This window comes from Neisseria sp. HMSC070H10 (assembly GCF_001837635.1).
Taxonomy (GTDB): domain Bacteria; phylum Pseudomonadota; class Gammaproteobacteria; order Burkholderiales; family Neisseriaceae; genus Neisseria; species Neisseria subflava_A.
On record NZ_KV833361.1, the window covers coordinates 1 to 57422 of the forward strand.

The window sequence follows — 57422 nt, forward strand, 5'->3', positions numbered from 1 at the left end:
CCCTAAATGTCTTAGTAGGAATTTAGGGGATTTTAGGGGATTTTGCAAAGGTCTTGGCCTATCTTAGAAAGCAATCCATATGCCCACATCTCTGTTGAATCAGCAGATTATTATGTCCTTCATTCCGATTGCTGCATTAAACCGTTTCTAAAATACCCAATAAACAAAAATGCCGTCTGAAATACAACTTTCAGACGGCATTTTCAATTAAACACTACTTACCGGATTACAATTTCAAACCGGCCAGTTTAGCAGCATACGCATCCAAATCGGCGATTGGACGTGTAGCCACGCCGCTTTCCATAGCTGCTTTAGCGGTAGCAGAAGCAACGCGCGGCAACAGGCGGGAGTCGAATGGAGTAGGAATCAGGTATTCCGCACCGAATTCAAATTTCTTACCGTAAGCAGCAATCACTTCTTCAGGCACTTCTTCCATTGCCAAGTCAGCCAAAGCGTATACGCAAGCGCGTTTCATTTCTTCATTGATGGTGGTCGCGCCGACATCCAATGCGCCACGGAAGATGAACGGGAAGCACAATACGTTGTTTACTTGGTTCGGGAAGTCTGAGCGGCCGGTACCGATTACCACATCCGGACGGGTTTCTTTTGCCAATGGAGGCAGAATCTCCGGATTTGGGTTTGCCATAGCGAACACGATTGGTTTTTCTTTCATGGTGTTCAGCATTTCTGGAGTCAGCAGGTTTGCACCGGACAGACCCAAGAAGATGTCTTTACCTTTAACGGCATCAGCCAATACGCGTTGACCGTTGTCTTCGATGGCGTAGAACTGTTTGGACTCGTCCATACGGTCTTTATCTTCGCGGGTTTTATAAATCACGCCTTTGGAGTCGCAGACGGTTACGTTTTCACGTTTCAGACCCAAATCCAGCAATTGGTTCAAGCAAGCAATCGCTGCGGCACCTGCACCGGAGCACACCAAAGTTGCTTCTTCAATTTTGCGGCCGGTATAACGCAAAGCATTCAATACAGCGGCAGCGGTAATGATGGCGGTACCGTGTTGGTCGTCGTGGAATACAGGGATTTTGCAACGTTTGCGCAATTCACGTTCGATGTAGAAGCACTCAGGCGCTTTGATGTCTTCGAGGTTGATACCGCCGAAAGTCGGTTCCAAAGAAGCGATGATGTCTACCAATTTTTGTGGGTCTTTTTCATCGATTTCGATATCGAATACGTCAACGCCGGCGAATTTTTTGAACAATACGCCTTTGCCTTCCATTACAGGTTTACCGGCCAATGCGCCGATATTGCCTAAACCCAACACTGCGGTACCGTTGGAAATTACGGCAACCAAATTGCCTTTGGCAGTGTATTTGTAGGCATTTTGCGGATCGGCATGGATTTCCATACAAGGAGCAGCTACGCCCGGAGAGTACGCCAACGCCAAGTCTTTAGAAGTAGCCAGAGATTTGGTTGGGGTAACGGAGATTTTGCCCGGCACGGGGAATTCGTGGAACTGCAGGGCGGCTTCTTTTAATGAATTTTCCATTTATCAATCCTGTTTGCGAGAGAGATTTTACAGCGAACAAGTCTGAAACATGTTGCTTCAGACGTTTAAAATTCCTAAAGTCGGGTTGTTAACAGACCGGCTTTGTAATAGGCCGTAATTTTATCATGTTCTTTTGGTGGCGCATACCGATATTTATTACATTTGTTTTGATATTTCATTTTATTTGGTTTTATGTCTAAAAACTTCTGTAATAATATTTCTTCACCACATCACTCTTCTTTCAGACGGCATTTTATTTAGACTTAAACATTCAATCCAAAATAACTGTCTAGCGCGGTTTCAATCTGATTTTTTACCGCGTCCAGACTTTGGCTGCTGTCGATGACGGCATAGCGTTCCGGCTGTTCGTTAGCACGTTGCAGATATACTTCGCGCACCCGATTGAAAAACTCGGCTTCTTCTTGTTCAAAGCGGTCTTTCTCACGCGTTTGGTTGATGCGTGCCATTGACACTTCTAAAGGCACATCCAACAGCAAGGTTAAATCTGGGCGGAAATCGCCCTGTACCCAATGCTCAAGCGTGGCAATATCTTGCAAGGGAACGCCTCGTCCGCCTCCTTGATAGGCAAACGTTGCATCGGTAAAGCGGTCTGAAACGACATGCGTGCCGTTTTTCAGGGCAGGTAAAATGACTGTTTCCAAGTGTTGCTGTCTGGCTGCAAACATCAGCAGGGTTTCGGTACGCAGGCTGACTTGGGTGGCAGGATTGAGCAGGATTTCACGCAATGCTTCTCCGGCCGGAGTGCCTCCCGGTTCGCGCGTAAACAATACGGGCAGTTTGTGTTTCTCAAACCATGCTTTCATTACGGCGAGGTTGGTGGATTTACCTGCGCCGTCTATGCCGTCAAGGGTAATAAATCTGGGTTTCATATGGATATCGTCAATTTAAAGGCCGTCTGAAACAGGGATTATAAATGTTTCAGACGGCCTATTCGGTTTATTTCTTCAAAATATATTTGCGTACGGCAGCGTTGTGTTCAGAAAGATTGTGGCTGAACTCGCTCAAGCCCGTACCATCCATTTTTGAGACGAAATACAGATATTTTTCATCAGACGGATGACCCGCCGCTTCAAGCGCGGCCTTGCCGGGAAGCGCAATCGGCGTCGGCGTCAAACCGCTGCGCGTATAGGTATTGTAAGGCGTATCGCGTTGCAGGTCGGCTTTGCGGATTCTGCCCTTATACGCATCACCCATACCATAGATGACAGTCGGATCGGTTTGCAGGCGCATGCCGATATTCAGGCGATTGACGAATACTGCGGCCACATGGGCGCGGTCGTCTTCGTGCGCGGTTTCTTTTTCAATCAAACTCGCCATAATCAGCATTTCGTACGGATTTTTATAAGGCAGGCCGCTTTGACGGTCGTCCCATGCTTCTTGCAGGTTTTCCCGCATTTTACGGTAGGCGATTTTGTAAATTTGAAGATCGCTGCCGCCGGCATCAATTTCGTAACTATCCGGGAAAAACTGTCCTTCAGGATTGTTGCTCAAGGCATCGGGTGCCACTTCGGCCATCAGTTTTTCATCGCTCCAACCGCGCGTGTCATGTGCAATGTCGGCAGTGTTGTCGATAATACGACGCATTTGGGCAAAACGCGCACCTTCCAAAATTTGCACGCTGACCGAGTCAGGACGGCCTTTTTTAATGCGTTTTAAAATATCCCAAGCCGATACTTTGGCAGACAGGCGGTAAGAACCGGCATTAAGTTGGTTGTGTACGCCCATCACATATGCGGCGGCTACCAGCACATAACGGTTATATACGATGCCGTCTTGAGCCAGTTTGCGGCTGACGGAAGAGATACCCTGGTTTTTGGTAATGGTAATACGGTATGGTTTGCCGTTGTTTTTCGGGACAAACAACAATGCGGCAACCACGGCGGCAAATGCCGTCAAAAATACGGCCAGCCATTTCAACAATTTTTTCAGCATGGTAGGATTCTTGGTTTGTGAACGTGTCGGGCGACAGTATAACCGAAAACAAGCGCACTAAGCCTGCCACCTTCCCCAACGTATGTTTTCCTACACCGAAAGGCCGTCTAAAACCATGAATTCCCCTTCAAAAAACATTTGGCAAAACGGCCGTTGGCTGAATGCACGCCAAACCCATTCGCCCAATTTCAGCCCGCGCGAACCGGATGAAGACATCTCTTTGGTTGTCCTCCACAATATTTCCCTCCCTCCTTTTGAGTACAACACGGGTGCGGTGGAAAAATTGTTTACCAACCAAATCAACCCTGACGAGCATCCTTTTTTCCGCATCATCCATACCTTGCGCGTCTCCAGCCATTTTTTCATCAGCCGTAAAGGTGAAACCATCCAATTCGTTTCCTGCGACGACATGGCCTATCATGCCGGCGTATCGTCGTTTCAAGGCAGAGAAAAATGCAATGCCTTTTCCATCGGTATTGAATTGGAAGGCTGCGATTTCGAGCCTTTTACCGAAGCACAATACACCAGCCTGCAAGCCTTGCTGACCGCCATTTCCGAGCATTACCCGATTCAGGCCGTTACCGGTCATCAGGACATCGCGCCAGACAGGAAAACCGATCCCGGGCATTTCTTCGATTGGCCACGCCTTCAAAAAGCAGGTTTCCCCATCCGGCACGGATAACTTTCAGACGGCCTGAACAATGATTGGCAGACATAATGCTGTCACAACCGTTTATTTTCGTTATAATTCAGCTATTCATTCGGACGCATAAAGTCCGGCTCCAGCGAACTTCCCGCGCAGCAAGATTCCGCACCCTGAAAAAGACGGAATGCTGCCTTTTTAAAAAGTGATTACTCCATGATTTTCATCGTCTTAGCCCTCGCCGCTCTTTTGGCGGTCATCGGTTACAACATGTACCAGGAAAACCAATACCGCAAACAAGTGCGCGAACAATTCGGCCATTCCGATAAGGATGCACTTTTGACCAGCAAAACCAAGCACGTCCGCGACAGCAAAGAAACCGGCGGCCAAGGTTTGTTTATCAAGAAAAGCAAAAAAACCGAAGAGGCATTGCGCAACCTGCAAGAGCAAGATGAAATCTACGCGGCAAAAGCCAAACTGGCCCACCCTGCACAGCTTAAAACCGATATTGAGCTGACCATGGAAGACGACTTTTCCGCAGAAGAAAAAGTCCAACACACCGTTATCGGTTTGAACAACGAAATTACTATAAATCCTGCCGAAGCCGCTTCTGCTCCAGTAGAAACCGCAGCCGAGCCTGTGGCACAAGTACCATTGATCAGCTTGGATGAATTGTCTCAAGTCGAGTTGCCTTGGTTTGACCCGCGCTTCGACTACATGGCCTACATCTCCCTGAAACAAGCCCAAGAATTGCACGCCCTGCCGCGCCTTTCCTCTACCCACCGCTTCCAAATCATCGGTTGCACCATGGACGACCATTTCCGCGTTGCCGAGCCGATTCCAGGCGTTTACTACCAAGGCTTCGTTATGGGTCTGCAAGCTGTCAGCCGCAACGGTTTGGCAGCGCGTGAAGAGTTGCAACACTTCGACCAACAGGTTGATGCTTTTGCCCAACTGATGGACGGCAAAGTTTTGCATACCGACTTGGACGCGTTCACCGAAGTCGCACAAGCCCTCGACCAATTCTGTGCGCGTGTTGACCAAACCATCGCCATTCACTTGGTTTCCCATTCCAACATCAGCGGCGTAGAGTTGCGTGCCGCTGTGGAAGATACAGGCTTCAAACTCGGTGAAGACGGCGCGTTCCACTTCGGCGACAACAACAATCCTCAATTGTTCTCCATCCATACTTTGGACAACAAACCGTTTACCAATCCTCTGTTGGACAACCAAGCCTACCGCGGTTTCAGCATGCTGTTGGATATTCCGCATGTTCCTGCCGGTGAAAAAACTTTCGACAAATTTATGGACTTGGCAGTCAAACTCTCCGGCCAACTCAGCTTGGATTTGGTTAACGACCAAATGGAAGAAGTTTCCACCCAATGGCTCAAAGACGTACGCAACTACGTTTTGGCCCGTCAGGAAGAAATGCTTAAAGTCGGCATCAAACCCGGCAGCAAACAAGCCCTGCGCCTGTTCTCTTAAACTTCCCCAATCAAAAAGCGGATATGCAATGACGGCATATCCGCTTTTTTTCAGGTAAAATCCCTTCATCTTCAATATTCATCGATTTTCAGACGGCCTCTCTATCATCAGGCCGTCTGAAAACTCTATTTCTATTGCTCATGAATCCGACTGAACAACGTATCAAATACCTGACCGACCTCCTCAACCGCTATGCCTACGAATACTACACCCTAGACGCGCCCAGCATACCCGACGCCGAATACGACAAATTGTTCCGCGAGCTTGAAGCATTGGAGCGGAACTACCCCGAGTTCAAACTGCCTGACAGCCCGACCCAGCGTGTCGGTGGCGAGCCTTTGGCAGGCTTTGCCGAAGTGCGCCACGAAGTACCGATGCTGTCGCTGACCAACGCCTTCTCGCCACAAGATGAAAATGGCGTGTTCGACCATGCCGAAATGTATGCTTTTGATGAGCGCGTTCGTAGCGGATTAAACGGAGAAAAACCGGAATACGTTATCGAGCCTAAATTTGACGGTCTGGCCATCAGCCTGCTGTACCGCGACGGCGTATTGACTCAAGCGGCAACCCGTGGCGACGGCACCACAGGTGAAGACGTTACCCAAAACGTCAAAACCGTATCCAACATCCCCCTTCGCCTGCATGGAGAAAATATCCCCGAGCTTATCGAAATACGCGGCGAAGTCCTGATGCTCAAAGCCGATTTTGCCGCTTTAAACGCACGACAGGCTGAAAACGGACAAAAACCTTTCGCCAATCCGCGCAATGCCGCCGCCGGTAGTTTGCGCCAACTCGATTCGCGCATTACGGCACAACGCAAACTGCATTTCTTTCCCTATTCCATTGCCCGACAACAAGGCGGTTTTATCGCAGAAGAACACCTGCAAGAGCTGAGCTACTGTAAAGAGCTTGGTTTCAGCCTGCCCGATGGTAATTTCGGCTGTTTCCAAAATATCGACGAAGTATTAGCATTTTACGAGCAAATGCAGCAAAAACGCCCTACTCTGCCCTACGAAATCGACGGCATGGTGGTCAAAGTCAACAGTCTGGCACAACAAGAAAAACTGGGGTTCATCTCACGCGCGCCGCGCTGGGCCATTGCCCACAAATTTCCTGCCGAAGAAGCATTGACCATTGTCGAAGCCATTGATGTACAAATCGGGCGCACCGGTGCAGTAACCCCGGTTGCCCGCCTGCAACCTGTATTCGTCGGCGGCGTTACCGTTACCAACGCCACCCTGCACAATCAGGACGAAGTATCGCGCAAAGACGTGCGCGTTGGCGATACCGTCGTCGTGCGCCGCGCCGGAGACGTTATTCCCGAGGTGGTGCGCGTGATTTTTGAACGCCGCCCAATGCAGGAGACCAATATTGCTGTTTCAGACAGCCTGCAAGACGATTTGTTTGCCGAAACACCTTCTAAAACGCAATCCGAACCACTTTACAAACCCTACCGCCTACCCACCCATTGCCCTATCTGTCACAGCGAAATCGAACGTGAAGAAGGCGAAGCAGTTGCCCGATGCAGCGGCGGTATGCTTTGCCAAGCACAACGCGCTCAAGGTTTAATCCACTTTGCCTCACGCAAAGCCATGGACATTGACGGACTTGGACAAAAACAAATCGAGCAACTGGTAGCGCAAGATTTGGTTCGTCATTTCGCCGACCTCTATCGCCTCGATATTCCAACCCTGCAAAAAATGAAGGAAACAGCGGATAAAGCATCGACTAATGAGGAAGAATCATTAAACAGTGATATTGAAGACTTTGAAAGCGAGACCGGCAATGCCCTGCTTAGCAAAACCAGTAAAAAACAGCCGACCAAATGGGCGGAAAACATCCTCGCAGGCATAGAAGCCAGCAAAACGCCTGAACTTGCCCGCTTCCTTTTTGCCCTCGGCATCCGTCACGTCGGCGAACGCACCGCCAAAACGCTGGCGCAGGCATTCGGTACGCTCGAACAAGTCCGCCATGCACCTGAACCCATCCTCGCCTGCCTGCCCGATATCGGTACGGTGGTTGCTCGCTCCATCGCCCACTTTTTTGCCCAAGAAGCGCAACAGGCGATGATAGACGAGCTGCTGGCTGCAGGTGTTGCCCCGCAAAGCCAGGCTGTCACTATCCCGCCGTTGCGCTATGCCGAGCCGCAACGCTGGATTGCCCGCCTGCCTGATTTTAAAATCAGCGAAACCAAAGCGCAGACCTTATGGGAGCTTGCCGGACAAAACATAGAAGGTTTGCAAACCGACAAAGCGTTGCCTGCCGATTGGCAAACATGGCGCAGTAAACCGCAAAACGCAGCCCTGCTTGAAAATATGAAAACTTTCTTTGCTCAAACGCTATCTAATCTTCAAGATGAAACGATTTCAGACGGCATCAATGAGACCATAGCAGGAAAAACCTTTGTATTAACAGGGACTTTACCCACGCTCAAACGCGACCAAGCCCAAGCCATGATTGAGGCTGCAGGCGGTAAAGTTTCCGGTAGCGTATCCAAAAAAACCGACTACGTTGTCGCTGGAGAAGCCGCAGGCAGTAAATTGGAAAAAGCCCAAACTTTGGGCGTGGCCGTATTGAGCGAAGAAGAATTACTGACGTTGCTGGGATAAGACAGTATCTATGACTAATCCTCCTTTTCAGACCATCTGATACTTTATCATGTGGTATTATAATTACATACGACTACATCTTTACACTTTTTGGGGTATAAACCCACAGTTAAAATAGGATAATAATATGAAACCCATTAAAAAATGCGTCTTCCCCGTTGCCGGTATGGGCACCCGTTTCTTGCCTGCAACCAAAGCCAGCCCCAAAGAAATGCTGCCTATCGTGGACAAACCTCTGATTCAATATGCAGTTGAAGAAGCGGTTGAAGCCGGCTGTACTGAAATGGTGTTCATCACCGGCCGTAACAAACGCAGTATCGAAGACCACTTCGACAAAGCATACGAGTTGGAAACCGAATTGGAATTGCGTCAAAAAGACAAGCTGTTGGAGCACGTTCGCGATATCCTGCCTCCCAACATTACCTGCATGTACATCCGTCAAACTGAAGCATTGGGTTTGGGTCATGCCGTATTGTGCGCGCAGGCTGCCGTTGGTAACGAGCCTTTTGCCGTTATTTTGGCAGACGATTTGATTGACACGCCTAAAGGCGCGTTGAAACAGATGGTTGATGTGTACAACCAAAGCGGTAACAGCATTTTAGGCGTTGAAACCGTTGATCCTTCTCAAACAGGCTCTTACGGTATCGTTGAAGTTGAAAAGCTGAAAAGCTATCAGCGTATCACCAACATAGTTGAAAAACCCAAACCGGAAGAAGCGCCTTCCAACCTTGCTGTTGTCGGCCGCTATATCCTGACTCCGCGTATTTTTGACTTCTTGTCCAACCTGCCTCGCGGTGCCGGCGGCGAAATTCAACTGACAGACGGTATCGCCCGCCTGCTTGACCATGAGTTTGTCTTAGCTCATGCGTTTGAAGGTAAACGCTACGACTGTGGCAGCAAATTGGGTTACCTTGAAGCAACCGTGGCTTATGGTTTGAAACACCCTGAAACTGGCGAACAATTCAAAGAATTGCTCAAACAATACGCTTAAGCCCAGCCATTATAAAAAGGCCGTCTGAAATTTCAGACGGCCTTTTTCTCACACTTATTTCTTCCAATACGCCGGAGTAAACAAAATTAAAACAGTAAAAATCTCCAAACGTCCCAACAACATCACCGCCGTACACAGCCACTTCTGTACATCGCTCAGCGCGGCGTAATTATGCGACGGACCGACTGCCCCCAAACCCGGCCCTGCATTGGTAATACAGGCAATGACTGCCGTAAAGGCGGATAAAAAGTCCAAGCCTGCCGCCATCAGTAAAAAGCTGAATACAATGACCGTCATAAAATAAATAAAGATGAACGACATGACAGTCAGCGCCATGCGATCCGGAATAGAACGGTTGTTGACCTTTACCGTACGAACCGCGCGTGGGTGCAACAAAATCAGCATTTCGCGCAAGCTGAATTTGAACAATACCAACGCACGCACGTTTTTAATACCGCCCCCCATAGAGCCTGAACTTGCCAATACGTTCGACAGGAAAAACATCCACAACGACACAATCAGCGGCCATTGGGCAAAGTCAGCATTGGAGAAACCGCTGGCCAATCCGATGGACACAAAGTTGAAGCTGACAAAGCGTAAAGCTTCGCCAAGGCTTTGATAAACATCCTGCTGCCATAAATACAATGCCGAAATCAAAATACTGCCCGACAAAACCAGCAACATGGAACGGCATTCCTCATCTTTCCAATACACCTGCAAAGAGCGGTTGCCCAACGCAGTAAAGTGGCTGGCGAAATTGATACCGCCCCAGACAGTAAAAAACATCAACGTCCATTCGACTGCTACAGAATTGAAATATGCAACGCTGTCATCATGTGTCGAAAAACCGCCCAAGGCCACAGCCGACATCGCATGGCACAAGGCATCAAACCAGCCCATACCAGCAATATGCAAGGATACAAAAGCCGCAGCAGTTGTCAGCGCATAAGCAAACCAAAGCCGTTTGGCCACTTGCGAAATACGGGGAGCCATCTTGCTTTCCTTATCCATACCCGGAATTTCCGCTTTGAAGAGCTGTGTCCCCCCCACGCCCAACATCGGCAAAATCGCCACAGCCAGCACGATAATACCCATACCGCCAAGCCAGTTGAGCATGTGCCGCCAAAAATTGACCGACGGATCCAGCGTATCCAAGCCGGAAATCACTGTTGCCCCCGTTGTCGTCAGCCCCGACATCGCTTCAAAAAACGCATCGGTGAAACTCATGGACGGCATATAGAAATAAATCGGCATCGCCGCCACGACGGCAAAAGCCAGCCATAGCATCAATACCAGGGTAAATCCGTCACGCGGCCGCAATTCACGGTTGAAACGCAAAGTCAGCACCCAAGTAACGCACGACACCAGCAATACCGTTAAAGCCGTGTAGGCAAACACGAAAAACGCGCTGTCGTGATAAAAATACGACATCAGTGTCGGCACAGCCAACAGCAGTGAAAACAACAGCCCCAGCTTGGACAATACATGGATAATCGGCACAACCTTACTTACCGCACCACCCAATCTGAAACCCTTATGCAAATACATCATATCCCTATCATCAGAAAACAAAATATTCAGACGGCCTCATGAAAAAAAAGCCGTCTGAAACAGCATATTTTATCAAAATGCCGCAACCCCGTGATAAAGAAAAACCAAAAAACACTTGCCTGCTCTTTTTCTAAGAGTATAATGTTATACTATAACACTCACTGGAGAAAGAAATGAAACCCGATATCCACCCAGACAACTATCGTACCGTCCTGTTTTACGACAGCGGTGCAGACCAAGGATGGCTCATCCGTTCATGTGCCAATACCCACGGAAAAACCATGGTTTGGAAAGACGGAGTAGAGTATCCCCTCTTCTCTCTTGATACCTCTTCCGCGTCCCACCCCGTATACACAGGCAAACAACGCAACGTCAATATTGAAGGCCGCGCCAGCAAATTCAACCAACGTTACCAATCCATGATGTCTTCTTTCAGAAAGGATAAATGATGCAAGTCCTCTCATCCCTGAAAACTGCAAAAAAACGACACCGCGACTGCCAAATTGTCCGCCGAAAAGGCAAAGTGTACGTCATTTGCAAGAGTAATCCCCGTTTTAAAGCACGCCAGCGTTAAGCTGTTCTATCCTTCTTTCAATGTAACTCTCTGAATTTTCCGCACTTTCGTTTACCTCTAGCGCAAGTGCGGCTTTTTTTCAAACGGCATTAATCATTCATATCAAAACTACAAAGAATCCTGCCATACTCCCGAAAACAGGAAGAAAAAGTAAATAATGGTTATCCCTATTGTGAAGCCATAAAGATATTTATAACATGCCGCTACATTCTTCCTTCAACACTGACCATAGGAGTCAAAAATGAAAGTAAAAGCCCTGCTTGCAATTGCCGCCGCCATGAGCCTCGCTGCCTGCGCCGCACCTGAAGCCCATCGCCATGACCATGGTCAACGTCATGAGCACAATCATGCACACGAATATGGCCACCAACATCATGACATGCACAACCATGGCCGTGTTCAATCATTCAGCTGCGAAAACGGCCTGTCTGTACAAGTCCGCAACCTGAGCACCAACCAAGTTGAACTGCGTCTGGACGACAAAGTTGCCACCCTGTCTTCTGCCGTTGCAGGTTCAGGCGAACGCTATGTTGCCAACCAAGGCCTGTTCGGCAAAGGCGCTGAATGGCATCAAAAAGGCAGCGAAGCATTCTTCGGCTTCACTGACCCATACGGCAACAAAGTAGAAACTTCTTGCTCTGCCCGTTAATTTCTACTAAGCAATAGAATAGCTAAAGGCCGTCTGAAAACTTGTTTCAGACGGCCTTTTATATTGGATAAAACGAAAGAGAAATATAGTTTCCGTTCAATGAGAAAATGTAAATATGAGGCTATTTGAAGGTTCAAAATACGTCCATACTCTACGGATAAGTAAGGCCCTTTGAAAAGTGCTTTCTACGAGAATTTATTTCTCAATATACGTTAAATCCACTATACCTATACTGACTATCTCTATTTATCAAAACTACAAATCCCAATTACCCTTCAAAATCTATCCGTTATACGAAACAGATTCAATAAACAAAGGCCGTCTGAAAACCTATTTTCAAAGTTTTCAGACGGCCTTTATCTTAGACCAAACCATTAAGCGTAATGTCTGTCTTCGCCTTTACCGTCAACGTTGTCGGCACAACGTTTACAGATGGTTTCATGGCCTGCAACTGCGCCTACATCGTGGGTGTAGTGCCAGCAGCGTTCGCATTTTTCACCATCGCTGGCTTTAGCGGTCACAGCAAGTTCATCACCGACTTTCACTTCAGCTTTAGACACCAGCAAAGCAAAACGCAATTCTCCGCCCAAAGTGTTCAGATAGTCGGCAATTTCTTCCGGAGCCGTAATTTCGGTTTCGGCTTGCAATGAAGAACCGACAGTTTTATCCGTACGCAGAGGCTCGATGGCGGCAGTTACTGCTTCGCGTGCTTCTCGGATTGCCGTCCATTTTTTCACCAATTCGGCTTCGGCTTTTTCATTGATGGATGGGAACTCATGCCAGGTGTGGAAGAGGACGCTGTCTTCTTCGCCGCCACCAATGATGTCCCATGCTTCCTCGCCAGTGAAGCACAAAATCGGAGCAATCAGCAGAACCAAACTGCGTGTGATGTGATACAGGGCAGTTTGCGCGCTGCGGCGTGCATGGCTGTTTGCTTTTGTGGTGTAGAGGCGGTCTTTCAGGATATCGAGGTAGAACGCGCCCAAATCTTCCGAGCAGAAAGAAACAATGTCTTTTACGGCAAAGTGGAAGGCATAACGCGGATAGTAATCTCCTGCCAGACGCTCTTGCAGCTGACGTGCCAATACCACGGCGTAGCGGTCGATTTCCACCATGTCTGCCTGCTGCACGGCATCTTCAATAGGATTGAAGTCGCTGAGGTTGGCAAACAGGAAGCTCAGGGTGTTGCGGATACGGCGGTAGCTTTCAGTTACGCGTTTGAGGATTTCTTTGGAAATCGCCAATTCGCCGCTGTAATCGGTAGATGCCGCCCACAGGCGCAGGATATCTGCGCCGAATTCGTTGTAAACTTCTTGCGGTGCAACAACGTTGCCGATGGATTTCGACATTTTGCGGCCGTTTTGGTCAACCACAAAACCGTGGGTCAACAGCTGTTTGTATGGTGCACGACCCATTGATGAGGCGCAACCGGTCAACATGGAGGATTGGAACCAGCCGCGGTGTTGGTCGCTGCCTTCGAGGTACAAGTCAGCCGGCCATTCCAATTCTTCGCGTTGTTTCAAGACGGAATAATGGGTCGAGCCGGAGTCGAACCATACGTCCATCGTGTCGGAAAGTTTGTCGTAATTTTCACAATCTTCCGCGCTTAAGAGTTCGCTCTTATCAAGAGAGAACCACGCTTCGATACCTTTTCCTTCGATTTTTTGGGCAACTTTTTCCAACAATTCGGCAGAGTTTGGATGCAATTCACCGGTCTCTTTGTGAACAAAGAAAGTCATCGGCGTGCCCCAATAGCGTTGGCGTGAAACCACCCAGTCAGGACGACCTTCAATCATGGCTTCTAAACGCGCACGACCCCATGATGGGAAGAATTCGGTGTCATCAACGGCTTTGATGGCTTTGTCGCGCAGGGTTTTACCATCTGCACCTGCTTTGTCCATACCGACAAACCATTGGCCTGTCGCACGGTAAATCAACGGCGTTTTGTGACGCCAGCAGTGTGCGTAGCTGTGTTCGATTTTGCTGCTTGCCAAGAGGTTGCCGGTTTCTTCCAGCCATTGCAGGATAACGGGATTGGCTTCCCAAACGCTCATGCCGGCAACACGTGGGGTTTCACTGATGTATTTGCCTTCGGCGTTTACAGGGTTGTAAAGCTCAATGCCGTATTTATTGCAGACGGCGTAGTCTTCCAAACCATGAGCAGGCGCAGTATGCACCAAGCCGGTACCGGCATCGGTGGTAACGTGGTCGCCATTGAGCATGAGAATATCACGTTCGAGGAACGGATGATTCATGTGCAGGTTTTCCAGCTTGTCGCCTGTGGTTTCTGCCAATACTTTCAGGTCGTCTGAAGTGAAGCCGTAACGTTTAAGCGCGTCTTCTGCCAAATCTTTGGCCAACACCAATTTGCCTTTAGGCGTATCAATCAGTTGATACACCACGTCTGCACCAGCTGAAACAGCTTGGCTCGCAGGCAAAGTCCAAGGCGTGGTTGTCCAGATAACGGCAAACGCTTTGCCTTCAATACTTGCCAAACCGAATGCGGCGGCAAGCGCAGCAGTGTCTTTAAACGGATAGCCCACATCAATCGCAGGCGATACTTTGTCTTTATATTCCACTTCGGCTTCTGCCAGCGAAGAACCGCAATCCAAGCAGAATTGAACCGGTTTCGCGCCGCGGTAGAGATAGCCGGATTTGTAGATTTCGCCGAGCATACGCACGGTATCGGCTTCGGTTTTGAAATCCATGGTCAGGTAAGGATTGTCCCAGTCGCCCAACACGCCCAAGCGGATAAAGTCTTTTTTCTGACGGGCAATCTGTTCGGCGGCGTATTCGCGGCACAATTCCCGGAAACGGGCTTTAGGCATGTCTTTGCCGTGCAGCTTTTCTACCATTACCTCGATAGGCAAACCGTGGCAGTCCCAACCCGGTACATAAGGCGCATCAAAACCGGCTTGGGTTTTGCTGCGGATAATGATGTCTTTGAGAATTTTATTGACGGCATGACCGATGTGGATGTCGCCGTTGGCATACGGAGGACCGTCGTGCAGAATGAATTTCGGACGGCCTTTGGCGATTTCGCGCAGTTTTTGATAGCGTTTTTGCTCGTACCAGCTTTTCAGCCATGCAGGCTCGCGCTTGGCAAGATTGCCGCGCATTGGAAACGGGCTCTCGAGCAGGTTTACGGTTTTACTGTAATCGGTCATTTTTTGATCTCTATTGTTGCGGTATTTCGGTTTCAGACGGCCTGATTGCTCATTTTAAAAAGAATAGGCCGTCTGAAAAAATTCAAAGGACTTATTGTAGCCCAATTGTCTTGATTTTATAAGCTTCTAGAAACGTTTCTATGCTTCCCAAACCTTTGCATCTTCCATATCTTGCAAAATTTGGGTTTTCAATGCTTCGATACTTTCAAATTTTTTCTCGTCACGCAGTTTGTGCAGGAAGCGGACGAAGATGCGTTGTCCGTACAAATCGCCGCTAAAATCGAACAGGTGGACTTCCAACTTTTGCGAACGATTGTTGCTGACAGTGGGGTTAAAACCAAAGCTGGCCACGCCTCGGCGCGTACCGAATGCGCCGTCTGCTTCGACGACAAATACGCCGCTTAGCGCATAATGATATGGGGGAAGCTGGACGTTGGCGGTAGGCGCGTTGATGGTGCGGCCGAGCTTTTGCCCGTGCTTGACCTTGCCGCTTAACACGTAATCGTGCCCCAACAGTTTTTTGGCGTATTCCAACTTGCCGTCTGAAAGGGCTTGGCGGACGGCGGTACTGCTGGTGCGGATGTCTTCAACGATAACGGACGGTGTGCACTCGGTTTGCATATCGGGCTGTTGTGCCAAAAGTTCGAAACAGCCTTCCCGACCCGCACCGAAACGGAAATCATCGCCAATCAGCAGATAACGCGTATTGAGCGTTTGGCGCAAAAGCCGGTCGATAAACGCTTGTGCGCTCATCTCGGAGAAAGTTTGGTTAAAGCGCAAAACCCAAACGGCATCCACACAGCCGGTTTCACGCAAAAGGCGCAGTTTGGTACGCAGCGGACTGATGCGGTAAGGCAGCTTTTTCCCGGCTTTACGCGCAAAAAACTCTTTGGGCTGAGGCTCAAAAATAACAACGACAACAGGCAGACCGCACCGGTCTGCCTCTCGTTTGAGTTTTTGCAGGATATGTTTGTGCCCGAGGTGTACACCGTCGAAGTTGCCGATGGTTACGGCGGCTCCTTGCGGAAATTGGGGCGGGTGTCGCTGTCCAAGCCAGATGTTCATGGGTGGTGGTATTGTGTTTGAATAGGCGGCTATTGTAAACGTTATTGCCGTTTCAATAAACCTTAGGCCGTCTGAAACCAATAAATATATGCTTTCAGACGGCCCTGAGGTTTGTTAATGCTTTACCACCACCAAGGATAACGGCCAAACGGATAACCCCAATCGTCGTAATAGCGATAGTAGCGGGCTTCGCGCAGCTGCTCTTGGGAAATATAGTTTTGCCATGCCATTTTGTAGCAGGCTTGGAACATCGGATCGGAAACTTTGTCGATATATTTGAGGCGGAAGGCTTTTTGTTCCGCAGTTGCCACACCGGGTTTGCCTTCTTCTTCAAATTTGCGGCGAATCAGCGCGGCTGTTTCCTGATCGCATTGTGCGGCAAGATGTACTTGAAGATCCTGTTCATAGCGTTTCTGCGCTTGGGCGCGTGCGGCTTTTTGCTCAGGCGTAGTGGCGCAGGCGGCAAGCAATGCGGCAGCACCAAACAATAAGGTCAGGCGGATAGGATTCATCGGATGTTTCCTTATACTCATGTATAACTATTAATGTACGCCCTCATCTTGCAATGGGCAAGTGTGGCAACTTAGGAACACTTTATATTATTTGTTCTTGGCAGCAGGCAGTTGCATATAAAATACACCCAATATAAATGCTTGCTCCTACCCTCAATCAATGAACGACGACAAACCGCCCCACTCCTACCGATTGCGCCACCACAGGCAACACACGCCGCCGTTTTGGCAGGCGGATCGCCCGTATCTGCACGAACACAATATTTCCGATGCCCGTTTCAGACGGCTGGGCTACATCATGGCCTTTCTTGCCGGAGCAATTAATGCCGGCGGTTACTTCGCATTCTCACGTTATACCTCCCACGTTACCGGCTCAATGTCGCTGTTGGCAGATGTTTTGTATCTTCAAGAGTGGAGTGTGGCCATTATTGCCACAATCAGCGTGTTGTGTTTTGTTGCCGGTGCCGCGCATTCGGGCTGGGTGATTTTGTGGACGCAGCAGATGCGTTTCCGTGGCAGCTTTGGATTTTCCATGTGGCTGGAAGCAGTTTATCTGTTGATATTCGGTTGGTTCGGTATTGCCGCGATGGAATGGGATTTTGGCGGCTCGGATTTTATCATGCCGTCTTTAGCATTGTTTTTATTGTGCTTTATCATGGGCATGCACAATACTGTTATTACGCTTTTGTCCGGTTCCGCCATCCGTTCCACCCACATGACCGGTACGGCGACCGACTTGGGCATTGAAATTTCACGCGCGCTTTATTACTCCAAACAGCATCATCCGCGCCTGCCGCACATCCGCGTCAACAAACCGAAAATGTGGCTTTTAAGCGGCTTGATGCTGTCGTTTTTGCTGGGTGGCGTGGTTGGCGCATGGGGTTATCATCTGGTCGGCCATCATTTCGCCCTGCCCGTTTCCGCCGTTTTGCTCATACTGGGTGCAGGTTCAGTGGGATACGATGTCAAGGTCAGATTGAAATGGGCATTCGTCAACTGGTATCGCCGCAAGCAGAAAAAACGGAAGAAACTGTAAAAAACTTTGCTTGTTATTTCGCGGCAAAATGATCAAACTGTCGGAGAAATGCAGAAATGCTTCAGAATTATGTTAACTGGCAAATATTTTCGTAATATCGGGTTAAACCCATTCTTTTGCGTTTCAGATATTGGGTATCATAAATCCGTAATAACCCACGCGGTTTTTATTCATTTTTTCAGACGGCCCGGGCCGTCATCTAAAAAGAGGATACGACATGAAATTCTTGAAACCCCTGACCGTTATTGCTACTGTAATTCCTTTGGCGCTCACCGGCTGTGTGACCGATCCTGCTACCGGCCAACAATCTGCCAGCAAAACCGCTATGTACGGTTTGGGCGGTGCGGCTGTTTGCGGCATCGTTGGTGCGCTGACCCACGGCGGCAAAGGTGCGCGTAACTCCGCATTGGCTTGTGGTGCAGTAGGTGCGGGTATCGGCGGTTACATGGACTACCAAGAGAAAAAACTGCGTCAAAGCCTGGCCAACACCAACATCGAAGTTGAACGTCAAGGCAACCAAATCAAACTGGTTATGCCTGAAAACGTAACCTTCGCTACCGGCAGCGCTGCCCTGAGCGGCCATGCTCAAAGCGCCCTGTCTGCCGCCGCACAAACTTTGGTTCAATATCCTGACACGACTTTGACCATCAACGGCCACACCGACAACACCGGTAACGACGCCATCAACGAACCATTGTCTCGCAACCGTGCCGAATCTGTTGCCACCTTCCTGCAATCCCGTGGCGTAAGCAGCACCCGTTTGAGCACTTTCGGTTACGGCTCCCGTCAACCAATCGCCTCCAACGCTACTGTTGAAGGCCGCGCACAAAACCGCCGCGTTGAAATCTTGATCAACCCAGACCAACGCGCCATTGATGCTGCTAAAAAACAAATGTAATCTGACATCCGTCTGATTCCCATACTTAAGGCCGTCTGAAATTTTAGACGGCCTTTTTCTTTGTAGATTTTGTTTGCAATTTCTCCCCCTCAATCCAACTCATCATAAAATTTATTCCTTTATTAACAATACTTTTCAATTTTTCCTTCAAAAAAACTGTATTAATACTCTAATTTTTACATTAACTTAGAGTATAATTCCTAAAATTTTAAAAACACGCCTCATGCCGTCTGAAAAACGGCGGCGAAAAACACACTTATTTATATACACATCAGTCCGTTATCCAATCCATTTCATAGGATTTCAGACGGTACCATCCAGAATCTATGAAGGAGCATCCATGCAAAACAACTTTGACCCATTGATTATCCGTGGCAAATCACTGATTCCCGTTGTACAAGGCGGTATGGGTGTAGGCGTTTCCGCATCAAAACTCTCCAGCGCGGTTGCGCGCGAAAACGGCGTAGGTACCATCGCCAGCGTCGATTTGCGCCACTTGCACGAAGATTTGCTGGCCGAATCAAAAATCGATTCCAGCGAAGAAAAATACACCCGCCTCAACTGCATCGCGCTTGACCGTGAAATCAAAAAAGCCAAAGCCGATTCAGAAGGCAAGGGCATGATTGCCGTCAACGTCATGAAAGCCGTCAAAGACCATGCCGCCTACGTCCGTCAGGCCTGTGAATCCGGTGCAGACGCGATTGTGATGGGCGCAGGTTTGCCTTTGGATCTGCCGGAAATGGCCGAGGGCTATCACAAAGATGTCGCCCTTTTCCCTATCTTGTCCGAATCACGCGGTATCAATATCGTTTTGAAACGTTGGATGAAAAAAGGCGTTTTGCCCGATGCCATCGTTATCGAACACCCTGCCCACGCAGCCGGCCACTTGGGTGCGGCAACCGTTGACGGCGTGAACGATGCCAAATTCGAGTTCAAACGCGTCATTGAAGAGACATTTGAAGTATTCAAAAACTTAGGTTTGGAAAGCGAAAAAATTCCGTTGGTACTCGCCGGCGGTATGGCAAACTTTGAAAAAGTCAAAACAGCCTTGAAAAACTGGGGCGCATCCGCCGTCCAAATCGGTACCGCATTTGCCGTAACCGAAGAAGGCGATGCCCACATCAACTTCAAAAAAACGCTCGCCGGTGCAGAAACCGAAAAAGTGGTTGAATTCATGTCTGTTGCCGGCTTGCCTGCACGCGGCGTGCGCACCAAATTCCTCGACAGCTACATCAAACGCGAAGCCAAATTGCAAGCCAACGCCAAAAACGATCCGCGCCGTTGCACCCAAGGCCTGAACTGCCTGACCAGCTGCGGCTTGCGCGACGGTTTGGCCAAAGCCGGTCAATTCTGTATTGACATCCAACTTTCCGCCGCATTCCGTGGTGAAGTCGATAAAGGCCTGTTTTTCCGCGGTAAAGACCCGCTGCCTTTTGGCAATGCCATCCGTACGGTTCAAGAAACCATTCAATATCTCTTGAACGGTTCCCTACCCGTCATCCCTGCCAAATAAACGTATCAACACTCAAAAGGCCGTCTGAAAAACATTCAACCCTGTTTTCAGACGGCCTTTTTGTCCCAATCCATCTAAAAAATGCTAAGATTATCGCCTGAATTTATCCAGCAGAAACATCATGAATCCATTATTGAACCACCTCAAACCCTATCCTTTTGCCCGCTTGCGTGAAGCCATGCAAGGCATTGACGCACCCGCAGGCGTAACCCCCATCCATCTGCAAATCGGCGAGCCGAAACACCCGACGCCCAAAGTCATCACCGATGCACTGACCGCCTCCCTGCACGAATTGGAAAAATATCCGCTGACCGCAGGCCTGCCCGAACTGCGCCAAGCCTGCGCCGAATGGGTTGCCCGCCGTTATGATGGTTTAAGCCTCAATCCCGACAATGAAATCCTGCCCGTATTGGGCAGCCGGGAAGCATTGTTTTCCTTTATCCAAACCGTTTTGAATCCGGCTTCAGACGACCCCAAACCGGTCGTTATCAGTCCCAATCCTTTCTATCAAATTTACGAAGGCGCGACTATATTGGGCGGCGGCGAAATCCATTTTGCCAACTGCCCGGCACCCAGCTTCAACCCCGATTGGAGCAGCCTGCCCGAAGACGTGTGGCAGCGTACCAAAGTCCTGATTGTCTGCTCGCCCAACAACCCGAGCGGCAGCGTCCTGCAATTAGAAGACTGGAAAGAAATTTTTGATTTGCAAGACAAATACGGCTTCGTTATTGCCTCTGACGAATGCTATTCCGAAATTTATTTTGACGACGACAAACCGATCGGCGGCTTACAGGCTGCGGCGCAATTAGGTCGCGGAACGCACAACATCGTGATGTTTACCAGCCTGTCCAAACGCTCCAATGTCCCCGGTTTGCGTTCCGGCTTTGTCGCAGGCGATGCCGAGTTGCTCAAAAACTTCCTGCTCTACCGCACCTACCACGGCAGCGCGATGAGCATTCCTGTCCAACGTGCCAGCATTGCCGCTTGGAACGACGAAGAACACGTCATTGCCAACCGCCGCCTCTACCAAGAAAAATTCGACCGCGTCATTCCGATTTTGCAACAGGTATTCGATGTCAAACTGCCTGACGCATCGTTCTACATTTGGCTGAAAGTTCCCGACGGCGACGACTTGGCATTCACGCGCAACCTGTGGCAGAAAGCCGCCATCCAAGTGTTGCCCGGCCGCTTCCTTGCCCGCGATACCGAGCAAGGCAATCCGGGCGAAGGCTACGTCCGCATCGCTTTGGTTGCCGACGTGGAAAGCTGTGTCAAAGCGGCTGAAACCATTGTTTCGCTCTACCGCTGACGATTAAGCAAACAAAGGCCGTCTGAAACTTCAGACGGCCTTTTTATTAAATAATCGGATAATTTATATGGTGAAGTCCAGAAGGTAGAAATCTTCTTTACCTACGCCGCATTCAGGGCATTTCCAGTCGTTGGGGATGTCTTCGAACTTGGTACCTGCCGGCAGGCCGTGTTCGGGGTCGCCGACATCTTCATCATAAATCCAGCCGCAAGGGCCGCACATATATTGAGCCATTTGGTGTTCCTTCCATTTTGAAAGACCGTCTGAAACCATATTTCAGACGGCCTTTCGTGTGTCTTATTGTTGATATTTTGAATTTATTACGCTGCTTCCAAAACGGCGATTTCTTTGCGCAGGTGTTTGATGGCCGGTGTTACGATGGCGACGAACATGGCCTCGCGGACGCGGCGTTGCGCTGGGCTGCGCATCAGATAACCTTTCGCGCCTGCATGCAATGCGGCAGATTGAGTGGCGTTCAATGCCAATACGGCAGCCGCTTCACGCAGTTTCAAGGTTGCCAACGTATCGGGTTTATTGTTCCACGCATCATCGGCAAGACGTTCGGTTTCCGCCCATGCGCCGTCCAAAGCGGCTTTCAATTCATCGTAACTGTGGTCGAGGTAAGCGTTCACTTCTGCGTTCACCACATTGGCCATGCGGATAATGCCGAGCGCACCGTCAATCACACCGGCGCCGATACCCATTTGCAGCAAGATGAAACCGGCTTTAATAGTTGGAATATAAGACTGGAACTGCTCAGGCGAAGCAATCACATCTTCATCGGGAATAAACACATCTTTAAAATTCAGGCTGTAAGTGCGCGTGCCTTCCAAACCGCAGAACTCAGGGCAATCTTGCAAGGTAACGCCTTCCCATTGGCCGCCGGTGATAAACATCACATAGCTGTCGCCGATTTGGGCGGTATTTGCCCAAATGTGGTCTTCGCCGATATTAGATACCCAAGGCAAAGCGCCGTTGACTTTGTAGCCGCCTTCAACGCGCTCGGCTTGCAAGTTGTGTTTTTCGATACCGGCAAGGTGTTTGACGGTATTGGACATGCCCGTACCGGCCAAAACTTTGCCCTGCAGAATATCGGCCAAATATTTGTCTTTAACCGCTTGGTTGGGGGATTGGTGCAGATACCACGCGCAAGCCGCCTGACACCATGCGCTGAACGAAGTCGCGCCGCATTCTTTACCGATTTCGCGCAATACGGCGATTTGCGTTGCCAAACCCAAACCGTTACCGCCTTCTTCAACCTTACCGGTCGCGGCAAAACCGCCGATTTTGCCCAATTCCAGCATAAATTCTTTTGGGTACAGGCCTTTGCGGTCGATGTCGTCCACCAATGGTTTCAGCTTGCTTTTAACGAGTGCGGCAACATTGTTCAGTAAAGCTTCGCGTGTCATGATTTTTTCCTCTGAATAAGGTTTGAAGCGTAGATGGTTCTACTTATGAATTATTCTTGGCAACAAGGATATCCTTGCTTTTTGCTAAAAGGCCGTCTGAATTTTCAGACGGCCTTTTTTGATGAGATTAGGCAAATGCCTGCAATTCAGGGTTGATTTCGGTTTTGGCAAGGTTGTTGACGTAGTTGCACAAGGTTGCCAAAGCAACGCCCATGACGACTTCAACGGCTTGCTGTTGGTTGTAGCCTGCATCGAAGAAAGCTTTCAGCTCGTCGTCGGATACCGCGCCTTTTTTCGCCATAATGGCCTGGGTGAATGTCGCCAAAGCACCCAGTTTGGCATCGTCAAACTCGCCTGCAGCCAATGCGCGTGCGGCTTTGATGGATTGTTCGGACAGCAGTTTTTTCAGGGTGGCCAGTTTGGTGTGGCCGGCAACGCAGAAACCGCATTCGTTGGTACGGGCGGCGATGATTTGGACAACTTCAACTTCGCCGTCAGTCAGGCTGTTGGCCGCATTCAGCTTGCCAACTTCTTGATAAAACGCCAAAGCTTCAGGCGCATTGGCCAAAACGCCGATCAGGTTAGGAATAAAGCCGTTGTTTTTCAATACGGCTTCAACGCGTGGTTTAGCAGCTTCAGGAGCGGTTTCAACTGTGTGTATGGTCAAGCGGGACATGTGTATAACCTTCTTATTTGGTGAAATGAAGTGTCCATCATAAGCCATCTGCCTCCATCAGAAAAAGACTTATTGGTTATTTACCGTGAACCAAAAGTTATAAGGCCGTCTGAACGGATTCAGACGGCCTTATCAAATGATTCAATTCATTATTTCATAAAGTTTTTCAGCAGCATAGAAGCAATGTCGTCCAAGCCGAAGCCATCCGCATCTTGAGCCGTGCCGTTAGGTGTGGCTTTATCTACCAAGTCAGGCAATACTTTGGCCAACAAATCGCCTGCTTGACCGGCATCCACGCCGAATTTTTGCGCGATTTGGTTTACCGTATCGCTGCCCAAAGCATTTTGTAGGTCGCTGCCGGACACAGGCAGGTTGCTGGATTGGTTGGAAACCCAGCTGCTCAGGGCATCGCCCAAACCGCCTTGTTGCAGTTGGTTGATCAGGTTGCCCACACCGCCTTGCTGTTTCACCAAATCCATCGCCATATCGGTCAGAGAACCTTGTGCGCCGTTTTCGCTGTTGCCACCCAACATTTGGGTAGCCGCATTCAAAAGATTGTCCATGAGTGCCATGACTTTTTCCTTGTATTTGTGTCTAAAAAAGAGAACGGAGTGTAGCAAAATTTGCACTGAAAAAAATCAGACTTAACCAAACTAAACCTCTTTTATCTCAAAGCCGTAATAAAACCAAGGCCGTCTGAAATCAAGTTTCAGACGGCCTCTATAACGAACCATGTGCTATTCTTCGCGGCCATTGAAATACTCGGCCGCTCCGCCTTCAAAAAAGCCTTGCAAAATCGCCTGCGCCGCTACTTGGTCAAGCACGGATTTTTGTTTTCGGCCAAACACTTGGGCTTCAGCAAGCAGGCTTTCCGCGTATAGGGAAGACATCCTTTCGTCCACCCAATAAACCGGCAAATTAAAACGTCCGTGCAAACGGCGGCCAAACTTGCGGCTCAAACGGGTCAGCTCATGCTCCGTGCCATCGGTATGCGTCGGCAGGCCGACCACAAAATACTTGGGCTGCCATTCTTTGACCAGCTTGGCAATGGCCTCAAATTTTTCATCGTTGCTGTTGCCGGTTACCGTCGCCAGCGGATGAGTCATACCCAACTCAGCGTCGCCCTGCGCCACGCCAATACGCGCCTCGCCGAAATCAAAGGCCAAAACCGTACCTTTTGGTGCATCAGGCATGGCCGACTCCTGAAACTAAGGCGTTCGGATTGACACCCAATTTTTCAAAAGCGGCGGCATAACGAAGCTCGTAAGGCACATCAAAAAGAATATGCTCGTCCGCAGGGACGGTCAGCCAAACATTTTCTGCCAGCTCGCGCTCCAACTGCCCTTTGCCCCATTTAGAATAACCGATACTGATCAAAGCCTTATCCACCGCACCTTCTTTAGACAGGTTTTCAATCACATCGCGCGAAGAAGTCAGCGCCACGTTATCGGTTACCACCATGCTGTTTTGCCAGCGGCCGATCGGCGTATGCACGACATAGCCGCGCTCAATCTGAACCGGCCCGCCCATCATCACGTTTTCATGTTGCAGGCGCAACGGGATATTGCGGTCGGCGGCGGCAAAAATCATGTCCATGGTAATCGGCGAAGGCTTGTTGATGATGATGCCCAGCGCACCTTCTTCATCGTGTTCGCACACATAAATGACCGTATCCGTAAAAAACGGATCGTCCATATGAGGCATAGCAATCAGGAAATGGTTGGCTAAATTCATATTCTTCTTAATCTATTAAGCTGATTTTATTATTTTTGGCCGTCAGAAATCGGCGCGTCCACCACGCAGGCGCCATAAACTGCGCCGCCTGCCGGTACCGGCGCATCGGTTTTCGCATGGGCAAAACACGATACCGCGCTCAAAGAGTTCTTCGGCGAACCTTGAACGATTTTATCGCTGTACACCAAATAAGCGAAAGACTTACGTTTCGGATCGTAGTAGCGGATAATCTGCTGGCTCTTAAATGCTATGCTAGCACTGCGTTTGAACACTTGTCGCGGTTTCAAAACTTCAGACTCGTTATAACGGATGACTTCCGCACTTTGCACGCAGGAAACCGATGCGTCGCTGGCATCTTCTTCCAGATTGACCGTTTCTTTCAAACCGCCTTTTTTCGCGTACGAAATATAACAGGCAACCCCCTGCACATCAGGATCATCAAAACCTTCCACTTCAATACGGTCGTTTTTACCCAACATATGAAACACCGTACTGGCGCGTCCGATTTTATCGGTATCGTTACCGCAAGCCGCCAAAATCATGGCGCCCAACACTACTAATAAATATTTTTTCATAATATCCTGTCAATGCAGACTGTTAGTTTTCAGGCAGGCAGAATCATATCCGCCTACTCCATCATTACTATATAAGACCGTTCGTCCATATTGCAACCCAATATTATTTTCAGACGGCCTGACAGACAGTATAATCCGTCCTATTGTTCCTACTTTAATAGCAAGATCGAACCATGCGTTACAAACCCCTCATCCTCGCCCTGCTGCTCAGCTTCTCCCTGCCAACCTATGCTGCCAAAGACACGCCGAAAGAAAAAGCGGCCGCCGTCAAAAAAGCTGCGCCCGTGAAAAAAGAGAAAGAAGCCGCCAAGGCGGATGTCAAAAAAGAAACCTCAAAAAAACAAGCGGTAAAAGAAAAAGAGGAAGACAAAAAAGCGGTTAAAGCCAAAGCCTCCAAAGAGAAGGAAACCGCCGACAAGAACGAACGCGCTTCATCCAAAAACAAACCGGCTAAAGCCGCCGAAGCCGCGGCCGACAATAAAAAGGCCAACCGCAAAACCGAAGAGCCTAAAGAAACAGCCAAAGACAAAAAAGCCGCAGCCGCAAAACCCGGCAAAGCCAAAGAACAAGACAAAAAACCTGTTGAAGATAAAAAAGACAGCAAAACCAAAGAACCCGTAAAAAAAGCAGAACCTAAAGAAACCAAAACCAAAGAGACTGCTAAAAAAGCGGCTGAGGATAAAAAAGACCGTCAATCCAAAGAGCCAGTAAAAAAAGCAGCTGAAGACAAAAAGGCTGACGCCAAAGAAACCAAAGCCAAAGAGCCTGCCAAAAAAGCTGTTGAAGATAAAAAAGACGCTAAAAAAGACACAAAAGCTAAAGAGCAAAACAAAAAAGACGAGCCTAAAGCTGAGCCTAAAGCCGTCTCTTCAGCCGACAACGATTTCAAAGCAGCCGTGACTGCCGCCGCCAACGAAATGGAAAGCAAGAAATCCTTTGCCAAACGCAACGAGGGTTTCATTATCCATGTCAATGCCACGCTCAAACAGCTGCAACAAACACGCAACAACCTCTCCGGTATCAACCGCAAACAACGCGACGCTTGGGAAAAATTCCAAAAACTCAATGCCGATGCCAACCAGTTGAAAGCCGAAGTTTCCAACACGCGCGCCCAAATTTCGCGCTTTGTGTCCGGCAACTATAAAAACAGCCAGCCCAACGCGGTTGCCCTCTTCCTGAAAAACGCCGATGCCGGTCAAAAAACCCGCTTCCTGCGTTACACGCGTTATATCAACAACGCCAACGACCAAGTTATGAGAGACTTGGAAAAACAACAAAAAGAGCTGGCGGCGCAAGAGCAAAAAATCAACAATGAATTGGCTTACCTGAAAAAACTGCAAGCCAACATCCAAGCTTCGTTGCGTCAACAAGGCGTGACCAATACCGCAGAACAAGCCGAAAGCCGCCGTCAAAACGCGCAGATGGCCAAAGAAGCACAAAAGAAAATCAACCACAGAGAAAACGAGCAGCGCCTCAACAATCTCTTGAAAGATTTGGAAAAACGCAAAGCCGAGCAACGCAAAGCCGAAGCCGAAGCGCGTAAAAAAGCCGCCGAAGCCCGTTTGGCCGCCGCTGAAAAAGCACGCAAAGAGCAGGCTGCCGCCCAACAAAAAGCCGAAGCCGAACGCGCCGCCATGTCCACGCTGACTGACGAAGACATGAAACTGCAAGCCCCAAATACCCAAGGTTTGACCGTCAGCAACGCCAACAGCTTCAGCCGTATGCAAGGCCGTCTGAAAAAACCGGTCAACGGCACATTGGCAGGCCTGTTCGGTCAAGACCGCGGCGATGGCGAAGTTTGGAAAGGCGTGTTCTACAATACCGTTCCGGCTCCGGTCAGCAGCATTGCATCAGGCACGGTTACTTTTGCCGGCGAACTTGAAGGCTACGGCAAAGTAGTCGTCCTCGACCACGGCGACGGCTATGTCAGCATTTACTCCGGCCTGAGCGAAATCGACATTGCCCAAAACTACGCCGTCAATGCCGGCAGTAAAATTGGCACCAGCGGCACTTTGCCGTCGGGCGAAACCGGCCTTTACCTTGAAGTCCGCTACAACGGACAAGTCATGAATCCGCTTTCATGGATTAACTGATGTTTCAGACGGCCTGAGTGAATTTTCCCTCCAGGCCGTCTGAATTTTCATCATAAACTACAATAAAACACGATTTTCACGCCTGTTCAGCACATTAAACAACAAACTTTTACCTTAAACTTATTGTTCCGAGCGTTTAAATCACATAAAGTCAACGGGTTCAGAGAAAACAAAAACCACTTTGCTTACCGTACACAAAAAGAAAGTCAAACGAATGTCAACAAAATCCACTTTGAAAAAAGTTGCAATCTACACTCTCGGCGCATTTAGCGGCATCGCCCTCAGTCTGAGTGTACAAAGTTTTGCCGCCGAAAAAGACAAAAAAGACAACGAGGCCCTGCCCGTGCAGACCATCCGCACCATGGCAGAAGTGTACGGCCAAATCAAAGCCAACTATTACCAAGACAAGCCCGATGCCGAGCTTTTTGAAGGCGCAATGAAAGGTATGGTGTCCGATCTCGATCCGCATTCCGAGTATATGGACAAAAAAGGCTATGCCGAAATGAAAGAATCCACCAGCGGCGAATTCGGCGGCCTGGGCATGGAAATCGGACAAGAAGACGGCTTCGTCAAAGTCGTTGCCCCGATTGAAGACACGCCGGCAGAACGCGCCGGTGTGAAAAGCGGCGACTTCATCGTCAAAATCGACAATACCTCTACCCGCGGCCTGACTGTCAGCGAAGCCGTCAAAAAAATGCGCGGCAAACCGGGTACCAAAATCACCCTGACCCTTTCACGCAAAAATGCCGACAAACCCATCGTCGTCAACCTGACCCGCGCCATCATCAAAGTCAAAAGCGTGCGCCACCATCTGCTTGAAAAAGACTACGGCTACATCCGCGTCTCCCAATTCCAAGAGCGCACCGTTGCCGCGCTCAACGAAGCCGCACAAGCCCTTGTCAAAGAAAACAAAGGTCCGCTCAAAGGCATCATTCTCGACTTGCGCGACGACCCAGGCGGCCTGCTCAATGGCGCAGTCGGCGTATCCGCAGCCTTCCTGCAGCCTGACGTAACCGTTGTCAGCACCAAAGGCCGCAACAAAAAAGAAGGCATGGTACTCAAAGCAACTGCCGAAGACTACATCACCACCAGCGGCAAAGACCCGTTGGCCGGATTGCCTGCCGAGCTGAAAACCATTCCTATGACCGTCCTGATTAACGCAGGATCGGCCTCTGCTTCCGAAATCGTTGCCGGCGCATTGCAAGACCACAAACGCGCCGTCGTCGTCGGCACACAAAGTTTCGGCAAAGGCTCAGTGCAAACCCTGATTCCGCTTTCCGGCGGCAGCGCAGTCAAACTGACCACCGCCCTTTACTACACGCCAAACGACCGCTCGATTCAAGCGCAAGGCATTGTTCCTGACGTTGAAGTCAAAGACAAAGACCGCACCTTTGAAAGCCGCGAAGCCGATTTGGTCGGCCATATCGGTAATCCGCTGGGCGGCCAAGACGTCAACAGCAGCAACGAAACGCCTGCCAACACAGAAACCAAAGCCGATAAAGACAAGTCCAAAAAAGACAAAGACGAAGACATCTCCAGCCGCCGCATTCCCAATCCGGCCAAAGACGATCAGCTCCGTAAAGCCTTGGACTTAGTGAAAAATCCAGCCGAATGGCAAAAATCTTTGGGCTTGGCAGCGAAAAAACCTGCACCGAAAAAAGATGCGGATAAAGACAGTAAGAAATAAACCTGTTATTTCTCAATAAAAAAGGTCGTCTGAAAACGATATGATTGTTTTCAGACGACCTTTTCACACATCAAATATTCCACAGGGAAAACACCATGGCAAAAGCCCCCAAAACCATCTACCAATGTTCCGAATGCGGCGGTACTTCCCCGAAATGGCAGGGTAAATGCCCGCATTGCGGCGAGTGGAACACGCTTCAGGAAAGCCTGGCCGCGCCCGAACCGAAAAACGCCCGTTTCCAATCTTGGGCGGCGGACACTTCGACCGTCCAATCCCTCTCCGCCGTTACCGCGACCGAAGTGCCGCGTAATCCGACCGGCATGGGCGAGCTTGACCGCGTATTGGGCGGTGGTTTGGTCGATGGCGCGGTCATCCTGCTCGGCGGCGACCCCGGCATCGGCAAATCTACGTTGCTGTTGCAAACCATCGCCAAAATGGCGCAAAGCCGTAAAGTGCTGTACGTTTCCGGTGAAGAATCCGCCCAACAAGTCGCCCTGCGCGCACAACGTTTGGAACTGCCTACCGAAGGCGTGAACCTGCTTGCTGAAATCCGCATGGAAGCGATTCAGACGGCCTTGAAACAGCATCAGCCCGAAGTCGTCGTTATCGACTCCATCCAAACCATGTATTCCGACCAAATCACTTCCGCCCCCGGTTCCGTGTCGCAGGTGCGCGAATGTGCCGCCCAACTGACGCGTATGGCGAAACAGATGGGCATCGCCATGATACTGGTCGGACACGTTACCAAAGACGGCGCGATTGCCGGCCCGCGCGTGCTGGAACACATGGTCGATACCGTGCTGTATTTCGAGGGCGACCAACATTCCAACTACCGCATGATACGCGCCATTAAAAACCGCTTCGGTGCGGCAAACGAACTGGGCGTATTCGCCATGACCGAAAACGGTTTAAAAGGCGTATCCAATCCGTCCGCCATTTTCCTCGCCAGCTACCGCGACGATACGCCCGGCTCGTGCGTTTTGGTTACACAAGAAGGCAGCCGCCCGCTTTTGATCGAAATTCAGGCATTGGTCGATGATGCACACGGTTTCACACCCAAACGTCTCACCGTCGGCCTTGAACAAAACCGCCTCGCCATGCTGCTCGCCGTCCTCAACCGCCACGGCGGCATCGCCTGTTTCGACCAAGACGTGTTCCTCAATGCCGTCGGCGGCGTCAAAATCGGCGAACCCGCCGCCGACCTCGCCGTCATCCTCGCCATGCTCTCCAGCTTCCGCAACCGCCCCATGCCCGAAAAAACCGTGGTTTTCGGCGAAATCGGCCTCAGCGGCGAAGTCCGCCCTGTTGCACGCGGACAAGAGCGGCTCAAAGAAGCGGAAAAACTCGGCTTCAAACGCGCCATCGTCCCCAAAGCCAATATGCCGCGCAATGCCAAAGAGTTTCCGAACCTGAAAATCTACGGCGTCAGCAGTTTGCAGGAAGCGATTGATGTTTGTCGTGACGGGGACTAAACCGTTTCGATAATCCTCCTAAAAAACAATCATCTAAAAGGCCGTCTGAAAACTTTCAGACGGACTCTCTTTAAATTTAAATAATTTTGTTATATTATAACGAACGATTTTATTCTATCTTTTCTACACATCAAAAATCGGAGAGAAATCATGAAAAAAACCGCTTTGCTTATCGCATCCGCCTTCCTGTTCAGCACTGCCGCACACGCCCATCGCGTTTGGGTTGAAACCGCCCACACACATGGCGGCGAATACCTTGAAGCCGAATTGGGCTATGGCGAATTCCCTGAGCTTGAACCTATCGCCAAAGACCGCCTGCACATTTTCAGCAAACCCATGCAACTGGTAACTGAAAAAGGCAAAGAAAACATGATTCAAAAAGGCACATACAATTACCAATACCGCAGCAAATTGCCGGTCAAAGACGGTAGCTACCTCGTTACCGCCGAATACCAACCGACTTTCTGGTCAAAAAACAACGCGGGTTGGAAGCAGGCAAGCATCAAAGAAATGCCTGATGCAAGCTATTGCGAGCAAACCCGTATGTTCGGTAAAAACATCGTCAATGTCGGCCACGAAAGCGCAGATACCGCCATTATCACCAAGCAAGTCGGCCAACATTTGGAAATCGTTCCTTTGGACAACCCTGCCAACGTCCACGTCGGCGAACGCTTCAAAGTCCGCGTCCTCTTCAATGGCGAGCCGCTGCCCAACGCTACCGTTACCGCCACATTTGACGGCTTCGACACCAGCGACCGCAGCAAAACCCACAAAACCGAAGCCCAAGCCTTCTCCGATACAACGGACGACAAAGGCGAAGTCAGCATTATTCCCCTGCGCCAAGGCTTCTGGAAAGCCAGCGTAGAACACAAAGCCGATTTCCCCGATCAAAGCGTGTGCCAAAAACAGGCTAACTACACCACAATGACCTTCCAGATCGGTCATTCACATCATTAATTTTTCCATAACAAAAGGCCGTCTGAATATTTCAGACGGCCTTTATTCATTCTATTTAAGGACGATGCGGTGCAAACTGCCATTGTCCCAATTCCAAATTCAAATCAAACAGATTCAGACGGCCTATTGCCACACGGACCAAGCGCAAACATGGAAAGCCTGCTTTCGCCGTCATCCTTCGCACTTGGCGGTTTTTCCCTTCCGAAATTTTGATTTCCACCCAAAAATCAGGCACAGACTTGCGCACGCGAATCGGCGGCACGCGCGGCCATAAAACCTCCGCTTCGCCTTCTTCCAATACCCTAACCTCGGCCGGACGGGTGACAAAATCGCCCAAATCTACGCCACGGCGCAACAAATCCAATTTGGCTTCATCAGGAGAACCCTCCACCTGCGCCCAATAAGTTTTGACCTGCTTGAATTTCGGGTCGGCAATCTGCGCCTGCAAACGGCCATCATTGGTCAGCAGCAGCAAACCCTCGCTGTCCGTATCCAAACGGCCGGCCGGATAAAATCCCGGTTTCTCGACAAAATCCTTAAGGCACTGATGTTTTTCATGTGCAGAAAACTGGCAAATCACGCCATAAGGCTTGTTTAGAATAATCAAATCGTTCATTTCACACTTTCAGACAGCCTTAGATTCCAAGCAATCTCGGATAATAAAAAAGACACCGTATAAAACGGTGTCTTTCATATTTGGCGGAGTAAGAGGGATTCGAACCCTCGATGCAGGTTGACCCCACATGCTTCCTTAGCAGGGAAGTGCCTTCAGCCTCTCAGCCATTACTCCTAAGGAAGTCCGCAATATACGCTTTCTGCCCTCCTTCGTCAAGCATTACCGCCTCAAACTTTCTTAACGCCATGAAATCATTTAAATAAAAATATAATATTTTTTGCACCATTCTGTTTTTATACTTCTTTCATATATGTTAAAATGATTCTGCTTTCTGTAAACTTTTTCTACGCCCATTATTACAAAGGAGTTCGTATGTTACGTTTTTCTGCTTTGGTTGCCGTATCCGCCCTGATGCTTGCCGCTTGCTCACAATCTGGCAATTCCCAACCATCCACTTCCTCCTCTCAAACTTCTACTCCAAAAACAACTGCCGCCGGTTCTGCCTGCCGTAGCATGGGTGAGGGCCATAAAGTCCATGGCAAAGGTCAAAACGATATTTATATGTGTAAAGTCGATGTAGCTTTAAACTCTACCGAAGCTAAATCTGTTTTGGATCCTAGCATCCGCGTTCACTACGGCAGTACATCCGGCGCAACTTTGACTTCTCGTCAAATTGCCAACACAGTCGGCAAAACCCCTGATGAAACCTGCCAACGCGCATTCTTAAGCGCGGTTAAACGCTTCCAAAGCACTGCTCATCGCAAAAAAGCCAAATCCGTTCATCTGGTTAGCTACTTTGACAAAGTAACCAAAGGCGGTAACGAATACGAATGCCACATCGCTACATTCAACAGCCGTGTGGTTTTGAAAGGCAGCTTCCACTAAGCAATGTCAAAAATGCCGGACTTCAATATGAAGTTTGGCATTTTTCTATTTTATGGATACGACACCCCTTCACTGTCTGCTGGCCGATCCCTCTTTTGCCGCCTGCTACGACCATGCGTCTCTAAACGCAGCCGATTCCCAACGTTTGGCTACCACGCCTCAACTGGCGCAGCGTCAAGACTGGCAAGTCAGCCGCGCATTAAAACAGCAAACCGATTTACCGACTGTATCGCTGAGCCACAGCAAAGGCTTTGCCGCTTTATTGTGTGCGCCTCAGCCCTTAACAGCCGGTATCGATATCGAGTTTATCCGCCCGCGCGATTTCAAAGCGCTGTCGGCTTTAGTCTGCACGCAGGAAGAACAAGACTATTTGGAAACGGCAAACTGGCCGTCTGAAACGTTTTACCGATTATGGTGTTTCAAGGAAGCCTTGATTAAAGCGGCAAATTTGGATTTTCCGTCAGACATGAAATCGGTCGGCTATGTTTTCGATTCAGGGCAACCCGTCGGTTTACGCGCTGGAAAGCAAACCGATTGGCACGGCACAAGCGCGATTTTGGCGGATACGATGGCACTTGCCTGCGTTTGGAAGGGAAAAGCCGTCGCTCTGCAATGGCAGTTTTTCGGCTCACTCAAGCTCAATGACTTAACCGACCAGCAAACTATCTAACAACTGACAAACTAATAATAATCTGATTTAATTTACTGCACTTTTACTTATTCCACACACCAACAGCAGCATTTGCAAAAGGCCGTCTGAACGATGAATCTTCGCCTCCTAAACCGCCTCTATACTGCCCTTATCCTGTTTCTTACCCTGTTTTTGGTTTATGCCTTTGCTTCACAAGCGCGCATCCAAACCGATTTGACCGCGTTATTGCCAAGCGAGCAGCAACCCGATGCCTTATTAACGGCCGCGGATAAAGCCGCAGAAGCGCAGCTCAATTCGCAAGTCATTTTGCTTGCAGGCAGCACCGATGCCGAAACCGCTTTTCAGACTGCCTCACAAATTGCCGACGTATGGCGCAAAAGCGGCGTATTTGAACAAGTCGACAGCAGCATGACGCCGAATTTGGACAAAGTGCGGGCGGATATGCAGAAACTGAGTTTGGCAGTTTTGCCGCAAGACGAAATACGCCTGCTGTTTGAGCAGCCGCAAGCCTATTTTCAGGCTCGGGCAGAAGCCGCGGCCAATCCGTTTGCCACCCCCTCCCCTTTGTCTTTAGAACAAGACTGGCTGGGCTTCGGACGCTTTGTTGCCAACAAGGCCAATCCGCAAAGCCGTTTGCAGTGGGACATGGACAACGGCATGCTCTTTGCCGAAGACAAAGGCAAAACTTGGGTATTCTTGCGCGGACGGCTCGCCGGCGGCGATCAATTTTCCGGCAACGATGCCCTCTTGCCGCTGATGGCGCAAAGCCGTCAAATCGCTTCGGAAAACGGCGCCGAAACCTTAAGCGCAGGTGGCGCATTGTTCGCCGCCGTATCCAAAGCAGCCGCAGAAAAAGAAAGTCGGCTGATGAGCATGGTCGGACTTGGGCTGACCTTTGCGCTGCTGTTGTGGGTCTTCCGCAGCGGCCGGGTATTTTTGCTGTCCTTGCCACTGGCAGCCGGTATGTTGACCGGATTGGCGGTCGCTTTATTGGTATTCGGCGAAGTGCATATCCTGACCATCGTCATCGGCACCAGCTTGGTGGGTATGTTGGTGGATTTCCCGTTGCACTGGCTTGCTCCGTCGGTATTCGGGCCGTCTGAAAAGACCGTTTGGCAGGCTGAATCAGCAATGAAACATGTCTTGCCAAGTTTTGCCGTCAGCCTGACAATTACCGTCTTGGGCTACGCGCTGCTGTGGTTTACCCCTTTGCCTGTATTGCGCCAAACCGCGGTATTTTCAGGCTTCGCTTTATTTGGCGCGTTTGGTGCCACCGTTTTATGGCTGCCGCCGCTGTTTCGCCGCTACCGTGCCAAAACCGTGCCTTTTGCCGCATTAACCGAAAAGCTCTATTCCTTGTCAGGCCGTCTGAAAAACCGCCTGCACAAACGCGGCTGGTTAATCGTGGGCGGAATTTTGCTGGCAGTCGGACTGTGGCGCAGCGACTGGCGTGACGACATCCGTCAATGGGTCAATATGCCGACTGCGATGTTGGCCGAAGTACAACAAATCGGCCAGTTGAGTGGCACGGATTTTGGCGGCAAATATTTGGTGGCCGAAGCACAAAGCGAAGATGCCCTGTTGAAGAAAACCGCCGAACTCGGCCACGCCCTGCAGCCCTTAATCGCGCAAGGCAAACTTTCCGGCATCCAATCGCCCGACCAATTCATCCTGCCGACAACGGAGCAGCAAAAACTGCAAAACCGCCTGCGCGAATTGACCAAATTGCCTGATAGCTGGAAACCGCTCACAGAAATCGGTATTCCGCGCAAAACCGTGCGCGATGCCCTGCTGCAAGCCGCCGATACGCAACCATTATCGCTTTCAGACGGCCTGAATACCGATTTGGCAGAAGCTTGGCGTTCCTTGTATTTGGGTGAAGTGGAACCAGGCCGTTTTGCTGCCGTCGTGCGTTTGAACGGCATGACCGATGAAGCCGCCGTACACGCCGCAGTGCAACACGTCTCCGGCATACATTGGGCAGACAAACGCGCCCACTTAAACGAGCTTTTCCACCACACGCGCAATCAGGCCGCATGGTTAAAACTGGCTTCCTATGCGTTGGCATGGCTGCTTTTATGGAAAATGTTCGGTTTCAAACGCGGCAGCAAAATCCTTGCCGTGCCGCTGGCCGCCGCCATCTGCACCGTTGCCGTACTCGGTTTGGCCGGCATTCCCGTCAGCCTGTTTGCCATGTTCGGCCTGCTTTTAGTGTCCGCCATCGGCGTGGACTATGCCGTCTATGCCGCCACCGCACACCACAGCGCGCCGGCAAAATTAGGCGGTATGCTGCTTGCCGCAGCGACGACAGCCATTTCCTTTGCCCTGCTCGCCATCAGCAGCACGCCCGCTGTTGCCGCGTTCGGCATGACGGTTACCATCGGCGTGGCATTCAATATTTGGCTGGCAGGCACATTGTTGAAAATTTAGACAAAAGATGAAGACGATTAAAATTGAAGCTATATTTTGTTTCGACTTCTATCGCCAAATTGCAAAAGGCCGTCTGAAAAATTTCATATAGCGGTTTAAGCATTATTAAAATCAAAGGTATTTTCAAATACCCGTCGAATTTGACGTTGCCGTTATCGGCGCAGGCCCTTCAGGTTCGGTTGCTTCCGCTTTGCTGAACAAACAAGGCTTTAAAGTTTGCGTATTGGAAAAACAACATTTCCCGCGCTTTGTCATCGGCGAGAGCCTGCTGCCGCATTGGTGGGCGATTTGAAGGTAGAATAAAGGACGAATGCCTTTCAGACGGCCAAACCTGAAAACAGAACAGGCCGTCTGAAACTTCATCCACATCATTAAATATTTTGACCGATAGATAAAACCTTATGCGATTTATCCCTTTTCTTGCCGCACTACTGCTTTCCGCATGCGCAACCTCGCTCCCCCATCCGCAAACGCTGCCGCCGCTTTCCAAAGGAGGCCAATGGTTCAAACTCGAGCAGACCAATGCGGCGGGGCAAACCGTTCAAACCAATCTCTTGGCAGTCGAGCCTCATTCAGACGGCATCCGCTTTGTCCAAACCGATGCACTGGGTGCGCCGGTATCGCGTCAATCGGTCAGCACCAAAGGCTGGAAAAACGACGGTTTTGTGATGCCCAATGCCTCTTCGCGCCGATTGTTTGCAGCCCTGTTGCCGCTTTTGGCCGCCGAACAAGCCGCCACGCTTTACCCTGAAGCACGCCAACAAAATGCCACCCATCAAGGCTTCTGCCCTGACGGCAAAGGCGCGGTGTTCAGCTACCGCGAGCGTGATTTGTGGTGTGTCGCCCACCATTCCGAACAATTCCTTATCGGCTTCCCCGACCAAACTTTCTGGACGGTCAGCCCGATTGCAGAAGACTAATTCATGAATACTCCTGTTTATCTCAGCCGTCCGGCACTGACCAGCGCATTGGGCAGCGGCTTGCAAGTTCATGCCGATTCCTTACTCACGCCGTCTGAAAACACACCCCTGACTTTTTCAGACCAATGGGTAAAAGGCAAAACGTATGCTTTCGGTGCAGTCAAAGAAACCCTGATGCCTCTGCCCGACAGCATTCCCGAAGCGCATCGCAGCCGCAACAACCAGCTTATCCTGCACGCGCTTTCGCAAATAGACGGACTGATTCAGACGGCCATTGCCCGTTACGGCAAAGAAAGGATTGCTGTCGTGACCGGTACGTCCACCAGTGGCGCAGATGAAAATATCCCTTTGTTCCAACACGTTGTCCAAGGCGGTAAATGGACGGATGTTCCGTTCAAACAGCTGCAACACACCATGGCTTCGCCCTCCGAATTTATCGCCCAAGTTTACGGTCTGGACGGCTTGCGCTATACCGTCTCCACCGCCTGCACTTCCGGCGCACGCGCCCTCATCAGCGCAGCCCGATTGCTTCGTGCCGGATTGTGTGATGCCGTGATTTGCGGCGGCGCGGATACGCTTTCTCCGCTGACAATTAATGGTTTTGCCTCTTTGGAAGTGCTTTCAGACGGCATCGCCAAGCCTTTTTCTGCCAACCGCAACGGCATCAATATCGGTGAAGCGGCCGCATTTTTCGTGATGACGCGCGATGCGGATTTTGACGGCGAAATGCAGTTGCTCGGCTACGGCGCAAGCAGCGATGCCTACCATATGTCTTCGCCCCGCCCCGACGGTTTGGGTGCAGCCCAATCTTTTCAGGCCGCTTTGGATAAAGCCGGCTTGAAAGCGGAAGAGATCGGCTGGATCAATCTGCACGGCACCGGCACGCAGCACAACGACAGCATGGAAAGCCGGGCCGTTGCCGAAGTGTTTGGTTGCCATACCCTTTGCACCTCCACCAAGCCGTCCACCGGTCATACCTTGGGTGCAGCCGGTGCGATTGAAGCCGCATTTGCCTGGTTGATGGCCAACTGCCAATACAATCCGGAAGGCAAACTACCGCCGCAACAATGGGACAACGTACCCGATTCCGAGCTGCCCAACATCGCTTTGACCGACGAAAACAGCCGCTGGCCGTCTGAAAAACGCATTGCCGCCAGCTCATCATTTGCCTTCGGCGGTAGCAATGCTGTTTTGATTATCGGATAAGTCCTTATATTTAGGCTGTCTTTTCAGACGGCCTTTTTCTTTTCTGCAACTTAAAAAACAATAACATCAAAACAACAACCAAATCCGCCGAAATATGCCATAATAGGCTTAGCACGTTTCTTCTCGCGATGTGCCCGAAAAGAAAAACTTAACCTACATAGAGAATAATCCCATGACTAAATCCACCATTATCTATACCTACACCGACGAAGCTCCTGCATTGGCCACTCAATCCCTGTTGCCAATCGTGCAGGCGTTTACCCGCCATGCCGATATTGATGTCAAAACCAGCGACATCTCTCTCTCTGGCCGTATTTTGGCGGCGTTTCCAGAATACCTGACCGAAGCGCAACGCGTACCTGATGCGCTTGCCGAATTGGGCGAACTGGTGAAACAACCCGATGCAAACGTGATCAAACTGCCGAACATCAGCGCATCCGTACCTCAACTGACTGCCGCGATTAAAGAATTGCAGTCTAAAGGCTTTGCCGTTCCCGACTATCCTGCCGACCCTCAAACCGATGAAGAAAAAGCCGTACGCGAACGCTACGACCGCATCAAAGGCAGCGCGGTAAACCCTGTCCTGCGTGAAGGCAACTCCGACCGTCGTGCGCCTAAAGCAGTGAAAAACTTTGCCAAAAAACATCCGCACAGCATGGGCGCATGGACCAAAGATTCCAAAACCCATGTTGCCACCATGCAAAGCGGCGACTTTTTCCATAACGAACAATCCGTTACCGTACCTGAAGCGACTTCTGTATCCATCGTATTCACCGACAAACAAGGCAACAAAAAAGAGCTGCGTGAACCTGTTGCCTTGAAAGCCGGCGAAATCATCGACGCGACCGTAATGAGCAAAAAAGCCCTGCTCGCCTTCCTTGCCGAACAAGTGAAAGACGCAAAAGCTAAAGGCGTATTGTTCTCGCTGCACATGAAAGCCACCATGATGAAAGTGTCCGACCCGATTATCTTCGGACACGCCGTCAAAGTGTTCTTCGCGCCTGTATTTGAAAAATTCGGCGACAAACTGGCTGCCGCAGGCGTCAACGTCAACAACGGCTTCGGCAACCTGCTTGCCAATCTGGACAAACTGGATGCGGACACCCGCGCCGCCGTTGAAGCTGAAATCGCTGCCGTTTACGCCGCCAACCCTGATTTGGCCATGGTTGATTCCGACAAAGGCATTACCAACCTGCATGTTCCTAGCGATGTCATCGTCGATGCTTCTATGCCTGCGATGATTCGTAATTCTGGCCGTATGTGGGACAAAGACGGCAAAGCGCAAGACACCAAAGCCGTCATTCCGGACAGCAGCTACGCCGGTGTTTACCAAGCAACCATCGACTTCTGCCGCGAACACGGCGCGTTTGACCCGACAACCATGGGTACCGTTCCTAACGTCGGCCTGATGGCGCAAGCAGCCGAAGAATACGGTTCACACAACAAAACTTTTGAAATTGAAGCCGACGGCCAAGTACAAGTCATTGATGCAGCAGGCAATGTCCTGATGCAACACGACGTTGAAGCCGGTGACATCTGGCGTATGTGCCAAACCAAAGACGCTCCGGTTAAAGACTGGGTACAACTCGCCGTCAACCGAGCCCGTCTGAGCAATACACCAGCCGTATTCTGGCTCGACGAAAACCGTCCGCACGACAAGAGCCTGCTCGCCAAAGTCAAAGCTTACCTTGCCGAACTGGATACCAACGGCCTCGACATCCGCGTTCTCGCTCCTGAAGAAGCCGCTAAATTCAGCTTGGGCCGTCTGAAAAACGGTGAAGACACTATCTCTGTAACCGGCAACGTCCTGCGCGACTACCTGACCGACTTGTTCCCAATTTTGGAACTGGGTACCAGCGCGAAAATGCTGTCTATCGTTCCATTGATGAATGGCGGCGGTATGTTTGAAACCGGCGCTGGCGGCTCCGCACCGAAACATGTTCAACAATTCCTCGAAGAAAACCACTTGCGTTGGGATTCTTTGGGTGAATTCCTCGCTCTTGCCGTATCGTTTGAACATCTGGCGCAAAAAACCGGCAACGCCAAAGCCCAAGTCCTCGCCGACACTTTGGATGCAGCCACCGAAAAACTGCTGTTGAACGACAAATCGCCTAAACGCAAAGCCGGCGAACTCGACAACCGCGGCAGCCATTTCTACCTCACCCTCTACTGGGCGCAAGAATTGGCGGCGCAAGACAAAGATGCCGAACTGAAAGCCGCATTTGCTCCATTGGCAGCCGCTTTGACTGCCGACGAAGCCAAAATCGTTGAAGAACTCTCTGCCGTACAAGGCAAAGCGGTCGACATCGGCGGCTACTACGCAGCCAATCCTGAAAAAGCGGCACAAGCGATGCGTCCAAGCGCAACCTTTAATCAGGCCTTGTCAGCCTTATAATTAAAGCAATAAAAGGCCGTCTGAATTTTCAGACGGCCTCAAACCTTATGGAAGCACAATGAAAAAAAACATTCTTTCTCTTACTCTCCTCATCAGCGCTCCGGCTTTGTGGGCATTTTCCCCTGCCGAATTGGCACAAACCCTGCAAAAACCGCAAAACGTGCAAGGCAATTTTGTCCAACAACGCCAGCTTAAATCCCTCAGCAAACCCATGACCACCAGCGGCAGCTTTACCCTTGTCCCACAAAAAGGCCTGCTCTGGAAAATGCAAAAACCATTTGAAACCACCCTGCGCGTGCGTTCAGACGGCATCATGCAATGGAACGGCAGCCAATGGGTCAACCCAAATGCCAGCAAGCTCAACGGCCAAAGCCGCCAAATCAAACTCTTCCTCGACCTTTTGGGCGGCAATACCCAAGGCCTGGAAAAACAATTTGATTTGAAATTAAACGGCAACGAGAAAAAATGGACGTTGACCTTAACTCCGAAAACCGCCATTACCCGTCAAATCTTCAACCGTATCGAAATCAACGGCGATACGCTGGTACGTAAAATCGAATTAGACGAAAAGCAAGGCGACAAAACCATCATGCAGTTCAACCAAATCCAAACTGATAAAGCCCTGGACAGCTTCAGCCGTACCGCCCTCTAAATTGCCTATTCCAACAAAAGGCCGTCTGAAAATAGATTTCAGACGGCCTTTTATATTAATCGGCAGAAGGCTGTTGCCCTTTTCGTTCCGCCTTTCTGGCTTCGCGAATGGCTTTAAGTTCGGCCTCTTTCTGTCTGGCTTTTTTCAGCCAAGCCTCCCATTGGTTTGGCGTTTCCAGCGTGATTCTGCCGATTTTTCCTTCGCGGAAATCGGTCAGGATATTTTCAGCAGCCTTTTGGTAGTTGACCCGTCCGCCGCTCAAAACCGCACCGCGTTTTTTGGCAATCCACTCCAGCCAAGAAGTATCGTCCCAATGGCTGCTTGGATCTTTGTCGGCTTGATAGCGCTCTTGCAACAGGGCCAGATAATGGCGGCGGAGGTAATCCAAAAGCTCAAGCGCTACTTCTTCTTCGTCCAGTGCGTTGCGTCCGACTGCACCGCCGGCCGCAAGGTTGTAGCCGCCTTCTTCGACGATAATTTTCGGCCACAACATACCGGGGGTATCGTAAAGCCAGAAATCGTCTGCAAGGAAAAGGCGTTGTTCGGCTTTGGTAATACCGGGTTCGTTACCGGTTTTGGCAGATTTTTTGCCGATCATGCCGTTAATCAAGGTGGATTTGCCGACGTTGGGAATGCCGCAAATCAGGACACGTAGCGGCTTCTCGATACCTTGGCGATGCGGAATCATGGCGCGGCAGGCTTGGGTAATTTTGCCATGAGCGCCGGTTTCGGAAGAATCAAGCGCAATGGCGCGGGTATCTTGGCGGCTGTTGTAGTGTTCGAGCCAAACTTTGGTACGCTCGGGATCGGCAAGATCTTGCTTGTTTAAGATTTTGAGTTTTGGCTTGCCTTTGGACAACTGGGCAAGCAAAGGGTTTTCGCTGGAAGCAGGCATACGCGCGTCTAACATCTCAATCACCATATCAACGCTTTTAATGCGTTCGGCAATGGCTTTTTTTGCCTTGTTCATGTGGCCGGGAAACCATTGGATAGCCATGTCTTTTTGTTCTTTCTATTCGTATCTGAGGCCGTCTGAACAATCATTTTTTTTCAGACGGCCTCGGTATTTGGATAATCGGTCAATCCGGATTTAGAGATTGCCATGTTCATAGCTGTAATAACCTGCTTCATCCATACATTGCTCGAACATCTTGTATGTATTTCTATTTTGGACTTGCGATTTGCAAGTATTGATTTGGCGGGAAACTTCAGCTTCGCTCGCTCCGGTACGGTGCCAACGGTAAGCAGTGACAGGCTCTGTCGCGCAGGCGGTCAAGATAAGCAGGGATAATGCAGTCAGACTGATTTTTTTCATGGTTTCTTCCTTTGAGGCCGTCTGAAACGGCAAGTTAGCGTCCTGCCAAGCTTTGTGCCTGACGGTGGCGGACAAGGAGTTCGTAACGGCCTTTGAGGCGTTCGGCCAGTTTTTCCACAACATAAACGGAGCGGTGCTGACCGCCGGTACAACCGATGGCAATCGTTACATAACTGCGGCTCTCTTGTTGCAGGCGCGGCAACCAGCGGCTAATAAAATGGTCGATGTCATCAACCATTTCTTGAGCCAACGGCTGCTGGCCCAAATAATCTTGAATAGGTTTGTCCATGCCGGTAAAGGGGCGCAATTCTGGATCGTAATACGGATTGGGCAGGCTGCGCATATCAAACATAAAGTCGGCATTGTTGGGAACGCCGTATTTGAAACCAAAGGATTCAAGAATAACCAGCAAACCGACACGTTCAATATTGAGCCATTGTTGTACGGCATAACGCAGCTGCTGCGCGTTCATTTTGGACGTATCGATGCAATATGCGATGTCTCTAAGCGGGAAGAGCCATTCGCGTTCTTTTTGCAGGCTTTCCAACAAAGTCAGGTTTTGGCCGGATAAAGGGTGTCCGCGACGGGTTTCTGAGAAGCGGCGAACCAACACACCCTCTTCCGCCTCAACAAACAGGACTTCGACCTGATGTCCTTCGTCACGCAAAAATTGGATTTGCTCTTGCGCTTCTTGGATATTGATACCGGAACGGATGTCAACGCTGACACCGAGTTTGGTTTCATCGGCACGTTCGATGTGGAGCGAAACCAACGACGGAAGCATTTCCAAAGGAAGGTTATCGACACAGTAATAACCCAAATCTTCGAGCTGTTTGAGGGCTACGGATTTTCCTGAGCCGGATAAGCCGCTAATCAGGACGATTTTCATGGTTTTGTTCGTTTTCTTTGAGTTGTGTTTGATGGCGTTCGAGGAATTCTTTGGTGCTGTCTTTGCCGCGCAATTGAAGGATGTAATTGCGCACCGCAGCTTCAACCAATACTGCTAAGTTTCGACCGATTGCAACAGGCAGGGTAACGGAACGGATGCTGACGTTGAGGATAGACTCTGTTTCGGTACGGATGCTCAATCGATCAAGTTGTTTCATGTATCCGTCGTCGGCCGGAACCAAATTGATAATCAGCTGGAGGATCTTTTTCGGACGGATAGAGGTTTCGCCAAAAATATGGCGGATATTGAGTATGCCCAAGCCACGTACTTCGAGGAAATCACGCAGCATCGGCGGGCAACGGCCTTCCAGCATTTCCGGGCCGGTACGGAAGAGCTCGACCGCATCATCGGCAATCAGGCTGTGACCGCGCGAAATCAGCTCCAATGCCAATTCGCTCTTACCCAAGCCGGATTGTCCGGTAATGAGTACGCCCACTTCAAATACATCCAAAAATACGCCGTGCTTGATGGTGGAAGTAGCCAATGTACGTTGCAGATAAATCCGCAAAACGTCCATCAAGTGTGGGCTTTCCTGCTTGGAAGTCAGCAAAGGAATACTGTTGGTATGGCAATAATCGCGCAATTTGGGCGAAACCGGCAAGCCGTTGGCGACGATGACCAAAGACATGGGAATGTCGAAAAGCTCGCCGAAATCATAGTTGAGCTCGCCCGATTCCAAGCGGCGCAAATATTCGGCTTCGGCTACGCCGACAACTTGAATTTGGTTGGGATGGATAAAGTTTAAGTGGCCGACCAAGGCCAAGACGGGTTTATCGGCTTCGACACCGATACGGTTGTCCGCGCCGGAATTGCCGGCAGCCCAAGCGAGTTCGAGTTTGTGCTGATTATCGGAAAACAGGCGGCGGACGGATATGCTGGGCATGAATTACTCTTCGGTCAGGAGTGTGCGTACTTCTTCGGCAGAAGTCGCGGCCATCAATGCTTCACGGATGGCTTTTTGAGAGAATCTTCCGGCCAGTTTGGACAAGACTTCCAAATGTTCGCCGGTAGCGTTTTCAGGCACAAGCAGGATGAAAATCAAGGAAACGGGTTTGCCGTCGGGCGCATCAAAGGCAACCGGCTCTTTGGTGCGGATAAACGCACCGGTGGCTTTTTTCACGCATGCGTGACGGCCGTGAGGAATCGCCACCCCCTGCCCCAAACCGGTCGAACCAAGCTTTTCACGGGCAAACAGGCAGTCGAACACGTTGGTATTCGGTAATTCTGCTTCATTCTCCAGCAGCTGGGCGGCCTCTTCAAACAGACGCTTTTTGCTGCTGACTTCCAAATCCAAAACGATATGGGACAAAGGTAAAATTTCGCCAATCAGGCTCATGTGTATCTCTTTTAAATGTCGCAAAACAATAGGATTGTACCGATTGTCGGTGCAAATCTCAATCCTGAAGGCGTAATTTACACTCGCCCTGCTAACATTTTCCATGTTATTTTTGATATTTTTTAACGAGCTAAAAATAATCCAACTGCTTGCTTATATTGAATTTAAAGTAAAAATGCTATCAATAGCCAAACTATGATTCAAATGAAAAGGGGTATGCCCGGCATACCCCTTTTCCCCTTCTTTTCAGACGGCCCCAACTTCTTTTTTTAAAACAGTTTGGAAACCAAAAATACCCAGAAATAATGGCAGACCAATCCGCAAAACCACGCCAAACCGATGCGGTTATTGGCCAAAAACGTTTGGAAGCACAACTGGCGATTGCGCGTACGGATGACAACATATTGCTGATACTGCCAATAAACAGTTATCGGCAATATCAACCAATACGGCCAAGTTGCACCGATTTTGATACCCAACACCGCCATCAATACCGTAAACCAAAAATGGCAAAGCATAGAGGCAGTAATGTCGTGATGGCCAAATGTGATTGCCGAAGTTTTAATGCCAATTTTCAAATCGTCTTCTTTGTCCGCCATGGCATAAATCGTGTCGTAAGCCAACGTCCATAAGGCATTGGCGGTAAACATCAGCCACGCTTCGGAAGGCACTCGGCCTTGCACGGCGGCAAAGGCCATGGGAATGCCGAACGAAAATGCCAGTCCTAAATAAAACTGCGGCAACGGGAAAAAGCGTTTGGTAAAGGGATATGTGATGGCCAGGAACAAGGCCGGAAGGCTCATCAGCCAAGTAAAGCGGTTGAGCTGCACCAAGCATAAAGCTGCCATCAGACACAACATGACGGTCAAAAGCAGCGCTTCGATTTTAGAAACCAAACCTTTGGCAAACGGGCGGTTTTTAGTGCGCTCTACTGCACCGTCAAAATTGCGGTCGGCAAAGTCATTTACCACGCAACCTGCGCTGCGCATCAAAAATGTGCCTGCGCTAAAGGCAAGAAAAATATCCGCGTCAGGAACGCCTTTAGACGCAATCCACAATGCCCAATAAGTCGGCCACAGCAAAAGCAGTGTGCCAATGGGTTTGTCGACGCGCATCAGTTTGGCGTATATCACCATCCGTCCGACAGCGTAACGCGGTAGAAATTGTAGAAAAAAGCGCCTTATGTTCATTGATGTAATGTGTCGTTGTTTATGTGTCGATTCGGAAGGAAAGGCTTTTTAGAGCCTTAGCTCTTATTATAATTTATTGCCGTCTGAAATCAAACAGATCTTAACAATTTAATTTATTGTATTATATCAGAATTATGACAAACATCGGTAAACGGTTTTATTTTCAGACAGCCTTAGCGGTATAAATCTATTAATTTCAATAAGAAATATTCTGTTAATTCCAATGTTTCGCCGTTCCAATCGAAATACGAACGGCGCGCGGTAACAGGCCGTCTGAAAGATGGATGGTCGAAATCTTCAAAACGAAGAAACTCAAAATCCGAACGCTTCAACGGCAATGTACCGTCAAACAGGCGCTCGCCCAAAGGCTGCGTTCCGCAATCCAATAATTCTGTCCATAGACTGCTGTCCGGCCGGCACGCGCTTCTGGCTTGTATCACTGTTTCGCCGTCCAGTTTGAGCAAAACATCGCGCACAAAGATTTCGTCTCCATTTTCCACTCCCTTCGTCAAACCCAAATACACCGGCTCGACTGAAAAATCCTTACCGGAAGCGCGCAAAGCGGCAGTTAGCGAAGAAACGGTCAGCAGATGTTCGGCCTTAGACGGCAAAAGACTTGAAGCTTCGGCATGTGAACAAAGCGTGCCACGCGGTATATCAAGCTCCATCTGACACCTCTGTCTTGGCCAATTCCTGCCATTTGGCTTCAGGAAACTCATCTTTCAGACGGCCTTTAAGATATTCCAAAGTATCGCTGGCAACGGTTTCATCTTTGCTGTCGTGAATATGGTTGAAAATCAGGCTGTACAGGCTGATGCCGTATTGTTTGAGCGCGGAGAAGCTGAGCAGGGTGTGGTTGATGCTGCCGAGCCGCCCGCTGGTAACGAGAATGACGGGATAAGCCTGTTGCTGAATATAATCAATGGTTAACAGGTTTTCCGTCAGCGGAACCATCAATCCGCCCGCGCCTTCGACCAACACGATTTCGTATTGTGCCGCCAGTTGCTCTGTGGCGGTGCGGATTTTGTGCAAGTCCAAAGCCCTGCCGTCCAGACGGGCGGCGAGGTGGGGCGAGGCGGGATAGCTGAAGATTTCGGGCATGGTCAGCCCTTGTTTGTCGGCTTCCTGCATGGGTATGCCCATGATTTTGCGGTGGACGGCGATGTCCTCGGCGATGTTTTGGCAACCGGTTTGCACGGGCTTTTGCGTGATCACGCTTTTGCCCTGCTGCAATAATTGTTTTGCCAATACGCCGGTGGCGACGGTTTTGCCGATGTCCGTGTCTATGCCGCTGACGAAGTAAACGCCTTTCATTTGCTGTATTCCTTCAAGATTTGTACGGTTTTGTCGGCAAGTTCGGTCAAGAGGTCGTCTGAAATGATGTAAGGCGGCATGAGGTACACCAGCCTGCCGAATGGGCGCACCCAAATGCTCTGCGCCACGCAATCCGCTTGAAAACGCGCCATATCCACGCCTTTTTCCAGCTCAATCACCCCGATAGCACCCAAAACGCGAACATCTTTCACACCGCGAATGTCCCACGCAGCTTTCAGACGGCCTTTTAAGATGCTTTCGATGCGGCGGATATTTGCCTGCCAATCTTGGGACAAAAGCAGTTTGACCGAAGCGCAGGCTACGGCACACGCCAGCGGGTTTGCCATAAACGTCGGCCCATGCATGAACACGCCCGCTTCGCTGCGAGAAATTATTTCGGTAACTTTTTGCGAAGTGATTGCAGCCGCCAGCGTCATATAGCCGCCGCTCAAACCTTTGCCGATACACATAATGTCCGGCACGACCTCCGCATGTTCGCAGGCAAACATCTTGCCTGTACGCCCAAATCCGGTGGCGATTTCATCAAAAATCAACACGATATCAAATTCGTCGCACAAATCGCGCAATCCTCGAAGATATTGAGGATGATAGAAATACATGCCGCCCGCGCCCTGCACGACCGGTTCCAAAATAAAGGCGGCGATATCCGCATGATGCGCTTCAAACAAAGTGCGGACAGGCTGCAAATCCGCCTCGTCCCATTCATCGTCGAAACGGCTTTTCGGATTATCGACAAAATAACGCTGCGGCAGAGCGCTGCCGAAAATATGGTGCATTCCCGTTTCCGGATCGCAGACGGACATCGCGTTCCAAGTATCGCCGTGATACCCGCGCCGCACCGTCGCAATATTCTGTTTCGCCGTCAAACCCCGTGCCTGCTGGTATTGCACCGCCATTTTCAGCGCGACTTCCACCGAAACCGACCCCGAGTCCGCATAAAAAATACGGTCTAGTCCCTGCGGCAAAATCCCGACCAACAACTTGCCCAGCTCCACCGCCGGCTCGTGCGTCAAACCGCCGAACATCACATGCGACATTTGCTTAATCTGCGCCTCAACCGCCTGATTCAAAACGGGATGATTGTAGCCGTGTATCGCACACCACCAAGACGACATCCCGTCAATCAGCCGCGTGCCGTCCGCCAATTCGATATGCACGCCCTCCGCACGGCGCACCGGATAAACAGGCAACGGGTCGGTCATGGAAGTATAGGGATGGAGTAGATGGTCGCGGTCGAAATCGAGCAGGGAGGAATGTTCAGACATGTTGAAAACAATGGTTTAATCAGTTTCATTATTATATAACATATTTACCTTTTCAGACGGCACGTCTTCCGTACTGCATCAACGCCAATCCGCCCACCGCCGCCAAACAGCCGGCAACCAAGGAAATATGCAACGCCTCGCCCAAAAACCAAGCGGAACACAGAATACCGAATACCGGCACCAAAGTGATGTACGCCGCAGCGCTGCCCGCGCCCAAAGTCTTCACGCCTTCAAAATACCACGCATAGCTCAAGACCGTTGCCCCGACAGACAGGCCAATCAAAGCAAACCAACCCCTGCCGTCCATTTCGGCAAGCATACCAAACGGCAGGCCGTCTGAAATCAGCGCAGGCGGCAGCAACATCATTGCACCCAGCCAAGCGGTGGCCACGGTGACCGTCAGCGCATCAATCCCCTGCAACACCGCCCTGCCTATCATCGTATAAGTAACCAAGCAGCAAAGGCTGCAAAACACCAGCACTTCGCCCCACCCTATGCCGCCGCCCGACAAAAATGCCGCAATCTCGCCATGCGTGACCGCCCATATCGAGCCTGCCACTGCCAACAATATGCCCGACACAATCTTGCCATTGAGTTTTTCACCAAACAGCAAAGCTGCAAAAAACATCGTCAACACAGGATTAAACGTAACCAACACCGTCGCCCTCGAAGCAGGAATCCGCTGCAAACCCAGCATAGACAATACGGTAAAACCAAATACGCCGAATGCCGCCGCCAGTGCCAATCCAAGCCATTGTTTTCGCGACAAAACCGCCAAAGTACGCAACCGATACCGTGCAAACAACCAGCCCAAAAGTAAGATTGCCGCCGTCAAAAAGCGCAGCATACCGCCCGTTAAAGGCGGCAGCGCCTGTCCCAGCATCCGCCCCATCGGCCAAGATGCGCCCCAAAACGCCGCCATGCCCAATAGTTTTAGATGGATTGCTAAATGTTTCATGGTGATGGATAAATTGAATAATTGGTTTAGAAAGCGTACAAGCTCGGTTTGGAAGGATAAATTTCCTTAGCCGCCGATACTTGATAGAGTTTGCGCGGATAAAATACTACGCTGAATCATTATGGAAACAAAGGCCGTCTGAAAGACTGAAATCCAGCTTTTTCAGACGGCCTTTACTGCTCAATCAATAAGACTTACAACTCAATGCCTTTGAGTTTCGCCACGGTATTAATGTCTTTATCGCCGCGGCCGGAGAGGTTAACCAAAATCACTTGGTCTTTGCCCATTTTCGGCGCATTTTTCACCGCCCAAGCAACGGCATGGCTGGATTCCAGCGCAGGAATAATACCCTCGAAACGGCAGAGCAAGTCAAAGGCTTCGAGTGCTTCGTCATCTTTGGCAACGGTGTATTCCACGCGGTTGATGTCGTTCAAATGGCTGTGTTCCGGGCCGATGCCTGGGTAGTCCAAGCCTGCTGAAACGGAGTGTGTACCCAAGACTTGACCGTTTTCGTCCTGCATCAAATAGCTGCGGAAACCGTGCAATACGCCGATGGGGGCTTTGCTGGTAATCGGCGCGGCGTGGTCAGGCGTATCTACACCCAAACCGCCGGCTTCTACGCCGACCAGACGTACGTTTTCTTCTTCGATATAGGGATGGAACAAACCGATGGCGTTCGAGCCGCCGCCTACGCAGGCAACGGCAACATCAGGTTGGCGGCCGATGGCTTCCAACATTTGCTCTTTGGCTTCATTTCCGATCACGCATTGGAAATCGCGTACCATTTCAGGATACGGCGCAGGGCCTGCGGCAGTGCCGATGATGTAGAACGTGTCGTCCACGCGCGCCACCCATTCGCGCATGGCTTCGTTCATTGCGTCTTTCAAAGTACGGCTGCCGCTGTCAACGCTGACCACGTTCGCACCCAATAATTTCATGCGGAAAACATTGGGCATTTGACGTTGGATATCGTCCGCGCCCATGTACACGTCACAAGTCATGCCGAAGCGTGCAGCGACGGTAGCAGAAGCCACGCCGTGCTGACCCGCGCCGGTTTCGGCAATCACGCGTTTTTTGCCCATGCGGCGGGCAAGCAATGCCTGACCGATGGTGTTGTTGACTTTGTGTGCGCCGGTGTGGTTCAAATCTTCACGCTTCAGCCAGATTTGTGCGCCGCCCAAATGCTCGGATAATCGCGCGGCATGGTAAACAGGGCTGGGACGGCCGACATAATGTTTCAAATCATGGCGGAACTCTTCCCAAAATGAAGGATCTTCTTTCGCTGCTTTATAGGCTTCTGCCAATTCTTGCAAAGCCGGAATCAGGGTTTCGGAAACGTACAGGCCGCCGTGTTCGCCGAAAAAGCCGTTCTCGTCGGGAGCGTAATAATTTTTCATGGGATTTTTCCTTGTTCGTTTTATGGTTTCAGACGGCCTGATTCAGTACAAGGCCGTCTGAAAGTAAAATTGTCAGCAATTATAGCCGTTTTCCATTCATCTTGTCGGCAACTAATTGAATAATAATATCAGCAGACAAAATAGGAATAACAGCGTACAGCTCGATATTGCAACTAATGCCGTACCCAACGGAGGCGCGATATATTGTTCTTCGTTTTTACTTCTCAGGCATAGTTTTAATACCAACATCCCCAACCACAGTGCCAGCAACCACCAACCCAAAAAGTTAAGCACAAGCAAAGCAATAATCAACTCATTGGTATTTATAGTGCTTATGTTCAAAAATATCCAATTAAGGCCGTTAACAGACATAATGACTGCAGATATTTGTATCACATACAAAAGCGTTCCGCCCAACAATACCTTGATATGCCATTGTTTGGCCTTCAGCCACACTGAGACGACATTAAAAAGCCACCACAAAGCCATAAACATCATTAAAGAAATTTCATAACGGTCCATCACCCTACTCCTGAAAAACAGTCAATCCAGCCATTTCAAAAAAAGCCCGATATGCCGCCGCTTTTTTCGCCAAACTCAAAGGATAGGCACGCGAAGTCGAAGGCAGGCGCGTCAGGGTCAACTCACGCCCTGCATAGGGGAACGGCACTGTTTCTCCGGTTTTCGGCATTTTCATGCCGCTGCCCTGAATCTCCAACAAAACTTCGGTTGCCTTGCCACCGGTGGTGCAAAGATGGCGGCACTCGGGCATTTGTGCCAATACTGCCGCCAAATCGACGGTTTCTATCACTTTTAAAAACTTATCCGAAGCATTGCCATGTTCGCGTATCGCTTTCAACACGGTCGGACAGGATGCAATCCCCTTCTCACTTAAAAACGCTTTGATTTTATCGGCATCAAACGCCTTTTCGCCCTGCTTTTGAAAATGCGTCGCATCACCAAAAAACACCAACCCATACACACGCCACATATCGTTTTGAAAATTCGGATAATGAAACTGCATCGCGTGTTTTTCTTCTTTAGGCGGAAACGTCCCCATCATCATGACTGTTGCCTGCGGCGGCAACAAGGCTGCGAAGGGGTGGGATTCAACGATTGGCTCTTGCATATCTGTATTCCGGTTGCTTTGAATTCAAACAAAATTTCAGACGGCCTTTACTGCTTGAATAAACGCCGCCATTTTCTCCCTGCTCTTAACCCCGCCGGAGATTTCCACGCCGCCGGACACATCCACCGCCGCCGCGCCGCTGATTTTTACCGCTTCGGCAACGTTTTCCGCAGTCAATCCGCCGGCAAGTATCCATGGTTTGCCGATAGTGCCGTGCAACATGGTCCAATCGAAACTTTGTCCCGTACCGCCGTATTCAGTCGGATGATAGGCATCAAACAGCAAGGCTCGGGCATTCGGGAATTTGGCACAGGCCGTCTGAATATCGGCAGCGGACTGTACACGCACAGCCTTCAAATACGGGCGGTCAAACCGACGGCAAAAATCATCGTCTTCATCGCCGTGAAACTGAATCACATCTATCGGCACCTGACGCAAAATCTCGCGGATGGTTTGCTCGTTTTCATTCACAAACAAGGCCACCACCGATACAAACGGCGGCAGATTTTTCACAACCGCCTGCGCCTGCTCAATACTCACTGCCCGTTTACTCTTGGCGTAAAACACCAGCCCGATGGCATCCGCGCCCAATTCGGCAGCGGCCAGCGCGTCTTCAGGTCGGGTAATACCGCAAATTTTGGTGCGTATGGTGTTCATGGGGATTGCCTTTTTAAACAGATGGGTTGGATATTATATAAGTTTAAGGCCGTCTGAACATGAAATATCAGGTGCAAACGGCCTTAAACTTTAAAACAACCATCAGCCGATAATATTGGCGGCTGTCAGCTGCGCAGCGTCTTCATTATAGAAACGCACAAACTCTGTGCTGCTTTAGGCTCTGCTTGATATACAGAACATCATACCGATTATTACTAATAACTTTGTAATTATTTTCCTCTTTTCTATTTGCCTATTATTTAATCAAATTTATTTTATCCTTTATTATCAATGAGTAAAATAAACTATCCACAATTGGATTCACACAAAATTTGGATAATGCCCGTCAATAAAAAATATTAAGGCTGTCTGAAAAGTCTTTCAGACGGCCTTTTAGCCTTTTTACTCAAACGGTTTCTTCTGCCAATAAAACTTATCCTTTTTCAGACGGCCTTGAAATATATCGTCCTGTCCCAAAGCAAACACCAACGCGCCAGACAAATCCGTTCTCAATAAAGTAATACCATGCGCGCGGACACGATTTTGTACGGCAACGGTCGGATGTTTGTAGGCATTGGCATAGCCGCTAGATGCCACGGCATATTGTGGCGAAACCGTATGCAAAAAGCTGCCTGACGAAGCCGTGCTGCTGCCGTGATGTCCCAACACCAACACTTGGCTATACAGCGCATTGCCGTATTTCTCAATCAAACCGGCCTCGCCTTTCACGCCCAAATCGCCGGTTATTAACAAGGCTTTTCCGTTTGCCACGACACGCAATACGCAGCTTTGGTCGTTATCTTCCTTGCCTGCATTTTCAGACGGCCTGAGCAACTCGAAATCTACGCCGTCCCATTGCCATTTGTCTTCTTGGCAAAACTCTGCATTCGGATAAAATTCAGGTTGTCCGGCAAGCAATTTATCGGTACCGACAGCCGCCACACTTTGAAAACCGCCGTCATGGTCAATATCATGGTGTGACAAAATCAGGCTGTCCAAACGGCGCACGCCCATCGCGTTCAAACTCGGCACAATACCTGTTTGCGCCACTTGCTCCGTTCCCGTATCAAACAAAAGATTACGATTACGCGTTTGTATCAACACCGACAAACCTTGTCCCGCATCCATCACCGTAACTCTTGCCACCCCCTCCTCCAACTTGGCAGGACGGTAAAACACAAAACCCAATAAAACCAAACATGCCCAAGGTTTCAAGCCCATTCCTTTAGGCAGCAATAACAGCAAAGCCGCCATCATCGCCAACACCAGCAAAGGCACGGGCGCCACTGCGACGGCAAATTCAGGCGATACCGTAGCCAGCCATACCAAACCGCGTAAAGTATATTCCGCCAAAAATGCCGCTACCAACTGGACAAGTTCAAACGGGAAAACCGAACCCAGCAAAGCCAACGGCGTTAACACCCAAGAAAACCAAGGAATAGCCAGTGCATTAACCAAGGGACTGAGCAAAGGTAACGAAGCAAACAAATAGCCCAGCAATACCACCGACAATACCGTCGCCGCCCATTGCCCCCGTACAGCCAAACGCCAGCCCGATTCTTTCAGACGGCCTGATGAAGCCCAAATCAAAGCAGCAACCAAACCGAAAGATAACCACGTTCCCACGCCCAATACAGCCAACGGGTCCAACAACAAAACAACGGCCAAAGCCTGCCACCATGCCGTCCAACCCGAGCCACCACTGCCGCGCCACCATGCCCACGCAAACGCAGCCAACATCAACACACTGCGTTGCGTCGGCACGGAAAAACCGGCTAAAAGCGCATAAAACAAAGCCCCGGCAACACCGCCTGCCAATATCCACACACGCGGTTTTGCCGGAATCCACGGTAAATAACGAAAAATTCGCTTGATCAGCCAGGCAAACAATACCGCCACCATCGTTACATGCAGGCCCGAAATACTGACTAAGTGCGTCAGCCCCAAAGGACGGAATGCCTGCCACAAAGGCGGCCGCAACGCCGATTGCTCACCAATACTCAAAGCACGCATCAACCCTATGCCGTCTGAAAACTCAGGATATTTATCCGCCGTTCTCTGCCAACTTCGGCTTACCGCATCACGCATATTAGCCAAACCGAAACCGCCGCCTCGCCGCACAAGTTTCCTGTCGCGCCCTAAAGTACCCATACCATCGATACCATTGGCCAAAGCCCATGTTTCACGGTTCAAACCGCGCACATTAACTTCACCGATTACCGGCCTTACCCGCGCCGATACAGACCACCGACTGCCCACCGTCCAATCGCGCCGCTGATAATCCGACAACATCAAATCAAAAGCCTGCCCACGCTCATCCCAAGCCCTTGCCGCAAACTGCACGCGCCGACCATCATCACGCGGCATATCCGCCACTTCAACCGTCAAAACTTTAGCCGCCACCTCCCCTACAGGCCATTGACCGGCCAACACCAGCCCTGTTCGCCACACACCAAACGCCATGCCCACGCAAACAGCCAGCACCAACCAAACCACAGCAAATCTTCGACACAACGAAAGCGCGCCAATGATTACAGACAACCAAACCCACCATAGCGGCACAAACGGCAACGCAAACGAAAGCACTACCCCAACCACCCAAGCAGGCAATACAAACCGCCACGCCATGAACGTCTTCCCTCAAATTATGATTATTAGATATATAATAATAAATGTTTTTAGTATATTATGACAAATGCCAACCAGCGTTAGCAGATAAAAAGAGAGGTTCAAATCATTTTAAAACCGTCAAATCATTTCAAAACCGACAGACGCAAAAAAGCGCAACCCGAAACAGATTGCGCTTTTTTATAAACTGGCACGCCCACGGGGAATCGAACCCCGGTTACCGCCGTGAAAGGGCGATGTCCTAACCGCTAGACGATGGGCGCGGAGATTTTCTGTGGCGCACCCGGAGCGATTCGAACGCCCGACCCTCTGGTTCGTAGCCAGATACTCTATCCAACTGAGCTACGGGTGCATCAAGAAAGATTTGAATTATAAAGAGAAGGCTATTTACTGTCAAGCGTTTTATTTGGAAAACTTACAGACAGCGTGTAAAATGCGCATTTGCTATTGAATTTACAGAGAATAAAATGTCAGATTTCGCACGCTGGCCGCTCTTATCCGAAGCATTTTCCCGTTTGGGACGGCCTGTGGTCGTGGTGGATTTGGAGACGACCGGTGGAAATTTCTATCAAGACAGGATAACGGAAGTCGCCCTTGTTCGTTTTGAGCAAGGACGCGCCACACATTACGAGCAATTGGTCAATCCTTGCCGCAGCATTCCCGAATTTGTTGCCAGATTGACCGGAATTCATGATGAAACGGTGAAAAACGCGCCTGTCTTTGCCGATATTGCAGCCGATTTGTTGCCGCTATTGCAAGGGGCTGTAGTTGTTGCGCACAACAGCCGCTTTGACTATACCTTCCTGCGTCACGAGTTTGCCCGTATCCATACTGACTTTGCCGCACCCTCTCTCTGTACGGTTCAACTGTCTCGCCGCCTGTATCCTGAGTTTTACAAACACAGCCTCGACAGCATTATCGAACGCACCGGCATTCAGACGGCCAACCGCCACCGCGCCATGACCGATGTTGCCGCATTGTGTGATTATCTCGAATTAAGTCTGGCAGAAAAAAATCACCAACAATGGGATGAACACGTCCGTGTATTGATGAATCCGAAAATGTTGCCCACTTGGTTGCCCGATTCTCTTGCCCAACAGCTCTATGCCCTGCCCGACAGTTACGGCGTATTGGTTTGGTTTGACCATTTCGGCAAAGCCCAGGCCATTGAAGCACACGAACGCGCATACAGTGAAACCGCCACCCTGCTGCACAGCAAAAAACTGCCGCCGCACATCAAAGCCGCAGCCTCCATCCGTTTTATTCCGGCAGTCGGTCAGCTCCATACATTATGGCTCAAAGCCCAGACCATGCAGGAATACCAACTGATGCCGTCTGAAAAATCCACATCGTTTTCTACCGTCCGCTTTATCGCTGACGAACACGGCAGCCTTCAAGCACGCATTGTCTTGTTAAACAACGGCACCAGAAACTGGCGTCCA

General features: G+C 50.1%; 53 protein-coding genes, 3 tRNA genes and 1 pseudogene (1 of these 57 running past the window's edge). 24 read left to right on the forward strand and 33 right to left on the reverse strand.

Annotation, left to right across the window (positions count from 1 at the left end; translation table 11 throughout):
• Window positions 1–226: 226 nt before the first annotated feature.
• The 3 genes from HMPREF2606_RS02545 to mltG all read right to left on the reverse strand — a co-directional run bounded on the left by HMPREF2606_RS02545 (window position 227) and on the right by mltG (window position 3460).
• Window positions 227–1507, reverse strand: coding sequence for a malic enzyme-like NAD(P)-binding protein (locus HMPREF2606_RS02545; protein WP_083315927.1), 1281 nt, complete (start codon window positions 1505–1507; stop codon window positions 227–229).
• 263 nt (window positions 1508–1770) lie between these two features.
• Window positions 1771–2397, reverse strand: a complete 627-nt coding sequence (tmk, locus tag HMPREF2606_RS02550) for a dTMP kinase (RefSeq protein ID WP_070712034.1) — start codon at window positions 2395–2397, stop codon at window positions 1771–1773.
• Between the two features lie 67 nt (window positions 2398–2464).
• Window positions 2465–3460, reverse strand: coding sequence for an endolytic transglycosylase MltG (gene mltG / locus HMPREF2606_RS02555; RefSeq protein ID WP_070712033.1), 996 nt, complete (start codon window positions 3458–3460; stop codon window positions 2465–2467).
• Window positions 3461–3575: 115 nt separating this feature from the next.
• On the opposite strand from mltG, the gene ampD reads away from it, so the two are divergent.
• The 4 genes from ampD to galU all read left to right on the forward strand — a co-directional run bounded on the left by ampD (window position 3576) and on the right by galU (window position 9188).
• Window positions 3576–4142 (forward strand): 1,6-anhydro-N-acetylmuramyl-L-alanine amidase AmpD, encoded by a 567-nt coding sequence (gene ampD / locus HMPREF2606_RS02560; RefSeq protein WP_070712032.1) that lies wholly within the window; start codon window positions 3576–3578, stop codon window positions 4140–4142.
• Between the two features lie 177 nt (window positions 4143–4319).
• Window positions 4320–5588 (forward strand): cell division protein ZipA C-terminal FtsZ-binding domain-containing protein, encoded by a 1269-nt coding sequence (locus HMPREF2606_RS02565; protein WP_070712031.1) that lies wholly within the window; start codon window positions 4320–4322, stop codon window positions 5586–5588.
• Window positions 5589–5728: 140 nt separating this feature from the next.
• Complete coding sequence (gene ligA, locus HMPREF2606_RS02570; protein WP_070712030.1) at window positions 5729–8197, forward strand: NAD-dependent DNA ligase LigA; 2469 nt, start codon at window positions 5729–5731, stop codon at window positions 8195–8197.
• A gap of 127 nt (window positions 8198–8324) precedes the next feature.
• A complete protein-coding gene (galU, locus tag HMPREF2606_RS02575; RefSeq protein WP_070712029.1) occupies window positions 8325–9188 on the forward strand; it encodes a UTP--glucose-1-phosphate uridylyltransferase GalU in 864 nt (287 codons plus the stop codon).
• Between the two features lie 54 nt (window positions 9189–9242).
• Here galU and HMPREF2606_RS02580 read toward each other — a convergent pair whose 3' ends face one another.
• Window positions 9243–10739 (reverse strand): TrkH family potassium uptake protein, encoded by a 1497-nt coding sequence (locus HMPREF2606_RS02580; RefSeq protein WP_070813845.1) that lies wholly within the window; start codon window positions 10737–10739, stop codon window positions 9243–9245.
• A gap of 173 nt (window positions 10740–10912) precedes the next feature.
• Between HMPREF2606_RS02580 and HMPREF2606_RS02585 the strand changes: the two genes are divergently transcribed.
• The 3 genes from HMPREF2606_RS02585 to HMPREF2606_RS02595 all read left to right on the forward strand — a co-directional run bounded on the left by HMPREF2606_RS02585 (window position 10913) and on the right by HMPREF2606_RS02595 (window position 11962).
• Window positions 10913–11188 (forward strand): type B 50S ribosomal protein L31, encoded by a 276-nt coding sequence (locus tag HMPREF2606_RS02585; protein ID WP_049328620.1) that lies wholly within the window; start codon window positions 10913–10915, stop codon window positions 11186–11188.
• Window positions 11188–11313 (forward strand): type B 50S ribosomal protein L36, encoded by a 126-nt coding sequence (gene ykgO, locus HMPREF2606_RS02590; protein WP_003685279.1) that lies wholly within the window; start codon window positions 11188–11190, stop codon window positions 11311–11313. The genes HMPREF2606_RS02585 and ykgO overlap by 1 nt, the downstream gene beginning before the upstream one ends.
• Window positions 11314–11554: 241 nt before the next feature.
• Entirely contained in the window at window positions 11555–11962 is a 408-nt protein-coding gene (locus HMPREF2606_RS02595; RefSeq protein ID WP_070461602.1) for an MliC family protein, read from the forward strand.
• A gap of 374 nt (window positions 11963–12336) precedes the next feature.
• Here the strand turns inward: HMPREF2606_RS02595 and ileS are convergent, their stop codons facing one another.
• The 3 genes from ileS to HMPREF2606_RS02610 all read right to left on the reverse strand — a co-directional run bounded on the left by ileS (window position 12337) and on the right by HMPREF2606_RS02610 (window position 16706).
• Entirely contained in the window at window positions 12337–15129 is a 2793-nt protein-coding gene (ileS, locus tag HMPREF2606_RS02600) for an isoleucine--tRNA ligase (RefSeq protein ID WP_070843264.1), read from the reverse strand.
• A gap of 138 nt (window positions 15130–15267) precedes the next feature.
• The gene (gene ribF, locus HMPREF2606_RS02605; protein ID WP_070843265.1) at window positions 15268–16194 is read right to left on the reverse strand and encodes a bifunctional riboflavin kinase/FAD synthetase; all 927 of its coding nucleotides are present in this window, start codon (window positions 16192–16194) and stop codon (window positions 15268–15270) included.
• 122 nt (window positions 16195–16316) lie between these two features.
• Window positions 16317–16706 carry a hypothetical protein gene (locus HMPREF2606_RS02610; protein ID WP_070843266.1) on the reverse strand — a complete coding sequence of 130 codons (390 nt, stop codon included), beginning with the start codon at window positions 16704–16706 and terminating at the stop codon, window positions 16317–16319.
• Window positions 16707–16866: 160 nt separating this feature from the next.
• Between HMPREF2606_RS02610 and HMPREF2606_RS02615 the strand changes: the two genes are divergently transcribed.
• The 4 genes from HMPREF2606_RS02615 (at window position 16867) to dapC (ending at window position 21462) form a co-directional block, all read left to right on the forward strand.
• The gene (locus tag HMPREF2606_RS02615; RefSeq protein WP_070712025.1) at window positions 16867–17742 is read left to right on the forward strand and encodes a YoaK family protein; all 876 of its coding nucleotides are present in this window, start codon (window positions 16867–16869) and stop codon (window positions 17740–17742) included.
• Window positions 17743–17959: 217 nt separating this feature from the next.
• Window positions 17960–18640: a YiaD family glycine zipper/OmpA-like lipoprotein gene (locus HMPREF2606_RS02620; protein ID WP_070584081.1), complete on the forward strand. Its 681-nt coding sequence runs from the start codon at window positions 17960–17962 to the stop codon at window positions 18638–18640.
• 340 nt (window positions 18641–18980) lie between these two features.
• Window positions 18981–20153 (forward strand): NAD(P)H-dependent flavin oxidoreductase, encoded by a 1173-nt coding sequence (locus HMPREF2606_RS02625; RefSeq protein ID WP_070843267.1) that lies wholly within the window; start codon window positions 18981–18983, stop codon window positions 20151–20153.
• Window positions 20154–20274: 121 nt separating this feature from the next.
• Window positions 20275–21462, forward strand: coding sequence for a succinyldiaminopimelate transaminase (gene dapC / locus HMPREF2606_RS02630; RefSeq protein ID WP_070843268.1), 1188 nt, complete (start codon window positions 20275–20277; stop codon window positions 21460–21462).
• A gap of 63 nt (window positions 21463–21525) precedes the next feature.
• Here the strand turns inward: dapC and HMPREF2606_RS02635 are convergent, their stop codons facing one another.
• The 7 genes from HMPREF2606_RS02635 to HMPREF2606_RS02665 all read right to left on the reverse strand — a co-directional run bounded on the left by HMPREF2606_RS02635 (window position 21526) and on the right by HMPREF2606_RS02665 (window position 25856).
• Window positions 21526–21696, reverse strand: coding sequence for a rubredoxin (locus tag HMPREF2606_RS02635; RefSeq protein ID WP_070843269.1), 171 nt, complete (start codon window positions 21694–21696; stop codon window positions 21526–21528).
• An 86-nt stretch (window positions 21697–21782) separates the two neighbouring features.
• The gene (locus HMPREF2606_RS02640; RefSeq protein ID WP_070843270.1) at window positions 21783–22871 is read right to left on the reverse strand and encodes an acyl-CoA dehydrogenase family protein; all 1089 of its coding nucleotides are present in this window, start codon (window positions 22869–22871) and stop codon (window positions 21783–21785) included.
• 127 nt (window positions 22872–22998) lie between these two features.
• Complete coding sequence (locus HMPREF2606_RS02645; protein WP_070843271.1) at window positions 22999–23547, reverse strand: carboxymuconolactone decarboxylase family protein; 549 nt, start codon at window positions 23545–23547, stop codon at window positions 22999–23001.
• A gap of 149 nt (window positions 23548–23696) precedes the next feature.
• Complete coding sequence (locus HMPREF2606_RS02650) at window positions 23697–24119, reverse strand: YidB family protein (RefSeq protein ID WP_003684921.1); 423 nt, start codon at window positions 24117–24119, stop codon at window positions 23697–23699.
• 165 nt (window positions 24120–24284) lie between these two features.
• Window positions 24285–24740, reverse strand: coding sequence for a Holliday junction resolvase RuvX (gene ruvX / locus HMPREF2606_RS02655; protein ID WP_003680463.1), 456 nt, complete (start codon window positions 24738–24740; stop codon window positions 24285–24287).
• Window positions 24733–25281, reverse strand: a complete 549-nt coding sequence (locus tag HMPREF2606_RS02660) for a YqgE/AlgH family protein (protein WP_049322876.1) — start codon at window positions 25279–25281, stop codon at window positions 24733–24735. The genes ruvX and HMPREF2606_RS02660 overlap by 8 nt, the downstream gene beginning before the upstream one ends.
• A 29-nt stretch (window positions 25282–25310) precedes the next feature.
• Window positions 25311–25856: a CreA family protein gene (locus HMPREF2606_RS02665; protein ID WP_070843272.1), complete on the reverse strand. Its 546-nt coding sequence runs from the start codon at window positions 25854–25856 to the stop codon at window positions 25311–25313.
• Window positions 25857–26029: 173 nt separating this feature from the next.
• Here HMPREF2606_RS02665 and HMPREF2606_RS02670 point away from each other — a divergent pair, with 173 nt between their 5' ends.
• From HMPREF2606_RS02670 to HMPREF2606_RS02685, 4 genes are all read left to right on the forward strand, one after another.
• Window positions 26030–27949: a murein hydrolase activator EnvC family protein gene (locus HMPREF2606_RS02670; protein ID WP_070843273.1), complete on the forward strand. Its 1920-nt coding sequence runs from the start codon at window positions 26030–26032 to the stop codon at window positions 27947–27949.
• A gap of 214 nt (window positions 27950–28163) precedes the next feature.
• Window positions 28164–29636, forward strand: coding sequence for a S41 family peptidase (locus HMPREF2606_RS02675; protein ID WP_070843274.1), 1473 nt, complete (start codon window positions 28164–28166; stop codon window positions 29634–29636).
• A 95-nt stretch (window positions 29637–29731) separates the two neighbouring features.
• A complete protein-coding gene (radA, locus tag HMPREF2606_RS02680) occupies window positions 29732–31108 on the forward strand; it encodes a DNA repair protein RadA (RefSeq protein WP_070843275.1) in 1377 nt (458 codons plus the stop codon).
• A 150-nt stretch (window positions 31109–31258) separates the two neighbouring features.
• The gene (locus tag HMPREF2606_RS02685; protein WP_070843276.1) at window positions 31259–32065 is read left to right on the forward strand and encodes a DUF4198 domain-containing protein; all 807 of its coding nucleotides are present in this window, start codon (window positions 31259–31261) and stop codon (window positions 32063–32065) included.
• Window positions 32066–32120: 55 nt separating this feature from the next.
• Here the strand turns inward: HMPREF2606_RS02685 and HMPREF2606_RS02690 are convergent, their stop codons facing one another.
• Together HMPREF2606_RS02690 and HMPREF2606_RS02695 are read right to left on the reverse strand one after the other, a co-directional pair.
• Window positions 32121–32681 carry a pseudouridine synthase gene (locus HMPREF2606_RS02690; protein ID WP_070843277.1) on the reverse strand — a complete coding sequence of 187 codons (561 nt, stop codon included), beginning with the start codon at window positions 32679–32681 and terminating at the stop codon, window positions 32121–32123.
• Between the two features lie 81 nt (window positions 32682–32762).
• A tRNA-Ser gene (locus HMPREF2606_RS02695) sits at window positions 32763–32855 on the reverse strand.
• Window positions 32856–33053: 198 nt separating this feature from the next.
• On the opposite strand from HMPREF2606_RS02695, the gene HMPREF2606_RS02700 reads away from it, so the two are divergent.
• The 8 genes and pseudogenes from HMPREF2606_RS02700 to HMPREF2606_RS02730 all read left to right on the forward strand — a co-directional run bounded on the left by HMPREF2606_RS02700 (window position 33054) and on the right by HMPREF2606_RS02730 (window position 41821).
• A complete protein-coding gene (locus HMPREF2606_RS02700; protein ID WP_234395463.1) occupies window positions 33054–33566 on the forward strand; it encodes a hypothetical protein in 513 nt (170 codons plus the stop codon).
• Window positions 33567–33618: 52 nt separating this feature from the next.
• A complete protein-coding gene (locus HMPREF2606_RS02705) occupies window positions 33619–34236 on the forward strand; it encodes a 4'-phosphopantetheinyl transferase family protein (RefSeq protein ID WP_070461616.1) in 618 nt (205 codons plus the stop codon).
• A 93-nt stretch (window positions 34237–34329) separates the two neighbouring features.
• Window positions 34330–36648, forward strand: coding sequence for an MMPL family transporter (locus HMPREF2606_RS02710; protein ID WP_070843278.1), 2319 nt, complete (start codon window positions 34330–34332; stop codon window positions 36646–36648).
• Window positions 36649–36775: 127 nt separating this feature from the next.
• A pseudogene (locus HMPREF2606_RS10595) lies at window positions 36776–36925 on the forward strand (NAD(P)-binding protein); the annotation flags it as partial.
• A gap of 124 nt (window positions 36926–37049) precedes the next feature.
• Entirely contained in the window at window positions 37050–37568 is a 519-nt protein-coding gene (locus tag HMPREF2606_RS02715) for a hypothetical protein (protein ID WP_070843279.1), read from the forward strand.
• 3 nt (window positions 37569–37571) lie between these two features.
• A complete protein-coding gene (locus HMPREF2606_RS02720; protein ID WP_070843280.1) occupies window positions 37572–38774 on the forward strand; it encodes a beta-ketoacyl-ACP synthase in 1203 nt (400 codons plus the stop codon).
• 172 nt (window positions 38775–38946) lie between these two features.
• On the forward strand, window positions 38947–41169 hold the full coding sequence (locus HMPREF2606_RS02725; RefSeq protein WP_070843281.1) for an NADP-dependent isocitrate dehydrogenase: 2223 nt from the start codon (window positions 38947–38949) through the stop codon (window positions 41167–41169).
• A 58-nt stretch (window positions 41170–41227) separates the two neighbouring features.
• A complete protein-coding gene (locus HMPREF2606_RS02730; RefSeq protein WP_070461622.1) occupies window positions 41228–41821 on the forward strand; it encodes a LolA family protein in 594 nt (197 codons plus the stop codon).
• A 55-nt stretch (window positions 41822–41876) separates the two neighbouring features.
• On the opposite strand, the gene ylqF is transcribed toward HMPREF2606_RS02730, so the two are convergent.
• The 17 genes from ylqF to HMPREF2606_RS02815 form a co-directional block, all read right to left on the reverse strand.
• A complete protein-coding gene (ylqF, locus tag HMPREF2606_RS02735) occupies window positions 41877–42818 on the reverse strand; it encodes a ribosome biogenesis GTPase YlqF (RefSeq protein WP_070461623.1) in 942 nt (313 codons plus the stop codon).
• Between the two features lie 93 nt (window positions 42819–42911).
• Window positions 42912–43136, reverse strand: a complete 225-nt coding sequence (locus HMPREF2606_RS02740) for a protocatechuate 3,4-dioxygenase (RefSeq protein ID WP_070712011.1) — start codon at window positions 43134–43136, stop codon at window positions 42912–42914.
• 34 nt (window positions 43137–43170) lie between these two features.
• The gene (gene rapZ, locus HMPREF2606_RS02745; protein ID WP_070843282.1) at window positions 43171–44025 is read right to left on the reverse strand and encodes an RNase adapter RapZ; all 855 of its coding nucleotides are present in this window, start codon (window positions 44023–44025) and stop codon (window positions 43171–43173) included.
• The gene (gene hprK, locus HMPREF2606_RS02750) at window positions 44006–44968 is read right to left on the reverse strand and encodes an HPr(Ser) kinase/phosphatase (RefSeq protein WP_004520066.1); all 963 of its coding nucleotides are present in this window, start codon (window positions 44966–44968) and stop codon (window positions 44006–44008) included. Before hprK ends, rapZ begins: the two co-directional genes overlap by 20 nt.
• 3 nt (window positions 44969–44971) lie before the next feature.
• Window positions 44972–45421: a PTS IIA-like nitrogen regulatory protein PtsN gene (gene ptsN / locus HMPREF2606_RS02755; RefSeq protein ID WP_039862228.1), complete on the reverse strand. Its 450-nt coding sequence runs from the start codon at window positions 45419–45421 to the stop codon at window positions 44972–44974.
• A 269-nt stretch (window positions 45422–45690) separates the two neighbouring features.
• Window positions 45691–46611: a 4-hydroxybenzoate octaprenyltransferase gene (gene ubiA, locus HMPREF2606_RS02760; RefSeq protein ID WP_070843283.1), complete on the reverse strand. Its 921-nt coding sequence runs from the start codon at window positions 46609–46611 to the stop codon at window positions 45691–45693.
• Between the two features lie 173 nt (window positions 46612–46784).
• Window positions 46785–47279: a chorismate--pyruvate lyase family protein gene (locus HMPREF2606_RS02765; protein ID WP_070843284.1), complete on the reverse strand. Its 495-nt coding sequence runs from the start codon at window positions 47277–47279 to the stop codon at window positions 46785–46787.
• A complete protein-coding gene (gene bioD / locus HMPREF2606_RS02770) occupies window positions 47269–47925 on the reverse strand; it encodes a dethiobiotin synthase (RefSeq protein WP_070843285.1) in 657 nt (218 codons plus the stop codon). The genes HMPREF2606_RS02765 and bioD overlap by 11 nt, the downstream gene beginning before the upstream one ends.
• Window positions 47922–49211, reverse strand: a complete 1290-nt coding sequence (gene bioA / locus HMPREF2606_RS02775; RefSeq protein ID WP_070712008.1) for an adenosylmethionine--8-amino-7-oxononanoate transaminase — start codon at window positions 49209–49211, stop codon at window positions 47922–47924. Before bioA ends, bioD begins: the two co-directional genes overlap by 4 nt.
• A gap of 52 nt (window positions 49212–49263) precedes the next feature.
• Window positions 49264–50169, reverse strand: coding sequence for a DMT family transporter (locus HMPREF2606_RS02780; protein ID WP_070584047.1), 906 nt, complete (start codon window positions 50167–50169; stop codon window positions 49264–49266).
• A gap of 194 nt (window positions 50170–50363) precedes the next feature.
• A complete protein-coding gene (gene trpB / locus HMPREF2606_RS02785) occupies window positions 50364–51566 on the reverse strand; it encodes a tryptophan synthase subunit beta (protein WP_070584045.1) in 1203 nt (400 codons plus the stop codon).
• 111 nt (window positions 51567–51677) lie between these two features.
• Complete coding sequence (locus HMPREF2606_RS02790) at window positions 51678–52088, reverse strand: hypothetical protein (RefSeq protein WP_070712007.1); 411 nt, start codon at window positions 52086–52088, stop codon at window positions 51678–51680.
• A 4-nt stretch (window positions 52089–52092) separates the two neighbouring features.
• On the reverse strand, window positions 52093–52695 hold the full coding sequence (locus tag HMPREF2606_RS02795) for a DNA glycosylase (protein WP_070712006.1): 603 nt from the start codon (window positions 52693–52695) through the stop codon (window positions 52093–52095).
• A 36-nt stretch (window positions 52696–52731) separates the two neighbouring features.
• Window positions 52732–53352, reverse strand: coding sequence for a phosphoribosylanthranilate isomerase (locus tag HMPREF2606_RS02800; RefSeq protein WP_070712005.1), 621 nt, complete (start codon window positions 53350–53352; stop codon window positions 52732–52734).
• 402 nt (window positions 53353–53754) lie between these two features.
• Window positions 53755–55980 (reverse strand): DNA internalization-related competence protein ComEC/Rec2, encoded by a 2226-nt coding sequence (locus HMPREF2606_RS02805; protein WP_070843286.1) that lies wholly within the window; start codon window positions 55978–55980, stop codon window positions 53755–53757.
• Window positions 55981–56168: 188 nt separating this feature from the next.
• Window positions 56169–56243, reverse strand: a tRNA-Glu gene (locus HMPREF2606_RS02810).
• A gap of 12 nt (window positions 56244–56255) precedes the next feature.
• A tRNA-Arg gene (locus HMPREF2606_RS02815) sits at window positions 56256–56332 on the reverse strand.
• 115 nt (window positions 56333–56447) lie between these two features.
• Between HMPREF2606_RS02815 and HMPREF2606_RS02820 the strand changes: the two genes are divergently transcribed.
• Window positions 56448–57422 carry the 5' portion of a 3'-5' exonuclease family protein gene (locus HMPREF2606_RS02820; RefSeq protein WP_049323041.1) on the forward strand. The gene runs 417 nt beyond the window's last position, so the window shows 975 of its 1392 coding nt (coding positions 1–975); it begins with the start codon at window positions 56448–56450; its stop codon lies beyond the right edge, outside the window.

Excerpts from the sequence above, each read along its gene's own strand:
- ptsN (WP_039862228.1), bottom strand. The coding sequence starts at position 45,421 with ATGAGCCTGATTGGCGAAATTTTACCTTTGTCCCATATCGTTTTGGAT.
- tmk (WP_070712034.1), bottom strand. The coding sequence starts at position 2,397 with ATGAAACCCAGATTTATTACCCTTGACGGCATAGACGGCGCAGGTAAA.
- radA (WP_070843275.1), top strand. The coding sequence starts at position 29,732 with ATGGCAAAAGCCCCCAAAACCATCTACCAATGTTCCGAATGCGGCGGT.
- bioD (WP_070843285.1), bottom strand. The coding sequence starts at position 47,925 with ATGAAAGGCGTTTACTTCGTCAGCGGCATAGACACGGACATCGGCAAA.
- HMPREF2606_RS02720 (WP_070843280.1), top strand. The coding sequence starts at position 37,572 with ATGAATACTCCTGTTTATCTCAGCCGTCCGGCACTGACCAGCGCATTG.
- ampD (WP_070712032.1), top strand. The coding sequence starts at position 3,576 with ATGAATTCCCCTTCAAAAAACATTTGGCAAAACGGCCGTTGGCTGAAT.
- HMPREF2606_RS02615 (WP_070712025.1), top strand. The coding sequence starts at position 16,867 with ATGAACGACGACAAACCGCCCCACTCCTACCGATTGCGCCACCACAGG.
- HMPREF2606_RS02665 (WP_070843272.1), bottom strand. The coding sequence starts at position 25,856 with ATGAAAAAATATTTATTAGTAGTGTTGGGCGCCATGATTTTGGCGGCT.
- hprK (WP_004520066.1), bottom strand. The coding sequence starts at position 44,968 with ATGCCCAGCATATCCGTCCGCCGCCTGTTTTCCGATAATCAGCACAAA.
- galU (WP_070712029.1), top strand. The coding sequence starts at position 8,325 with ATGAAACCCATTAAAAAATGCGTCTTCCCCGTTGCCGGTATGGGCACC.
- HMPREF2606_RS02795 (WP_070712006.1), bottom strand. The coding sequence starts at position 52,695 with ATGCAAGAGCCAATCGTTGAATCCCACCCCTTCGCAGCCTTGTTGCCG.
- ribF (WP_070843265.1), bottom strand. The coding sequence starts at position 16,194 with ATGAACATCTGGCTTGGACAGCGACACCCGCCCCAATTTCCGCAAGGA.
- HMPREF2606_RS02660 (WP_049322876.1), bottom strand. The coding sequence starts at position 25,281 with ATGAATTTAGCCAACCATTTCCTGATTGCTATGCCTCATATGGACGAT.
- HMPREF2606_RS02730 (WP_070461622.1), top strand. The coding sequence starts at position 41,228 with ATGAAAAAAAACATTCTTTCTCTTACTCTCCTCATCAGCGCTCCGGCT.
- dapC (WP_070843268.1), top strand. The coding sequence starts at position 20,275 with ATGAATCCATTATTGAACCACCTCAAACCCTATCCTTTTGCCCGCTTG.
- HMPREF2606_RS02765 (WP_070843284.1), bottom strand. The coding sequence starts at position 47,279 with ATGGAGCTTGATATACCGCGTGGCACGCTTTGTTCACATGCCGAAGCT.
- HMPREF2606_RS02685 (WP_070843276.1), top strand. The coding sequence starts at position 31,259 with ATGAAAAAAACCGCTTTGCTTATCGCATCCGCCTTCCTGTTCAGCACT.
- HMPREF2606_RS02645 (WP_070843271.1), bottom strand. The coding sequence starts at position 23,547 with ATGTCCCGCTTGACCATACACACAGTTGAAACCGCTCCTGAAGCTGCT.
- HMPREF2606_RS02675 (WP_070843274.1), top strand. The coding sequence starts at position 28,164 with ATGTCAACAAAATCCACTTTGAAAAAAGTTGCAATCTACACTCTCGGC.
- mltG (WP_070712033.1), bottom strand. The coding sequence starts at position 3,460 with ATGCTGAAAAAATTGTTGAAATGGCTGGCCGTATTTTTGACGGCATTT.
- ylqF (WP_070461623.1), bottom strand. The coding sequence starts at position 42,818 with ATGGCTATCCAATGGTTTCCCGGCCACATGAACAAGGCAAAAAAAGCC.
- HMPREF2606_RS02780 (WP_070584047.1), bottom strand. The coding sequence starts at position 50,169 with ATGAAACATTTAGCAATCCATCTAAAACTATTGGGCATGGCGGCGTTT.
- HMPREF2606_RS02565 (WP_070712031.1), top strand. The coding sequence starts at position 4,320 with ATGATTTTCATCGTCTTAGCCCTCGCCGCTCTTTTGGCGGTCATCGGT.
- HMPREF2606_RS02710 (WP_070843278.1), top strand. The coding sequence starts at position 34,330 with ATGAATCTTCGCCTCCTAAACCGCCTCTATACTGCCCTTATCCTGTTT.
- HMPREF2606_RS02610 (WP_070843266.1), bottom strand. The coding sequence starts at position 16,706 with ATGAATCCTATCCGCCTGACCTTATTGTTTGGTGCTGCCGCATTGCTT.
- HMPREF2606_RS02705 (WP_070461616.1), top strand. The coding sequence starts at position 33,619 with ATGGATACGACACCCCTTCACTGTCTGCTGGCCGATCCCTCTTTTGCC.
- bioA (WP_070712008.1), bottom strand. The coding sequence starts at position 49,211 with ATGTCTGAACATTCCTCCCTGCTCGATTTCGACCGCGACCATCTACTC.
- HMPREF2606_RS02595 (WP_070461602.1), top strand. The coding sequence starts at position 11,555 with ATGAAAGTAAAAGCCCTGCTTGCAATTGCCGCCGCCATGAGCCTCGCT.
- rapZ (WP_070843282.1), bottom strand. The coding sequence starts at position 44,025 with ATGAAAATCGTCCTGATTAGCGGCTTATCCGGCTCAGGAAAATCCGTA.
- HMPREF2606_RS02620 (WP_070584081.1), top strand. The coding sequence starts at position 17,960 with ATGAAATTCTTGAAACCCCTGACCGTTATTGCTACTGTAATTCCTTTG.
- HMPREF2606_RS02585 (WP_049328620.1), top strand. The coding sequence starts at position 10,913 with ATGAAACCCGATATCCACCCAGACAACTATCGTACCGTCCTGTTTTAC.
- HMPREF2606_RS02640 (WP_070843270.1), bottom strand. The coding sequence starts at position 22,871 with ATGACACGCGAAGCTTTACTGAACAATGTTGCCGCACTCGTTAAAAGC.
- HMPREF2606_RS02715 (WP_070843279.1), top strand. The coding sequence starts at position 37,050 with ATGCGATTTATCCCTTTTCTTGCCGCACTACTGCTTTCCGCATGCGCA.
- HMPREF2606_RS02670 (WP_070843273.1), top strand. The coding sequence starts at position 26,030 with ATGCGTTACAAACCCCTCATCCTCGCCCTGCTGCTCAGCTTCTCCCTG.
- HMPREF2606_RS02650 (WP_003684921.1), bottom strand. The coding sequence starts at position 24,119 with ATGGCACTCATGGACAATCTTTTGAATGCGGCTACCCAAATGTTGGGT.
- HMPREF2606_RS02740 (WP_070712011.1), bottom strand. The coding sequence starts at position 43,136 with ATGAAAAAAATCAGTCTGACTGCATTATCCCTGCTTATCTTGACCGCC.
- ykgO (WP_003685279.1), top strand. The coding sequence starts at position 11,188 with ATGCAAGTCCTCTCATCCCTGAAAACTGCAAAAAAACGACACCGCGAC.
- HMPREF2606_RS02790 (WP_070712007.1), bottom strand. The coding sequence starts at position 52,088 with ATGGACCGTTATGAAATTTCTTTAATGATGTTTATGGCTTTGTGGTGG.
- ubiA (WP_070843283.1), bottom strand. The coding sequence starts at position 46,611 with ATGAACATAAGGCGCTTTTTTCTACAATTTCTACCGCGTTACGCTGTC.
- HMPREF2606_RS02580 (WP_070813845.1), bottom strand. The coding sequence starts at position 10,739 with ATGATGTATTTGCATAAGGGTTTCAGATTGGGTGGTGCGGTAAGTAAG.
- HMPREF2606_RS02545 (WP_083315927.1), bottom strand. The coding sequence starts at position 1,507 with ATGGAAAATTCATTAAAAGAAGCCGCCCTGCAGTTCCACGAATTCCCC.
- HMPREF2606_RS02690 (WP_070843277.1), bottom strand. The coding sequence starts at position 32,681 with ATGAACGATTTGATTATTCTAAACAAGCCTTATGGCGTGATTTGCCAG.
- HMPREF2606_RS02805 (WP_070843286.1), bottom strand. The coding sequence starts at position 55,980 with ATGGCGTGGCGGTTTGTATTGCCTGCTTGGGTGGTTGGGGTAGTGCTT.
- HMPREF2606_RS02800 (WP_070712005.1), bottom strand. The coding sequence starts at position 53,352 with ATGAACACCATACGCACCAAAATTTGCGGTATTACCCGACCTGAAGAC.
- HMPREF2606_RS02635 (WP_070843269.1), bottom strand. The coding sequence starts at position 21,696 with ATGGCTCAATATATGTGCGGCCCTTGCGGCTGGATTTATGATGAAGAT.
- HMPREF2606_RS02625 (WP_070843267.1), top strand. The coding sequence starts at position 18,981 with ATGCAAAACAACTTTGACCCATTGATTATCCGTGGCAAATCACTGATT.
- ruvX (WP_003680463.1), bottom strand. The coding sequence starts at position 24,740 with ATGCCTGATGCACCAAAAGGTACGGTTTTGGCCTTTGATTTCGGCGAG.
- ligA (WP_070712030.1), top strand. The coding sequence starts at position 5,729 with ATGAATCCGACTGAACAACGTATCAAATACCTGACCGACCTCCTCAAC.
- HMPREF2606_RS02700 (WP_234395463.1), top strand. The coding sequence starts at position 33,054 with ATGTTACGTTTTTCTGCTTTGGTTGCCGTATCCGCCCTGATGCTTGCC.
- trpB (WP_070584045.1), bottom strand. The coding sequence starts at position 51,566 with ATGAAAAATTATTACGCTCCCGACGAGAACGGCTTTTTCGGCGAACAC.
- ileS (WP_070843264.1), bottom strand. The coding sequence starts at position 15,129 with ATGACCGATTACAGTAAAACCGTAAACCTGCTCGAGAGCCCGTTTCCA.
- HMPREF2606_RS02725 (WP_070843281.1), top strand. The coding sequence starts at position 38,947 with ATGACTAAATCCACCATTATCTATACCTACACCGACGAAGCTCCTGCA.